The sequence below is a fragment of the Enterobacter sp. PL_is511 genome (genome assembly GCF_055816065.1).
In genome coordinates this window covers 114,558-172,228 of the sequence record NZ_JBVPGP010000018.1, presented here as the reverse complement: position 1 = coordinate 172,228, position 57,671 = coordinate 114,558, and the positions used below count along the sequence as shown (strand labels likewise).

Genomic DNA, 57,671 nt, shown 5'->3' with positions numbered 1-57,671 from the left:
GTGATGCACGCTCTTGAGGAACTCTCCTGCGGGCTTTGCGATGACATCCTGGTGATTGGCGCGCGTTTCCCGCTGGACGTCGACATGGACAACGTCATTCTGGTGGACTGCATGGAGTCTGATAATTCCAACAGCATCCAGTTCGATCACGCCTTTGCCGCCGAAACCGCCTGTAACTACCTGACCAGCCAGGGGCGACGCCAGATTGCCCTGATCCATCCGCACGGCAGCGGTTTTGCTGACCAGGTGCTGCTCGGCTACAAGCACGCGCTGGAGAAAAATTTCCTGCCCTTTAATCGCAACCTTGTGTTCATGGACGCGACCTCGTCGTCCGTTGCGCTACAGGAGCTGCTGAATAACGCCAGCACGCTGAACTTCAACGCGCTGCTGGTGGCGGACGAGCAGGAAGCCCAGCGGGTAATCCCGCAGCTGCAGGCGTTTAATAAATCCGTGCCGGACGACATTATGGTCTTTAGCCTGGCCGGATCGCTGCACCTGCCGGGTATTCCGGTGATCCCGGCGATTGAATATTCTATGGATGCCATGGCGGCGCGTATCGTGAGCTGGCTGACGGAGAAAACGCAGATGCTGGGTTCGTATGTGCTGCGCGGGGATTTGATCATTCCAGACGTGCGTAAGCGTTAAACATGTTGTGTAGGCCGGGAAAGGCGCAGCCGCCACCCGGCGAGAAGCACGTTTCCAGCCCTCAGTAATCTTCCATACAATCCACCTGACCAATCGCCGCCCAGTAGGCGTCCAGGTTGTCACGCTTCACGGCGGTAACGGCATTTTTGATCAGCAACTGATTGGCCTCGGAGGACAAAATCATCGCCTGCCAGGCCTTATCGCTCTGCTTTTTCTGTGGCGTACAGGTTTTCTTAATATCTTTCAGGACCTGCTGCTTTATTTGCGCCTCTTTCGCCGGATCCTCCTTTTCCTGAGCATGGACAAACGCGGCGAAGAGCAGACAAACCAGCAGGCAGACCAGGTGCGCAGCTTTCATCAACAACCCCCTTTAGAAGTCACAGGCTTCCCATGAAATATATCGTTACATTCAGTGTAGCGACTCCAGTCGAAAGTATGAATTTTCTCCACGATGCGTGTGTGAGATAGTGAAACGGCACAGATAACAAGGAGAAAAAATATGCACCTGAGCATTACTCATGCGGTTACGGCGCAGGAAAAAGAAGAGTTACTGGTTGGCCTGAGAGCGTATAACGGACAGTTTCTCGATCTGACAAATTTTAGCGGCGACGTTGGCGTTTACGTGCGGGACGAAAACGGCAACATGCTCGGCGGGCTCATTGGGGTGCGCAAAGGCGACTGGCTGAATATCGACTTTCTCTGGGTGAGCGATGCCGTGCGCGGATCCGGCGTGGGCAGCCAGCTCATCAGGACGGCCGAAGAAGAAGCCAGGCGCAAAGGCTGCAAGCACGCGCTGGTCGATACCGCCAGCTTCCAGGCGCGTCCGTTCTATGAAAAACAGGGGTACCAGCTGCAGATGTCTTTGCAGGATTATCCGTACCCGGGCATGCAGCGACATTACCTGGCGAAAGCCCTTTAAGCCCTTAATCTGTAGGCCGGGTAAGCGCAGCGCCGCCCGGCCATACCCGCATATAACTTATCCTTCTTATTGATTCTTTTTCGGTTTTTATTTCCCCGCCTCGTTGTCGATATAGTCACTACAACATTCAGCAAAAGGAACTGTCTTGTGAAACGTCGATTGGGTGCTCTGGTACTGGCTGGCCTGCTGCTGGCAGGGTGCGATCAAAGTGGCAGCGATGCCAAACACATTAAAGTCGGCGTCATCAACGGCGCCGAACAGGACGTGGCGGAAGTCGCCAAAAAGGTGGCAAAAGAGAAATATGGCCTGGACGTGGAGCTGGTGGGCTTCAGCGGCTCGCTGTTGCCTAACGATGCCACCAACCAGGGGGAACTGGATGCCAACGTCTTCCAGCATCGCCCGTTCCTTGAAGAAGATAACAAGGCGCATGGCTATAAGCTGGTGGCCGTGGCGAACACCTTTGTTTTCCCGATGGCCGGCTATTCCCGCAAAATTAAATCCGTGTCTGACCTGAAGGACGGGGCAACCATTGCCATTCCAAACGACCCGACCAACCTTGGCCGCGCGCTGTTGCTGTTGCAAAAAGAGAAACTCATTACCCTTAAGCCGGACACCGGGCTGCTGCCCACGGCGCTGGATATTACCGCCAACCCTAAGCAGCTGAAAATTATGGAGCTGGAAGGGGCGCAGCTGCCGCGCGTGCTGGACGACCCGAAAGTGGATGTCGCCATCATCAGCACCACCTATATCCAGCAAACCGGGCTGTCACCGGTGCATGACAGCGTCTTTATTGAAGACAAAAACTCGCCGTACGTGAACATCGTGGTGACGCGCGAAGACAACAAGGACGCGGAGAATGTGAAGGCGTTTATCCAGTCGTATCAGTCACCTGAAGTGGCAAAAGCGGCTGAGACGATCTTTAACGGCGGGGCAGTGCCGGGCTGGTAAACGATGTGACAGAAAACAGGTTGCTTCTCTTGGCCCGATTCCATCGGTAATCGCCCTTTAGCCCACAGCGTCAATTGCGACGGCTGGCTATCCTCCTTATCACACCAACAGGAGGATAGCCCATGAACATTACCCACATTCGCAACGCCACCCAGCTTATTTCCTACGCCGGAAAACATCTTTTAATCGACCCGATGCTGGCCCCAAAGGGTGCTTATCCGGGCTTCCCGGGTACGGCGTATGCCGAACGCCGTAACCCGACGGTTGAACTCCCCGTTGACGTCAACACGCTGCTGGACGCCGACGCGGTGATCGTCACCCATACCCATGACGATCACTGGGATCGCGCCGCGGCAGAGCTGATCGCCAAAGACAAACCGATCTACGTGCAAAACGACCGTGACGCCGCGCTGCTGCGCAGTCAGGGATTTAGCAACCTGACGGTCATGACCGACGCGAGCACCTTCGGCGATATTCAGATTACGAAAACCCGCGGCGGCCAGCACGGGACCGATCGCGCTTATGCCGTGCCGGAGCTGGCGGAACGGCTGGGCGAGGCCTGTGGCGTGGTGCTGCGTCATCCTGATGAGAAGACGCTCTATATTGCCGGGGATACCGTCTGGCGTGACGAGGTAGGGGCCGATCTGCAAAAACACCAGCCGGACGTGGTGGTACTGAACGCCGGCTATGCCCACGTCATTGGTTTTGGGCCCATTATTATGGGGCAGGAGGACGTGCTTAACGTTCATTTCCTGCTGCCGCAGGCTAAAATTGTGGCGAGCCATATGGAGGCCATTAACCACTGCCTGTTGACCCGCAGCGCGCTGCGTGAATACGTTGAAGCTAATCAGGTGAGTGACACAGTGAGCATTCCCCAGGATGGCGAAACCGTTATTTTCTGAGTGCGTTAAAGGGAAAGGAGAGACAGATGTCGCTAATCAACGTCGCGATTGTCGCGGTAGACGGGTTCAGCCCGTTTCACTACTCCGTTCCCTGCATTCTGTTTGGCGATTCGGTCTCCGGCGAAAAGCGCTTTAACGTAACGATTTGCGCCGAAACGCCGGGGTTCCTTACCTCAAAAGACGGATTTGCTCTCAACGCCACGCAGGATTTTACCGCCATTGGGCAGGCCGATATTGTTGTCGTTCCCTACTGGCAGCACGTTCTGGAACGCCCGCCGCAGGTGCTGCTCGACAGCCTGGTGCAGGCGAGAGACCACGGTGCAGAAATCGTCGGGCTGTGTCTGGGATCGTTTGTGCTGGCCTGGGCGGGGATCCTCGACGGCAAACGTGCGGCCACCCACTGGGAGTTCGAACGTCAGTTTCAGTCGCTCTTCCCGAACGTCCAGCTGGATATTAATGCCCTTTACGTGGATGACGGCAATATCATCACCTCCGCCGGTACTGCCGCTGCCCTCGACTGCTGCCTGTATATCATTCGCCAGCGCTTTGGCAGCGTGGTCGCCAACCAGATTGCCCGCCGGATGATTGTTCCGCCCCACCGCGAGGGCGGGCAGGCGCAGTTCATCGCCCAGCCGGTACCCAAAGATACCCGCGACGGACGCATTAACTGCCTGATTGACTACCTGCAGCAGCACATCACCGAACCGCATAGCCTGGACTCCCTGGCGGAGGTGGTTTCGATGAGCCGCCGCACCCTGACCCGTCATTTTATTAAAGCCACGGGATTGAGCGTCGCCGACTGGCTTACCGCCGAACGCCTGCGGCGCAGCCAGATTTTGCTTGAAGCCGGAAATATGCCGATTGAGCGCGTGGCCGAGCTGGTGGGATTTAATTCCGCCGTCACCTGGCGACAACAGTTTAAAGCACGTTTTGGGGTGAGCCCCGCAGAATGGCGAAAAACGTTTCGTCTTCATACCTAATGTATTACGGCTAACTCAAGATTTAAGAGTGAGTTAAACAATTTCTTATTTTCTCTTAATATCCTTTTCACTTTTCTGAAAGAACTATTAATTTTAGGTGCCCTAATGCAAATTAGATATACTCGCCTTAAGAATGCTCTTATATTACAAAAATAATCATTGCGGACGTTTTTGTGGCATGGATGAATAGCTCCAAAATAAAAAATAGAATAATTTCATTAGTAAATTATGCTGCTGCTATCTTATTGGCTGTCTTTTTTTTAGCGCGCGCCAATGCTGCGCCGCTGTCGCCAGCCGATCGCGATTCCATTCAACAGCAACAGCAGCAGCTTTTATTACAGAACCAGCAACAGCGTGAAGAGCTGGAGCGCAGTATTCCTCGCCCCACGCCTGCCAGGCCGCTGCCTGTTACCGGCTCCGGGCCCTGTTTCACCATTCATACCATTACCCTTTCCGGTGCGACCTTAATCCCCCCGAAAACCCGGCAGACCCTTGTCGCGCCGTGGCAGGGCCGCTGTCTGGATATGGCGAAAATAACGGAACTTCTCGCCCATATTTCTGACTGGTATATCAGCCGGGGATATATCACCAGCCGCGCTTTTCTTACCGAGCAGGATCTCTCCGGCGGCCAGCTGAATATTGTTGTGCTGGAAGGCAGACTGGAAGCGATCCGTCTGGAAGGCGAAACGCCGCGCATGCTGAAAATGGCGTTTCCGGGACGGGTGGGCGGCATTCTTAATTTACGCGACATCGAACAGGGCATGGAGCAAATTAACCGTTTGCGTACCGACCCGGTTCAGATTGAAATTCTTCCGGGGACGCAGGCCGGATATTCCATCGTTAATCTCACGGCGAAACCGGAATTTCCCTTAAGTGCAACCGTAAGCCTGGATAATAGCGGGCAGAAGAGTACCGGGGAAGATCAGCTGAGTGGCGTGCTCACCGCGAATAATATGCTGGGGCTGGCGGATAAATGGTTTGTCAGCGGCGGGCGCAGCAGTGATTTTGCCAGCGCGTACGATGCGCAGAATTTCCAGGCGGGCGTCAGCGTGCCGTTTGGCTACGGATTACTGGACTACAGCTACGCCTGGAGTAACTACCGGACCACCATCAGTAACCAGGGGTTCAACTGGCTCTCCACGGGCGATACCAGAACCCACCGCGTTAACGCGTCCTGGGTGGTCTTCCGCAACGGGGATGTCAAAACCGGCATTGCGGCAGGCGTGGTTCAGCGCTCCAGCCGCAACTGGCTTAACGACGCGCCGCTTCAGAGCAGCACGCGCAACCTCTCCAGCCTGGTCCTGGGCATTACGCATACGCAAAAAATGCTGGGCGGCGTGGCGACGTTCAACCCGACCTGGAGCCACGGCATGCCGTGGTTCAGTGCCGAAACCGACGAAGATAAGTCCGGGGATATGCCGCGGGCGGAATTCCGCAAATGGAGTCTGAACGCCAGCTTCCAGCGGCCGATTACCCGTAATGCCTGGTGGCTGACCAGCGCCTACGGCCAGTGGTCGCCCGACCGGCTGTACGGCTCCGAGCGCCTGACGCTCGGCGGCGAAAGCTCCGTGCGCGGTTTTAAAGAGCAGTACCTGTCCGGGGACAACGGCGGCTACTGGCGTAACGAGCTGGGGTATTCCCTCTTCACCCTTCCGGTGATTGGCGCGGTGAGCGCAACGGTCGCCATTGACGGCGGCTGGCTGGAAAAAGACCGTCAGGACCGCTTTGCCTCCGGCACGTTATGGGGAGGCTCGGTGGGGCTGAGCAGCGCAGGGCGCTGGTACAGCAGCCAGATTTCGGTCGGGACGCCCCTGCACTACCCCGACTGGCTCGGCCCGGATCATGTGAGCGTTAACTGGCGCATTGCCTTCATGCTTTAAGAGACTCTACGACTATGGATACCCGTCACCCACCCGTTCGTTTCTCGCAGCGTCTGATCAGCTGGATTGTCTGCGGCTTAATGGTCTGGCAGCCGATGGCACCTGCCGTCGCGGCGGCGCTGACGCCGACCGGGCAGACCACGGTCGATCGGGCGGGGAACGGGGTGCCGGTCGTCAACATCGCCACGCCCAACGGGGCGGGTATCTCGCATAACCAGTTCGGTGAGTATAACGTCGGCAAAGAGGGGCTTATCCTCAATAACGGCACGGACCGTTTAACCCGGACCCAGCTGGGCGGGCTTATCCAGAACAACCCCAACCTGCAGGCCGGGCGGGAAGCGAAAGGCATTATCAACGAAGTCACGGGCGCCAGCCGCTCGCAGCTGCAGGGCTACACGGAAGTCGCCGGTAAAGCAGCAAACGTTATGGTGGCCAACCCGTACGGCATTACCTGTAACGGGTGCGGATTTATCAACACCCCGAACGTCACCCTGACCACGGGGAAACCGCAGTTCGACGCCAGCGGTAACCTGCAGGCGCTGGAGGTGACGAAAGGCGCCATCACGGTTGAAGGCCAGGGGCTGGATGCCAGCAAGAGCGACGCGCTGTCGATCATTGCGCGCGCGACGGAAGTGAACGCCGCGATACATGCGAACGACCTGACGGTAACGGCAGGGGCGAACCGCGTGGGCGCGGACGGCAGCGTCAAACCGATTGCCGGTGAGGGCGCCGCGCCCGTGGTGGCCGTGGATACCGGCGCGCTCGGCGGGATGTATGCCAACCGTATCCGCCTGGTCTCCAGCGAGACGGGCGTGGGAGTGAACCTCGGCAACCTCACCGCGCGCCAGGGCGACATTCAGCTGGATGCGGGCGGCAAACTGACGGTCACGAACAGCCTGGCCAGCGGCTCGATTACCGCGAATGGCGCGGGAGTGGCCCTCAGCGGCAGCCATCAGGCCGGGGGTGCGCTAAATGTGACCAGCTCGCAGGATGTGGAACTCAATAACAGCACGCTCGCCAGCCAGGGCGATATGCGCCTTTCCGCAGCGGGAAAAGTGCAGGTGACGGGCGGCGGGACAAACAGCGCGGGGGCGCTTGTGGTCAGCAGCGGGCAGGGGATGACGCTCAGCAATACCTCCCTGGTCTCCCGCGGCGCGGCGACGCTGGACAGTAAAGACACCCTGACCGTCAGCGGCGGCGGCGTGTCGGCACAGGGCGGGGCGCTGACCGTCACGAGCAGTCAGGGAATGGCGCTTGCGGATGCGACGCTGACGGGTCAGGCCGACACCACGCTGTCCACCGGTGGCAGCCTGACGCAGCGCGGCGGCAGCGTCACCAGCAAGGGCGCGCTCAGCGTGGCGGCCGGAAAAGATATCACGCTGACGAATACCCGCAGCGGTAGCGATGCCCGCGCGACCCTCAGCAGCGGCGGTACGCTGACATCCACGGGCAGTGCGGTCTCGGCAGGGGAGAGTCTGGCCCTGAGCGGCGGACAGATGGTGCTGGACGGCCAGAGCCGGGCCGATGCCACGGGCGATATCCGCCTGACGGGCAGCACCGTCAGTAACCAGGGCCAGGTGAATGCGGGGCGCGACGTTGCGCTCTCCGGCGACAGGGTGTCCAGCAGCGGCCAGCTGGCGGCGAAAGGTCATCTGGACGTGAACGCCGGAGACCTGACAAACGGCGGCACGGCGCAGGGCAGCGACGTCACCCTCAGGGGGCAGACGGTCACCAATAACGGCACCCTGCAGAGCGCCGGTAACCTGGCGCTAAGCGCCGGAACCCTGGAGCAGCGGGGCACGCTGAGCGCGAAAGGCAATGCAAACGTCACGGCGCAGCAGACCCTGCGTAACGGCGGCAGCCTGCTGGCTGACGGCGCGATGGACGTGACCGCAGGCTCGCTTGAACAGAACGGCACCCTGTCCGGCGCGACGGCGCTGACGGCGCAGGCCGGCACCCTGACCAGCGGTCAGGCGTCCCGCACCACCAGCCAGGGCAATGTACAGCTTACCGCGACCCGCAGCGCCAGCCTGAACGGGCAGACGGACGCGGCGGGGGCATTAACCGTCAGCACCGGCGACCTGACCACCGGCCAGGATGCGCATCTGCAGAGCGGGCAGGGGCTCTCTCTGCAGGCGCAGAATGCCGCGCTGAACGGCACGCAGGCGGCGAAGGGGGCCCTGTCGGTGACGGCGGGCACGATTGCGCACGCCGGGAAATCCACCGGTGACACGCTGAGTTTTAACGCGACCGGCGACCTGACCAGCGGCGGAGAGCTTACCGCCAGCGCCATCGCGCTCGGCGGACAGAACATCCTCCAGTCCGGCGTCGCAAAAGCGGACCGCATGACCCTGACGGCCCCCGGGCGCATCACCAGCAGCGGTACGCTGGTTGCCGGTACGCTGGCGCTGGACGCTGCCTCGGTGGAGAACAGCGGACTGCTGCAGGGGACCACCCTGCTCGGCCTGAAGACCGGGTCACTCACGAACCTCGCGGGCGGGTCGGTCTACAGCACGCAGGATTTAACGCTGAACGTTCCGGTACTGTCTAACAGCGGGCTTATCACCACCGACGGCACGCTGCGCATGAAAGGCGACACGCTGACAAACCTGGGCGAAATCAACGGCGTCAGCCTGAGCAGCGACTATCTCAGCCTGACCAACACCGATACCGGACGCCTGCTGGCGGACGACCGGCTCACCCTGAACGGCACTGCGTTTTCTAACGCGGGCAATATAGCGGCCAGCGACCTGCACATCACGGCGGACAGCCTGCAGAACCAGGGCACCGTTGAGGGGGACTCGGCGCTGACGCTCGGCGTGGCAGACCTCACTAACCGTGGCGCGCTGCGCAGCAGCGGAACGCTGACGCTTAACGGCGACACGCTGGCCAACAGCGGCGAGCTCAGCGCCACCGCGCTGCTGCTGAACCTGACCCGCCAGGCCAGCAACGATGCCGGCGGGCGGGTGATTGCCCGGAACGGCCTGACGCTGACCGCCGCCAGCCTGACGAACAGCGGGCTGATGGCCGGTACCGACGCGCAGTTTAACAGCGCGTCGGTGACCAACGGCGGCACGCTGCAGGGGACACATTCCCTCACGGCGACCGGGGCACAGCTCAGCAACCAGCAGGCGGGCATGCTGCTCTCCGGCGGCGCGCTCGACCTGCACCACACCACCCTGAACAACGCCGGGCTGCTGCAGGGCAACACCCTGAACCTGGCCACCGGCGAGTGGATCAACACCGGCAATGCGCTGAGTGAAGCGGGTATCACTGCGGCGGTGACGGGCGCGTTGACCAACAGCGGCAAGGTGCTCAGCCAGCAGGCGGCGGACGTCCAGGCCGGCAGGACCGATAACCGGGGCCAGCTGCTGGCAAAAGTGCTGACCCTGCGGGGTGACCTGCAGAACAGCGGCCTGCTTCAGGGGAGCAGCACGCTGGCCTGGTCCGGGAACACCTTCACGAACCAGCCTCAGGGCCAGGTGACGGGCGGCGAGACCCTGACCCTGAGCGGACAAACCCTCAGCAACGCGGGCAGCCTTCAGGGGCGCAGCGCGACGCTTGAGGCCGGGAGCCTGAATAACCAGGGCAGCGTTCAGGCGCTGGACGGCCTGACCCTTTCCACGACCGGCAGGCTGGATAACACGGGCGCCCTGCTCAGCCAGAACCTGTTCACGCTGACGGCGGCGCAGCTGTTCAACGACGGCCAGCTGGCCGGGAAAGCGCTCACGGTGAAGGCCGCGCAGCTGAACAACACCGGGATTCTTCAGGGCAACGACACGCTGGCGCTGACCACCCGCGCGCTGAGCAACGGCGCCACCGGGCAGCTGGTGAGCGGCAGTCCTCTGGACTTATCCCTCGACACGCTCGATAACGCCGGTCTGCTGCTGGTGAACGGCGGTTTCACCCTGAGGGGCAGCGACCTGACGAACCGGGGCGATATTCAGGCGCAGAGCCTGGATTTGGGCCTGAGCAATGCCCTGACCAGTACCGGGAACATCGTGGCCACCGAAGATGCCAGGCTTAACGCGACGACGCTGACCAGCAGCGGCACGGTGGCGGGCAAAACGCTGACCGCAGGCGGTATTGAGCTGCGCAACAGCGGCCTGATGCAGGGCAGCAACGCGGTTAACGCCACCGCCGACCGCTTTATCAACGAGCTGAACGGTAAATGGCTCTCCGGCGGCGGCTTCACGCTGACGGGCGGACAGCTGACCAACGCCGGTACGCTGCAGGGTGCGACGCTGGACATGACCGGCACCACCCTCACCAACAGCGGCACGATGAACGGGCAGACGGGACTCAGCGGCACGCTCAGCGGGGCGTTAACCAATACCGGGCTGCTGCAGAGCGGCGGCACGACCGCCTTCACCGCGGACACCCTGGCGAACCCGGGGCGCATCACGGGCGGTACGCTGTCCCTCACTGCCCGCGATATGAACAACGGCGGGCTGATGCAGGGAACGAACGGCCTGGCGCTCACCGGCACCACGCTGACCACGGGCGCGACCTCGCGCACCCTCTCGGGCGGCATGCTGACGCTGGATGCAGGCCAGCTGACCACGCAGGGCACGCTGCAGGGGAACGGCGCGGACATCAGCGCCAGCGACTGGACGCACGGCGGGTCTCTGCTCAGCCAGGGAACGCTGACGGCCACGACCGGCGGCACGCTGACCTCAACCGGCTCGCTGATGAGTCAGGGCCGGGCGGATATCACCGCACAGACGCTGGATAACCGCGGGCAGCTCCTCAGCGAGGGCGATGTGACGCTCGGCGGCAGCACGCTTAAAAACAGCGGCACCGTGCAGGGGAACACCCTCGCGCTGCATCAGAGCAGCATTAACAACCAGGGCACCTTAACCGGTCTGCAGAGCCTGACCGTTCAGGGGCAGCAGCGGCTGATGGCGCGCATGGCGATGGCCGTGCCGCAGCAGGAGCTGATTAACGGCGCAGGCGGCAAGCTTCTCACCCAGGGCGCGCTGACGATTGCGTCCGGCGCGGTGGCCAACGCCGGCAGCTGGCAGGCACAGAACATCCTGCTTAACGCCCGGTCGCTCACCAACAGCGGCGCGGTGCAGAGCGCCGGTGCGCTGCAGATGACGCTGGCCGACACGCTCACCGGGACTACGGGCAGTAAGATTACCGCGCTGGGTGCGGCAACGCTGCAGGCCGCCACGCTGGCGAACCAGGGCCAGTGGGCGGCGAAAAACCTGACGCTGACCGGCGGCACGCTCAGCAACAGCGGCGCCATCAGCGGCGTGAATGGCCTGACCCTCAGCCAGACCGGCGCGGTCAGCCAGCAGTCTGGCGGCACCCTGCTGTCCGGCGGGGCGCTGAACGTCACGGCGGCCTCCGTCACCAGCGACGGCAAAATGCAGGGGGGCACGCTCGGCATCACCACCGGGGCGCTCACCAACAACGGACGTCTGCAGGGCGATAACGGCGCGACGCTGGCCCTCAGCGGGACGCTGACCAACAACAGCGGAGGCGAAATCGTCAGCCGCGATGCGCTGACGCTGACCACGCCCGCGCTGTTTAACTACGGCCTGATCCAGGGCGGCGGCGAGACGCGGGTGACAGCCTCCTCCCAGGCGCGTAACGACGGCAGGCTGCTTTCCGGCGCGCGCCTGACGCTCGGCACGCCGCAGTTCACCGGCACCGGCTGGCTGCAGGCCACCGACCTGATACTCAATGCGGCAAACGCCATCAACGGCGGCACGTGGGTGGCCGACCGGGCCACCCTGACCGGCACCACGCTTGCCAGCCAGGGCACCACCCAGGCGGGACAGCTGACGGTTAACTATGGCCAGCTGAACAACAGCGGCACGCTGCTCGGCAACGCGCAGCTGAACATTAATGCCGACCAGGTGACCCAGAGCGCGGGCGGTAAGCTGCTGAGCGGCGGCAACCTGTGGCTGCAGAGCCGGGGGCTGGACCTCACCGGCCAGCTGGTCTCCCTGGGGGACTTAACGCTGCAGCTGACGAACGCGTTTACCAGCCGGACCGCCGTGGCGGCAGGCAGAACCCTCACCATCAACAGCGGCGGCGACATCGATAACCGCAGCGTGCTGCAGGGGCAGGCGGTCAACCTGAATGCGGGCGGGCAGCTCAGCAACAACGGACAAATCACCACCGGCGGCGGCGCGAGTACGCTCTCCGGCAGCAGCGTGGCGCTGAACGCCGCGGGCTCGGTGCAGGGCGGGGGCGATATCACCGTGGCCAGCCGGAGCAATATTACCGTGGACGGCTTCACCGGCACGCGCGGCTCGCTGACCCTGAGCGCGCCGGGCGCCATCGTCAACACCGCGCTGCTGTACGCGGCGAATAACCTGGCGCTGTTTGCCGACAGCATCACCAACCAGCGCGGCGACATCATGGCGGGAAACAACCTGTGGATGCAGCGGGATGCGGCAGGGAATGCGAACAGCCAGGTGGTGAACACGTCTGGGAATATTGAGACGCAGAATGGGGATATTGCGATCAGGACGGGGCATTTGCTGAACCAAAGGGATGGTCTGGTGGTGCTTAACAGCAAAACCGAAAACCTGATGGAGCAGGTCAAGTGGTTGAAGGACGGCTATGCGGATATCCCTCTTTCTGAGCTGATCGCGGGAACCGATTATGGCTATATCGTCATGGAATCCTGCAGCGGCGGTGGCAGTCCTGGGCACGGAGCTGGTCCTACATGCAGGGATATAGCTACTCCGATGCCGATGAAAAACAGTCCGGCGAAAGAGATTGCGATTTTACGAACGACACAAACTGTGTCCGCAAATGGTGGAGCGGGACGGATTAGTTCAGCCCAGGGGATGGTCATTCAGGCGGGACAACTGGAAAATAATGCCAGTACACTGCTTGCCGCGAAAGATATGTTCCTTTCTGGTACGACTCTGCAAAATCAGTCATGGACTGATGGTACGGTGACGCGTTACAGGACATATGTTGCCGACCGTGAGCAATATAATCGTAAAGCAAATCCCTCCGCGTCGGTCGACGCAGATGTTTATAAGAAGACCCCCATTCACTATGTTGCACAGGGTGATGATCGGGACGAAGGATCCGGAGGAACAATATATCGTTCCGTCATCCAGGCGGGCGGTAACGTCACCGCAAACTTCACCAGCAACATCAGCAACACTAATACCACCGCCAATGCTGGTGGCGTCAGCAACGTCATCTCCACGCCGTCGCTGAACACCCTCAGCAACCAGAGTGTCGGTAGCGGCGTACAAAAACAGGGGCTGAACGCTACCGGCACCGTGGCGGTGAACTCGCCGCAGTGGAACGATCAGCTCCAGGGTGCGCTACAGCAGCTTAACGGCGGCGGCGCGCTGGAAAACGGCGGCGCGTCCGGCACGCCTCTCAGCAATATTGGCACCAGGCAGAAAGGCAACGCGAACCTCGGCCAGCTGGGCGCACTGGCGAACGCCGGGGTCACCACCGCCGATCTCCGAACCGCTCAGGGCGGCGCCGTCGGGCATTATCAGGGCCAGCGCGTCGATACCAGCGCTTACCCGCTGCCGTCGGGCAACAACGGCTATTTCGTCTTCTCCGATAACCCGAAAAGCCCGTACCTGATCAGCATCAACCCGAAACTGAACGGTCTCGGACAGCTTGATCCCGCCCTGTTTGCCGATCTGAACGCGATGCTCGGGGTCAAACCGTCGTCTACGGCGCCGCAGGAGACGCGGCTGGCGTTTACCGACGAGAAGCAGTTCCTCGGCTCGTCTTACATGCTCGGCCGTCTCAACCTGAACCCGGATTACGATTACCGCTTCCTCGGTGATGCGGCGTTCGATACCCGCTATGTCTCCAACGTGATGCTCAACCAGACCGGTAACCGCTACCTGAACGGCATCGGTTCCGATCTGGATCAGATGCGCTATCTGATGGATAACGCCGCGGCGGCGCAGCAGTCGCTGGGCCTGCAGTTTGGCGTCTCGCTGACCGCCGATCAGATTGCCGCGCTCGACCACAGCCTGCTGTGGTGGGAGAAAGCCACCGTCAACGGTGAAACCGTGATGGTGCCGAAACTCTACCTGTCGCCGAAGGACGTCACCGTCAATAACGGCAGCGTAATCGCGGGCAACAACGTCACCCTGAAGGGCGGCGACATCACCAACAGCGGCAGCTCGCTGCTGGCGAAAAACAGCCTGACGCTCGACAGCCAGAACAGCATCAGCAACCTCAACAACGGCCTGATGAAAGCAGGCGGCGATCTGAACCTGAGCGCCATCGGCGATATCAATAACATCAGCTCCACCATCAGCGGCAAAACGGTCGCGCTGGAGAGCCTGGACGGCAGCATCAACAACCTGACCCAGGTTGAGCAGATTGATATCAACGCCGGAGGGAAGTACGGCAAGATCGGCCTGAAAGACACCCTGCTGGGCAACACGGCGTCTATTACCGCGCAGGATGGCCTGTCGCTTGAGGCGGGGAAAAACATCACCGTTACCGGGGCGAACCTGGCCTCCGGCGGCGATATGCTGCTGAACGCGTGGGGCGATATTGCCGTCAACGCGAATCAGATCAACGACGCATTCAGCTCCAGCCGGGCGAAAACCAGCCGTTCGTCCGTCACGTATCAGGGCAGTAACGTCACCGCGGGCGGCAACCTGCTGGTGAACGCCGGGCACAACCTTGACGTGACCGCCAGCGACCTGAAGGCGGGCGGCAGCGCGGGGCTGAGCGCGGGCAACGATCTCAATCTGAACGCGGCACAGACCAGCGAAAGCAGCCGTAAAGGGAAAAGCGAGTCCCACAGCACCGGGCTCGACCGCACCACGATTTCCGCAGGCGATAACCTCGTGCTGAAGGCCGGGCAGGATATCAACGCTCAGGCCGCCGCGCTGGCAGCGGAGAAAAGCGTCGGGCTGCAGGCGGGTCGCGACGTGAATCTGGCGGCGGAAGAGACCACGCAGGGCGATAGCTATAAGTCAGGCAAGAAAACCGTCATCAACGAATCGGTACGCCAGCAGGGAACCGAGATCGCCAGCGGGGCGAATACCCAAATCCTCGCCGGGCGCGATGTCACCACCGAAGCTGCGCAGGTAACGGCGAAGGGTGATATCGGCGTGGCGGCGGGCCGCGACGTCAATCTCAATACCGCAACCGAAAGCGATTATCACTACAAAGAGCAGACCAAAACCAAAAAAGGGTTCCTGAGCAAGAAAACCACCCACACCATCGAGGAGAACAGCGCGACGCGTGAATCCGGCTCATTGCTGAGCGGCGATAACGTGCAGGTGGTGGCGGGCAATAACCTGCTGGTGAAGGGATCCGCCGTGGCGGGCGACGGCGACGTGAAGCTTAAGGCGGGCAACAACGTCGATATTGTGGCAGCGACGAACAGCGATACCTCCTGGCGCTTTAAGGAAGAGAAAAAATCCGGCCTGATGGGCTCGGGCGGGATTGGTTTCACCATCGGCAGCAGCAAAAGTACCCAGGATCTCCGTGAGAAGGGCACCACCCAGAGCCAGAGTTTCAGTACGGTGGGCTCGACGGGGGGGAGCGTTGATATTGCCGCCGGTAATCAGCTGCATGTCGGCGGCGCGGATCTGGTGGCTGGCAAAAATATGGCGCTCACCGGAGACAGCGTGACGATCGAGCCGGGCCACGACAGGCTCACCAGTGATCAAACCTTCAAGCAGAAAAGCAGTGGCCTGACGATTGCCCTCTCCGGCGCAGTGGGTGACGCGGTGAACACTGCGGCCAGCACGGCAATGGCGGTGAAAGACCAGAGCGATGGCCGTCTCGCCGCACTTCAGGCGACCAAAGCGGCACTGTCGGGTGTTCAGGCCGTGCAGGCCAACCGTCTCGCTGAAGCGGCTAACGGCAGCGATCCCACCAACAATGGCGCGTTCGGCGTGATGGCCTCCATTGGCGGACAGTCCTCTAAATCCACCTCACACTCGGAGCAGGACAAAACGACCGGCAGCACGCTGAATGCCGGGGGTAACCTCGCCATCACGGCGACAGGTCAGGGCAACGCTGCCAACAGCGGTGATATTACCGTGGCGGGCAGTCAGCTGAAGGCTGGCAAGGATCTGACGCTCAATGCGGCTCAGGATATCAACCTGACGAGTGCAGCCGACACCAACAAACTGACGGGCAGTAACTCCAGCAAGGGTGGCTCAATCGGGATCGGTATTACCGCCGGTCCGAATGGCGCGGGCATCACCGTCTCTGCCAGCGTAAACGCCGCCAGAGGCAGCGAAAAAGGCAATGGAACCTCCTGGAACGAAACGACGCTGGATGCCGGACAGAACGTCAACCTGACCAGCGGCCGCGATACGGTACTTAAAGGCGCGCAGGTCAACGGCGATAAGGTCACGGCGGATGTCGGGCGCGACCTGACCCTCAGCAGCCTGCAGGATAGCGACAAATACAACAGCAAACAGCAGAGTATGAATGCGGGTGCAAGCTACACCTGGGGAGCGGGCAGCGGTAGCGGCAGCTTTAGCATCAGCCGCGACAAGATGAAGAGCAACTACGACTCGGTCCAGGAGCAGACCGGGATCTTCGCTGGCAAAGGCGGCTTTGATATTAACGTTGGCAACCATACGCAGCTGGACGGTGCGGTGATTGCCAGCCGTGCTGATGCAGACAAAAACCGTCTTGAGACCGGTACGCTGGGCTTTACGGACATCAACAATAAGGCGGAGTATAAGGTTGAACATCAGGGTGTCGGCTTCAGCAGCGGCGCCGGGGTTGCGGGTAATCTGGTTAGCAACATGGCCAGCACAATGCTGGCAGGAATGGGCGGCAGCGGCCATGCTGAAGGGACCACGCAATCAGCGGTAGCCGACGGTGCTATCATTGTTCGCGACCAGGCTAACCAGAAGCAGGACGTCAGCACGCTCAGCCGTGACACTGACCATGCCAACGGCAGCATCGACCCGATCTTTAACAAAGAGAAAGAGCAGAAACGCCTGCAAACCGCGCAAATGATTGGCGAGATCGGCAATCAGGTTGCGGATATTGCGCGCACCAACGGCAAGATTGCGGCCACGGAAGCGGCCAACGAGAAGATGAAAACCGCGGGCAGCGATGCGCGTAACGCCGCCATCAGCCAGCTGAAAAAAGACGGTAAAGAGGTTACCGATCAGGCGATTCATGACCAGATGTACCAGACCTTCTATAACGAAGCGTTTAACCAGTCTGGCATGGGAACGGGGCAGAGCACCCAGCGCGCCATCACGGCAGCAACGGCGGCCATCCAGGCGCTGGCAGGTGGCGATATTAAAGCTGCGATTGCGGGCGGTGCCGCGCCGTATATCGCCAATGCCATCGCGAATGCCATCCCGGAGAAGGATCTTAAGGGACGCGTGCTGGCCCATGCGGTTGTCAACGCCGCACTTGCAGCCGCTTCCGGCAGAGATGCGGCGTCCGCTGCAGCCGGTGCAGCGGTGGGTGAGCTGGCTGGTAAGATTGCGGTTGACGGTTTTGGCAAACAGGTCAGCGAACTGAGCGAGGAAGAAAAACAGGCGGTATCTGCGCTGGCGACACTGGCTTCTGGCCTGGCTGGTGGGCTTGTCGGAGACAGCAGCGCGAACGCGGTAGCGGCGGCTCAGGCGGGCAAGACGACGGTTGAGAATAATTATCTTAGCAGCAAACAGATAGATGCCTGGTCTGCTGAAATGAAGTCCTGTCAGGCCAGCGGCGGTGACTGTGATGGCATTATCAGAAAGTATGAGGAATTAAGTACCTCCCAGCAACAGCAGCTTATCAGTTACTGTGCGGCCAATCCGGCGACCTGTCAGCAGAAATATGGTGATGTGCTGGCTGATAGCATGGCGGTGAAGCATGCGCTGGATAAAGCACTGGGTCAGGACATTCCGGCAAAGATGGCTTATGATCTTACTGCAACATGGATGCATCAGATCCAGGCCGATGGAGTTATTTCAACCAACAAAGTCTCGGAAGCCCTTCAGAAAGATTATGGTCTGGATGCGATTCAGGCTGATATTGTAGCTGGTGCGGCGGCGGCAGCTTTCGGAGGAGTTAGTAAATATCAGCCGAATAAAGGCGCGATTGGAAATATGGGTGAATTTTTCAAGCAACCCGGTTTTGGTAGCCAAATGAAAGATAATGCTCAGAAAACTAGTCAGATATTTCAGGGGCAGAGTATTTATCAAGCGAAGAAGCCTGTTGGAGATTATATTGCTAAAGGCGATAAGTACTATCTTGATGGGCTACATAAAGATCATATCGAAGTTTTTGATAGTAAAGGAAAAGTTAAAGCTGTCCTGAATATTGATGGTTCGTTTAATGATGCAAAGACCAAGGCAGCTAAAGCCGAAGGTCGGAGATTGCCTAAATGATTGATATCAGTAATTTAGATAAATTTAAAGATGTCTATTTGGAGCTGTTAAAGCATGAGGCAGGGGAAGAACTCGTTGAGGATGATCTTTATTTGGCTGAAGATTATTCAATAGTTGAAAGTTTTCAAAAGAATATGAAAAATCTTAACTTAACAATCGAGCTGTTTTTTGCTGCAAAAGAAAATAAAGATGAATTAGCAATGCAGGCAGCATTGTTACGGATATCAACTTTTTTATCAGGAATATCTGGGATTTTTGAACAAACGAGAGAAGATATTGATCGTTATGTCAAAATTCCCCATGTAGCCGATTTCCCAGAGAATTATAAAATACCAGAGCACTATAATTATCCTATTAAGTAAGACAGATCCCGGCCATAGAGCCGGGATCGTTTTATCGACCGCTTCTTACCCACAATGCCCGTAGCGTGTACGGTCGAAAAGAAGCCTGATTGCTGGGAAGATATTGTTAACTTATTAGCCAAAGTTCATTTATTTAGTGGTTGTGTAACCGTCGACAGATTAGACTGCGAAGGTTATTTAATCTCAGAAGTACAAGTAAGAATGGAAAAAGGTTTCTATCTGGTTACGTTTTTGAACGAAGATGATGAGGTTATGTCAATTACTGATTTAACACAACCAGATGAAAAAGTGTTAATTTTCGGAGATTACTGGCCAGCAAGTCAGCTTACAAAAAATTATGATCTTGTTGTCAGGATCTTTAGGGAGTTCTTCGATACTGGCAATGTATCAAAGGAACTTCTTAATTGAAATATAAATCCAAGATTTCGGCGTCCGCAGTGATGCTGTAGTTTGCTTATATGATGGTGGCGCGATAGACCTTGTGTCACGGCAGGGCGGTAGCGTCTGTGGCCCCAAAAACGCTTAACAGCGCAAAAATCCTGGACATAAAATACAACAGGGAAAAGCAGTTGTAACCAACTGAAAGAAAATGGAAAAGTGGTTGCGGTGGCTGAGTTCGCACCGGAAAGAGTTGTTGTTGAGAATAACTCGCTGAGTGATGTTGCTGAATATCTGGCAACGGGTAAAAAGCCGGAGGACAGATACAAGGATGCGCAGCAGCAACTGAAAAACGCGGTTGACGAGTTTAAGGCGAAGAACTGCGCCGGACTCAGTGCAGCGGTCTGTGGTGCGAAAATGGACGCCCACCGGGATGAACTGCTGGCAGGTTTTGCGGAAGCAGGCTGCGACTTTATCCCTCTTTACGGGGATATCAAGAGCTTTAAGGAAGCGGACAGTGCGCTGGGCTATCTGGCGGCCGTTATCGATATCATGCCAGGACTGGGTGATGAAGCTGGGGCTTTACTAAAAGGTGTAGATAAGGCACTCAAAGCGGGCGATCTTGAAACTGCGTCTAAACTAATCAATAAAGTCAGTGATGAAATTTCTCGATATCTTCCTGGTCCAGGGAAAATATCCGTACCAACTTCTGGTGTTGGCGCTAGTGCCAAGTTCTCAGTAACTAATGCACAGATTGGGAAAAACTTGGTAAACATGTTGAAGATTTTGGTGGGAATGCATCAAATGCGGCCGAGCGAGAACGTGTTTTAAGTATTATAAATGATATAGGCTCTAATCCAGATAAAGTTGTTGCAGGGAAATTTGCAGGGCAAGGAGCAGGAGCAGGAGCCAGTCGTGGTGATGTATTCTTCAGAATAAAAGGAAATGATGTTGTTGTTACTCAACCAGATGGTAGTTTTGTTACCATCCTTAAAGATGGTGTGTTAAATAATACCTCAGTGAAAAATGCGCTAAAGGGGGCGCCACAATGATGCTTTTTGATAATGGGTATCAAGAGCTGGCACGTAATGTAGTCGGACGAAAACTCCAAAATGTCAATGGTCTGATATATATTTATAACGTTCCCGAGTTAGGGGCTCCGCAACAACTTCAGTTCGTTTTTTTTAATGAAAATCAAAGTGTTGTGTTCAGGTGTGGACTGGATGGGGCTTCACTTGAACTAACTGATTTACCAATGCAAGAAAATGATCTCGGAGAGTATGGCAAAGAGGAAATTATGGATTTGTCGAATTCATGTTTTTTTCATAAAGTTATTGGAAAGATACTCTTACGATTTTACGCGATTTATTCGGAAATAGAACAAAAAGTGATTGGGGCAAAATTAGTTTTTGATGAAGGTTTTACTTTAGCAATTATTAATCTCGGGGATGAAATTAAAGTTTTTGATTCTCTGTCAATGGAATATGAGCGAGACGAGAAAATTAATTACATTGATGTTTTATCTATATTTTAAAGACAACCTTCCCGGCAGTTAATCTCTTAATCGTCCGGGTCTCCTGGTTGTTAGCCTGCACCTCCGCAGGCTTTTGAAAGGCTCAAGACATAATCTCCCTGCGTTATGTTGAATGGCCGGTGGCTGTTCACGATGGGCTTTTCGTCGGACGGTAGCCTGTCCAGGAGAAAAAGGCGCGTCAGGAAGGTGCGGATAAAATCGTCGGGCAGCGAAGGCAGTATGCTACCGCAGATTCGAAAGCCAGGCGCGGGGCAGATATTCAGCGTATAGCTCAGAACTGGCGAGTGAGTCCGGAAACGGCTTCAATGCTGTATGATTCGATGACGTTTGTACACGGCGCAGCGGCTGTCGGCGGTGCTCATTATGGAATGAAAGGTTCTGGAGTAAGTGAAGAGACAGCAGGATCAATTAAGAATGTGAATCCAGGGTACCCTGAATCTGGGCGAACACACAATTGTGTAAACTGCTCGATTGCTACAGATGCTACATCAAGTGGGAACCCTGCGTCAGCCTTACCGATTGATCATAATAATGGAGTGCCTTTATCTGTTTTGGAAAACCAATATGGTACTAAATTTAAATAAGCCCCTTCATCTGAAAGCATTACACAACAAATGACAGATGCAGGTTCTGTTTCAAGAGGTATCGTTTTTGGTTCATATGGCCCAGGGCAGCCAGGGCATGTATTTAATATTGTGAATCAAAATGGTACAGTCCGATTCCTTGATGGACAAACGGGTAAATCAGCTGATCTCAGCCAGTTCAAATCATTCCAACTTTAGCGGACAAACTAATGATTACTTTTGATGAAGCTGTTAATAAGGCGACCGAATATTTAGAAAAAACAGAGGTGCCCGTTGTTATTACACTACAAGGTCGTTTTTCAGAAGGATGGTTTTTTTATTTTCAATCCAGAGCATATCTTGAAACAGGAGATTTCTCTGCTCAGCTTATAGGCAATTCTCCATTTATAATCGATAAGGATACTGGTGAGGTACATGAACTTGGAACCGCATACCCTATTGAAAAATACTTGCAGGATTATGAAGAAAAGAAAAATGGCATAAGGGATTAGTGGATTAACGCAAGGGCGTGGATTCTGGTTTACCGAAGGTACAAGCATGGTTGGTGCGTATGCGGCGGCAATGTTGCAAGGGAAAGATCCGCTTGCTCCCACCATTGGTGCAGGAATAGGAACAGCGGGAGGGGTATTAACAGGCAAGGGTTATGAGAAAGTACAAGAAATGCTCCCGCAATATGTGATTCCGAAATTTACAGGAACGGTTCTGGAGTCATTGAGTTCTGAATATTTCGGAAGCAAAGGACAGGCTGCCACTGAGGCTATACAAAACAAATTAAGCGAGAAAAAATAATGTTTACTACGAGGATAAAATTATTCCTATTGCTGGTAGCTGTTTGGATCGCTGGCATTTTTGCCACGCTTTTGTGCGGCCGTTTGCTGATAGCCTTTGTTACCTATTTTTTCATCGGGCAATTTGATTTTCCAATGAGTGATCTTGTTGAAGCCGTTAACCTTTCCATTAGTGGTGGGGTAATCATTGGAGGAATACAATGCTTTATGTCGAAAGAAAAGAATCCACCCCGGTGAGTAAGAGATGAGGATATAGAGCTACCCCAGCCTCTCCACCCTCGTCTCCCCCTCAACCATTGACAGCTGATACAGCGAAAACGACCTCTGCTTCTCAATCAACGTCGCCAACTCCGGCGAGTGGCTGGTGAGCCAGATCTGCGAGTAGCGGCTGGCCTCGGCGATTAAGCTCGCCAGGGCGGGCAGCATCTGCGGGTGCAGGCTGTTTTCCGGTTCGTTCAACGCGATAAATGCCGGTGGGCGTGGGCTTAACAGCGCTACCGCCAGGCACAGAAAGCGCAGTGTGCCGTCGGAGAACTCCGCCGGTTCCAGCGGTCTGCTCAGCCCCTCGCGCTGCATCATCATGCGAAAACGTCCGCCGGTGTTGTCGCTGTAAAACACGCAGCCGGGGAAGGCCTGGTCAAGGATTCGCATCAGCAGCAGCTCGTCGCCAATCTCGATGATAGTCTGAAACGCGGCCGCCAGGTTGGCACCGTCGCTGGCAAGCACCGGGGAGCGGAAGCCGACCTGCGGGGCGCGCATCGCCGAGCCGGATGAAACAGAAAACTCATGATAAAAGCGCCAGTTACGCAGGGACTCACGCATCTGGGACACTTCCGGGTAAAGGTGCGGTTCGCCGAGCTGTCCGAATACCGATTCGTTCTCGTACAGCGTGCCGCTGTGGGTCACCTTCTCGTGATGCACGTTGTTCAGAAACACCGCCTGATTTTTACGCTTCATCAGCTGTGACGAAGGCCGACGGTGCTGGCCGCTCAGCCAGATGGACTCCTCTTTGATCACCGGGTCGAGCTGAAACTGCGAGGGATAGGGCAGCTTCTCCACAAACCCGACCTGCAGCTCGTATTCATAGGTCTCTGTTTCTACCGCCAGATTCATCCGCCGCAGCTGGTCGCTACGGGTTTTGCCTGCCCAGAACACCTTCAGAATGCCGCCCTCGTTCGCCAGCGCCTGGGAAAACTGCCCCTGGGCGGCGCTGTGCATCAGGTGTATCGCCTTGTAGATATTCGATTTCCCGGTACCGTTCGGCCCGAAGACGATGTTGAGCTGCTCCAGCTCCAGCGATATCTCGCGGATGGAGCGATAGTTTTGGATGTGCAGGGTGTTGATCACAGGCAGGCCCCTTTTGCAGAATAGGCCTGTATATAATCACAGCCTTTGAGATAAAATGCAAAAAAGAGACGACAGTGAGGATGTCGTCTAAACGGGGTACTGCTTTGGGCCTCTACGGGTCAATGGGGCCTTCGCATTTTTATGATCACTTGACTGCCAGACGCAGACCCAAATCATCAGGATAGGGATCAAAGTAGTTTTGCGTCATCAGATATCGGTCGGGGTATTCGGCCAGGTAGTGCTTCAGCAGCGTGATCGGGGCGAGAATAGGCAACTGCCCGTTGCGATAGTGCAGGATCACGTCGCGCAGCTCGCCGCGCTGGCGGGTGTTCAGCTGGCTACGGAAATACCCCTGAATATGCATCAGCACGTTGGTGTGATTTTTCCGCGAGGCGGGTTTTTTCAGGATGGTCATCAGCTTTTCCCGATACGCCACGAAGAAGGCGTCCAGGTCTTCCCACTCGTGCAGCGAGGCAACGAACGGGCCGATTTCACGGTAGCCTGCCTGATGATGCGCCAGCAACTGAAGCTTATAGCGGCTGTGGAAGTCCAGCAGCGCGCGCCGTGTGAGGCCATTTTTACGCAGCGTGTTCAGTTCGTGCAGGGCAAAAACACGTTCGACAAAGTTTTCCCGCAGCACCGGATCGTGCAGACGTCCGTCCTCTTCCACGGGCAGCCACGGCCAGGTTTCAAGGAGGGCGGCGGTGAACAGCCCGACCCCCTCCTTGCGGCCCCGGTTGCCGTTTTCATCATACAGACGCACGCGTTCCATGCCGCAGCTTGGGGATTTAGCACAGACGATAAAACCAGCGAGATCGCCGATTTTCGGCAAAAAATCTGCCGTAAAGTCCGCCATTTTCTGCGTAACGTCTTCGTGAGGCGCATGGCTAAAACGCATCTGCGTTTCACCGTGTTCCGTCACGATCAGACGCAGCGCCGGGCGAGGGGTCGGCAGGCCGATGGCCATTTCCGGGCAGACGGGCCTGAAATTCACCCACTGGGCCAGCTCATCCATGACGAAGCCCATACGCTTGTGTCCGCCGTCAAAGCGAACGGCGGATCCGGTCAAACATCCGCTAATACCCAGCACAGGTTTCGTTGTCATGGTGTTGTCCTCCCGTTCATATAACTAAAACTTACACAACATGACTAATTTGTCCAAGTATTCGCGGAACTATTTTTTATAATCCTTTAAAATCAATGCGTCTTAACTGCCCTTGTAGGTCGAATAACCGTACTGGCTCAGCAGAAGCGGGATGTGCAGTTTCTCGTTTGTGCGGGTCACGGTAAACAGCACCGGGATCTCCGGGAAGAAGGAGTCGAGCTTTTTGCCGTGGAAGTAATCTGAGGTTTTGAAGGTCACTTTATACACGCCAGGCTGCATGTCCTGATCCTGCGGATAGAGCGATTTGATGCGTCCGTCGTGGTCGGTTTTGCCGCTGGCAATCGGGATCCATTTGTCCTGCTGCTGCTTCTCCAGCGTAACGGTCACGTCTGACGGCGGCATCCCGGTTTGCTGGTCGAGAATGTGGACACTCAGCGTGCCGGCAGGGGCGCTAAAGGCAGCAGGGGCAAAGGCCATCGAGGCCAGGATCAGCAGAGGGGCAGTTTTTTTCATGGTGTTTTCCTGTGGGGTTATTCGTCACTGGAAAACGTTAGCATCTGCGGCGCGGGAAAATATTCAACTTTTCGTGAAGATTCCCGCAGGAGAAAATGATTAGAGGATAATCACTTCAAGCGATACCTGCTGCTGCCATTGCTCCAGCTGCTTTTTCCGCCCGGCGGTGAGTTTGCCGCTGGTGACCAGCAGCCATTTGCGCTCCGGGAAAATTTCCGGTGCCAGCGCGTCAGGCGGAACCGGCAGGATGTCGATCCGGTGGCCCTGTCCGGTGCGCGTTAGGGCTTCGAGCCAGATCTCGCACGGGTCGTTGAGGTGCCAGCCGCTGAGCAGAATATTATCGCCCGGCGCTTTTTTATCGCCTTCGAGGCAAAACGAGGTGTAGGCGATGATGATGCCGTCGAGGATCGCGCGCAGGGTCATGGCGGCGGCGACGTTGGCCGAAACCTGGCTGCGCAGCGGGCGCAGCACGTTCGCAACCAGCTCCGGCCTTGGGTATTCGCGTCCGGCGTCGTAAATCATCTGGCGCAGGGATTCGACTTTGCCGTCCTGCAGGCGTTGCAGCATGTTCTGCTGCAGGGTTTGCCAGTTATTGGTCCGTCCCGGCGTCGGACGTTCCAGCAGCGGTTTGACCTGGCCAATCGGAACGCCTTTTTTTACCCAGTCGAGGATTTTGAGCGCCTGCTGGACGTCCTCATCGCTGTACTGGCGGTGTCCGCCTTCCGTGCGCTGTGGCTTGAGTAAACCATAGCGACGCTGCCACGCCCGCAGGGTGGTGGCGGTGATGCCGCTGAGTCGGGCGAATTCGCCGATGGAGTAAGCCATGTCCGTGTCCAGAGTGGAGGAATACTCTCAATATACTACGAATTTTCCCGAACGGGATGAAGCGCCGAAACGGTGCACTACACTTAACGTCCAACCGTGCAAATGAAAGGAATTCTCATGAAGCTATGGCCTGTTGTGACCGGTGTTGCCATTGCGCTGACGCTGGTCGCCTGTAAATCCCCCACGCCGCCGAAGGGCGTGCAGCCGATTTCTGGTTTTGACGCCAGCCGCTATCTCGGCAAATGGTACGAGGTCGCCCGTCTGGAAAACCGCTTTGAACGCGGGCTGGAGCAGATAACCGCCACCTACGGCAAGCGCAGCGACGGCGGCATCAGCGTGCTCAACCGGGGTTACGATCCGGTGAAGAACAAATGGAATGAGAGCGAGGGGAAAGCGTACTTTACCGGTGAACCGACCACGGCCGCGCTGAAGGTCTCCTTCTTCGGCCCTTTCTACGGCGGCTATAACGTGATCAGGCTGGACGATAAGTACCAGTACGCGCTGGTCAGCGGCCCGAACCGCGACTACCTGTGGATTTTGTCGCGCACGCCGACCATCCCGGATGCGGTGAAGAAGGATTACCTGAACACCGCGCGCAGTCTGGGCTTCCGGGTTGACCAACTGGTGTGGAGTAGCCCCTACTGGTAGGAAAACGTAATGCTGGCCAGCGCGTTGGCCGAGCCGGGGACCAGTTCGCCGGTTCGGATGTACTGCGCCTGGAACGGTAACGACAGGGTTTGTGCCGCCGCGGTGCTCTGGATAAAGAACTGGCCGGTTGTACCCGCGGCCGAGCTGTCCGGCCCCATCGTCAACGGTCCGGTGCCGTTGTAGAAAAACTGCACCCCAACGCCGGACGCCGTGGAGTCTCCGGTCAGCGTCACCACCGACGAGGTGTTCGACGGCGTGGTCTGATCGGTCATTACCGCGTGAACCGCTACGTTCGCGTCGCAGGTAAGGCTGACGGTAAACGTCCCCGATGGCGACGTGCTTCCCACCGTGGGCAGAGTGCGAATATCAATAGTGCCCAGCGCCACGCTGGCGTTTTTGCTGCCGACCGTACACCCGCTGGCGGTTACCGTGACGGTGGTCGGGCTGATGATGACCTGCGCCGTTTTCGTCTCGTTGTTATAGGCGGTTAACACTGCGGCGTTGATGGTCGGGATTTGATAGACGCCGGACTTCAGCGCCGTACCGGTTTTAATAAAGGTGACCTTTGCCGACCAGCCCAAATCCTGGGCATACCCACTGGTGCCCTCTGCCGGGTAGCTTTGCGTGATACCGGTTTGCAGGGGGATATATTGTGTACTCTTAAAATCCTTCAGCCCGATGATATACCCCACGCCCGGCACGCCGGTCTCAAAAATGGTGTAGTTCGCGCCGTCGACGGTGACCGTCGCACCGCTTGAAATCGCGCTGCTGCTGGGCTGCAGCGTGCTTTTGTTGCAGGTAAAAATAATCCCACACCAGAACACCTGCTGCACGCTGGCGGTGGCGCTCCAGGTCGAGCCAATAATGCTGCCCGGCACCACGGAATCCGCTGGCCCGGTGTAGGTCATTGGCTGAGGGGAGAGGGTAATATCTGATTTCCAGTCCAGCGCCTGCACGCTGGCGCAGAAAAGTAATCCGCAGAGAAGAAACGCTAAACGCATCATAGATACTCCGTTGTCCAGGTGGCGAGGGCAGACACATCACCGGCGCTCACCGGCGTAGCGGTGGCAACCAGCTGCGCGTAAAAGGTCATCTGTACGCTGTCGTCTCCCGCCGTTCCGTACGCGGTGGTCTTAGTGTTCAGGGGAATGAGTACGCTCTCTTTATCGAGGATCTGTACCGCCACGCCGGTAGCGCCACCGTCGGCAATCTTCAACAACTGCGGGTTGGCATCATTCGGCGTACCGCTGAAGCGGATTTTTACGCCAGCAAAGGTCGGCCCGCACGCTTCAAGCCTGAGCGTAAAGGGCGTTTTGATATTGCTGACGGCCCCGGCGCGCGTAAATTGTTTGATGCCAATGGTGCCCAGCGGCACGTTCTGCTCCTCGGAGTCCTGCGCCACCACGCAGGTATTGCCGATCAAATTACCGGTGACGGAAACCAGCACGTCATACCCGCGAACGGGGAGAGCGAAAACCATCAGTGCGATGCAGCCGATCCGAAACGTTACTGACATACCACCTCCTGAGAGTAGAGACCGGTGCGGGCGTTATAGTTCTGCTTGTTTAAGGCATAGGTAATGGTGCAGCGCTGGTCGCTGTTGCGGCCCCACACGGCGTTCAGCTTACCCTTATCTGACAAACCGGACAGATACAGGCCGCCGCCATCGCCGACGATGCCGCTGGTTTTATCATCATCGAGCGAGACCAGCGTGCCGAAGGGGAGCACATCGTTGCCGTGACGCACGATAAACATCGCTTTTGCTCCCTGATGCGTGGTGAAGGTGGCGCGAACCAGGGCACCGTCGGTAGGCGTTTTGTTGGCGATGGCGTTTTCCAGCTCCACGTCGTTGCCAGCGGTCGTCACGTCCAGCGCGACCTGGTTAATGCGGTACGGCGTGGCGTACGGGATCACCGCGTAGCCACGGCTGTCCGTTTTGATGCCCTTATGGTTAAGCACGGCGACGTTGCTGGCACCCGGGGCTTTCACCAGAATGTTGGTGTTCCCAAGCGGCTGGCTCAGCGTCAGGCCATCTTCATGCACTACCGCACCGCCGCTGATGCCGTAGCTGAGGTTGCGGGAGTTGCTGGCGTAGCTGTAGCCGAGGTTATAATTCCCGCGCGCGCCTTCGTACTGCAGGGTGGCATCGCCGCCGTAGTGCTGCTGGGCGCTGTAGCGCTGGTTGACGCTATAGAACAGATTTTCCTGGCCCGGCAGGTAGCCGCTCACGCCCGTGCTGGCGGTTGTACCGGTGGAGTCCGCATGGGTCGTGGTAAAGCGCGCGCGGGTCGACAGCGCCGGGTTGCCAAGCGGGACCGAAATTGACATCGACAGGATGTTGTCTTTCTTGTCGTCATACAGGCTTGAGCTTCGCTGGGCGCTGACCCCAAGCGACACGTTGCGAAACGTGGCGTTCCACGCGAACTGCAGGCTTTGCGTGGTTTTCGGCGTGTTCCAGTAGGTCTGCTGATCCCACGACAGTGACAGCGAGCCGTATTGTCCCATCGGCTGCGACAGCAGCAGCTGGTTTTTTGCCTTGCGCGACATGCGCAGGTTGTACACGTTGTCGTAATGGGTGGTGACGGTGCCATCGTCTTCCACAGTCTGCTTTGGCGATCCGCCCGATATCCCTTTGTACGTCGTGTCGCTGAGGGTATAAAACCCTTTCGTGGAGTAGCGCAGCGAGAAGAAGTTCACCCGCGTGCCAATGTCGTTCAGCAGCTTGCTGTAGCGCAGGCGCACCGAATCACCGGTATAGTGCCGATCGTCCGCCAGCTGGCTGCGGGCGTGGGTCAGGTCGATGGAGTAGGCACCAAAGCGGCCGAGGTTCTGCCCAAACCCGAAGGCCAGGCCGTTATAGCGATCGGCAAACTGCGCCCCACCGTAAAACGTCAGGCCATATTGCCAGCCGTAAAACAGTTCGCCCTGCGCGAACGAGGGCGCATCCTGATTGCCCGTCGGACGGTATTTCCCGGCACCGAGGGCATATTTCACCTGTCCGTTACGCACCAGGTTCGGCACGCTGGCAAAGGGAAGCGTGTATTGCGTTTTGCTGCCGTCGTTCTCCTGAATGGTGACCGCCAGATCGCCTCCCGAGGAGGTCGGGTAGAGATCTTTCAGCACAAACGCGCCTGGTGGAACGGAGGTTTGATAGATGATGTTGCCGTTCTGGCGAACCGTTACGGTAGCGTTGCTGCGCGCGATGCCCCGGACTTCCGGCGCATAGCCGCTGAGGCTGGCGGGCAGCATGTTGTCATCGGTTTTCAGGGCGATGCCGCGCAGGCCCACGGAATCGAAGACCTGCGCCGAGGTGTACGTTTCCCCGGCATACACCTGCGCGCGCAGGGCGTGAATATCGCGCTGCAGCCAGGTCTGCACGTGGGTGAGCTCATTGCTGTCTTTGGTCCACGTGGTGAAATCACGCAGCCGCCACGCGCCCAGATTGACACCGCTGTTGAGGCTCGCAAACAGCTGCTGTTCCCGCGTGCGCGTCTCGCCGCGATACTCATTGTTCGAGCCGTTGACCACGTAATTCAGCCACGCGGCAGGAATGCCCGCTTCCCAGCTTTCCGGGCTGACATACCCGCGCGGCAAATTGCGCATCGCACTTTGCGGTACGGTGAAGCTCAGGGTGAGCGTCTTCTGGTCCAGATCAAACTGCGTATCCGCAAACGCCTTCGTTAAGAAGATGCAGCGTTGCGCCAGCGGCAGCGCTCCGCCCTTCGCCTGATGACTATCGATGCCCAGCGCGTCGAATTGCTCAGGCGTGAGGCAGGGCAGCGCTTCACCCGTACTGTCTTCAGAAAGGCGGAACGTGACGTTACCTGTGAACGCGTAGTTGGTATTGATATACACGTTGAGGTTGTAATCACCCGGCGGCAACGCGCTCCCGGCGTTGACCCAGGCGAGATCGGCGCTATTTGCGCTCTCGCCGTTGAGGAACGCGGGGTTAAATTGCAGTTCGCTTTCAGCAGCCACGGCTTGCCGAATCACCAGGGAGATCACCGTGGCGCACAGGATTTTTATTTTCACGTGGTCACGCCTTACTGTTTTTATTATTGGGATAACGACGCGCGCGTGGCGGGGGTCCATGCCCCGTAATCGTTAATGGTCTGATAACTCATGCTGCCCGCATGGCTGAAGGTTTCGGCCAGCGTCACGCTGCTTTTCGGGGGCACCATCACCGGCTGCACCGGCATACCGTCAATTTTCACGTTGATGGTGGTGAGGTAGTACGGCGTGGGATTGCTAAGCGTCACTTTGCCGGCGCGATAGGCGCCGGTCAGGCGTTTCCACGAATCTCCCACGCTTTGCGCGAGTCCTTCCGGGCGATAAAAGACCTTGATGCGGTTAGCCGACGCAAACTGCAGCGTATTCCCGGATCCGCTTTTAGCCTGTTGGGGGATGGCTTTGACCGTCATCCAGTAGAGCGTCTCCCGATCCTCTGGCAGGGCTTTACCGTTAAACATAATTTTCACTGCGCTTTCGCTGGCCGGTTTCATGACGTACAGCGGCGGCGTGATCACGAAGTCGTTGGTGCGTTCGCCTTTCTCATTCTCTATCCATGACTGGATCAGGAACGTGGCGTCGGGATGGGTGTTTCTCACCTGCATCATGGCCTGAGTGGTGGCGCTGGAGTAGACCATTCGCGTTGCGCCCAACCCCACGCCGCCGGCATAGACGGCGGATGAACATAACGCGCCCGCCAGGCAAATCCATGTGTTTACGCGCATAGTGTTTCTCCTGAAAGCTAAGACAGGCCCCGGCCCGCAGACCGGGGCTAAAGATTACGAATAGGACACGGTGTAGGTTGCGACGGCGCTGGCATCACCCGCAGTGGCGCCACCCTTCGGCGAGTAATATTTCGCGCTGAAGTTCAGGGTGTTGGCACCCTTGCGCAGAGGGATGGCCGAAGCAGGTTCACCCAGCTTCACCACGTTGCCTTGCTCGTCATAAAGGCGAATAGCCACGTTTTGCGCAGAGTTGGCGCTGCCGTTTGCCCCGACGGACAAGCTATTAACATCGGAACCGTCTGGCGTACCGGTGAAGGTGACGGCCACGGTTGTTGCGGCAATAGGGTTCTCATCCGTAGAGGCTGAGGTGTCGGCGATTTCACAATCTTCCAGGGTGATGGCAAACGCTTTTGCCGTGCTGGCTTCACTACCTGCAGCCGCCAGCGTTGCGGTACGCACTTCACCCATGTCCACGTCAATGTTGGCGCTTCCCGCGCTGATGGCGCAGGCGGAAGTCACCACTTTGCCGTTAAAGTTCACCGTGCCACCGCTGGTACCGGCAGCCAGCGCCGTTCCGGCTGGCAGTAGTGCCGCAATAGCGATCGCAAGCAGCGTTTTATGATTGAATTGAGCTTTCATTGTCCTGATTCCATTATGGTGTTATGTCGAGATTTGCTCTGAAAGCAGCAGGTCTAACTGGTTAAAAAGACCAGCAAATCTGTCTTGTTCCTGAGCCCGAGTTTTCTTATCGCTGAGCTTTTTAACGCGCTGACACGACGGTAAGAAAGCTGCTCTGTTTCGGCGATGTAACGCATATCCAGACCTTTTCGCAGTTCCTTCAATACTCGCCATTCTCCCGGCGTCAGCGATAACGCCGTGGGTTTCTTTTTTGGTCGATAACGGTTATCGACCAGCTTTAATACGCTGGTTCGCCAGTGATAAAGTGGCTCCTGCAGCGAGATATAGGCGTCTATTTCACCGCGTATCCACAGCCAGGAATTCGCCGGTGTGGAATACATACAAATAAGCACGCCGGGAGAGAGGACTTTCATTTTCCTTATATATTTCAGGCAATCATATCCCGCATGATATTTCTCCGTGCCGGATAAAAAAATCACGTCTACCGGCGCGGCCGCGAGTATCGTTTCGATCTCCGCGTAATTATCTATCGATGCTGTAATCTGCATAGACGGAGTAATATTTTTTAATAACGCAGCGATCCCCTGGCGCGCAAAGTGATCCCCACCCAATAGCGCGATATTTAAATGACGTGTGTTGTTGAGCTTATTCGCCATGTCATTCCCTCGATTTATAATTGTAATGAGACTCGTCTGTCTGGCAGAACGATTCCTGTATTTTCGAAGCAATTAAGCATTGCACGGTGTGAGCCCACTATACCCAGGGCGTAAAAGAGGTAACCTGAATTAATCTTAATTTGTTTTAAGTTCAGTTTAGGTGTAGCGTCAATTCTCCTCGCTGAACCGGCTTTTGCTTATCTGCCTGTAAATAATGATACCGGTAGTTTTTATTGAAAAGTTAGCTTTAATAAATGTTTTGTAAGGAAATAGTCTGGGGACGTCATGCGAGGCGGGTTGTTACTGACGGTGACTAACAGTTTTGTGCTGAAATTGTTAATTAAGACGGCAGCTTTCGAATTGAACGAAATTTCGAAACCCGGCGTCAGAGCGCGTCCTCTCTGCTTTTTGTTAAAAAAACAAATTAAGCACGCTGAATAATTCAGACAGCAATGGCTAAATCGTTCAACTGGCGCCTTTGTCGAGTTTTGTCAGTGTCAAGACGGCTTAAATGGCGGTTAAGAAAACTTCAGACCGGTCAGATAAACAGAAAGGAAAAATAAGATTTTTCGCCAGGCGCCAGGATATACAGTTGCGCATTTATCCGTCACATTAATCCTTACACAGGCGAGGGATACGCAGGTTAACCGTGAAGGGAATCTACTGGAGCAACAGGCGTTGACCGGAGGTATTTAGCCCATTCTATGCATAAGCATTACATTATTAATGGCCTGGTAGAGTTTCACCCAGCAGCCAGCACATTACGCGATCTCAACAATCCTGACCGGGTGGTGGTATTAAATTCCCCGGCGGGCCGTTGTTTGTTGTTATTAATTGAGAGAGTCGGAAGTATTGTGACTCAACAGGAGTGCATGGATATTGTCTGGCAGCGCCGGGGGATGCTGGTTTCGCCTAATACCTACTACCAGAATATTTCTATTCTGCGTAAAGGGCTGAAGAAGGTGGGTTTCGAAACCGATCCGATTGTCACTATCCCGCGTATTGGACTCACGCTCGCAAGCGATACGCAAATCACCATTAAAGAGACGCAGCCGCAGGCTGAAGAGGAAGAACACGCTGCTCCGGATGTCTGCGAAGAGACTGTCGGCCCGGCCCTCTCTACACGCCGCTTCTGGTTGCCGGGTGCGCTGGTGGTATTGCTGGTACTGGCTGGCATGAGCGTTATCAGCCATAGCCTGCTGCATGACAGCTATTTTGTGGATGGGTATCGCTTCGCAATGAAGATGGGCGAGTGCCAGCTCTATTTTGCTCACGATATTGAAACGCAACGCGATCGGGATAAAGCCCTTGCCTATGCCACCCCATTTAAGGACCAGTGCGCGAACTATCCCTGGGTATATGTGAGCGGATACATCCTGCTGCCTCGCGCGTCGGTCATTCGCTGTGACAGACCGATGACGGAACCCAACCGCTGTATGTCTGATTATTTTATAGAGGATCGCTAGTATGATTCGCTACCGTCAAACGCTAGTTGCGCTCTGTCTGTGCCTGTTGATGGGGGCTGTCGTGGCAGCGTATTACCTCTGGCATCGCCATTACATCCAGCCCTTTTCCTGTCAGGTGAACTTTATTCAGCATCACCGTGATGAAACGCTTTCTCTGTGGCTAAATTACACCGTGGAAGGCAACAGCGGAATACTCAGTATGAACGGGCGTGTGAAAAGCGACCCAACGAAGACCCTGAATCGCAAAGTATTCTTTCAGATTGAGCGAAAAGACAGCGTCTATAATCTGACATCCATACGCAATATGAAATTTCCGGACGACAACATCAGCGACAGCTGGCTTGAGAAGTACGAACCCTTATTTTTTATCTATCCGAATAAGAATATTTATATGCGCATTAAGAAACAGCAGAATGAGAATTATTTATTTATTCTGGGAACGCTGCCGACCTATGTGTGCCACACGTCAAAAAATGGATAGCGACAGGGAGAAATGTTTTTAAATTTTCCTGGGCATCATTTATGCTTGATTTAACAGCCAGGACCTATCTTAGGAAAATATAACAGCAGCAATAATGTTGCGATAATGTAATTATTATTCTTCGGCAAGTTAATGAAAACTTTAATTGATGATAGCGTCAGAATGACGCCTGCACGGAATAAATCCCTGCATATGGGTTTACTCCTGTGGCCCCATTTCTCGCTTTTCGCATATTCAGGATTAATAGAGGCGTTACGCATTGCATCCAGCGTCCAAAAGCGTAGCCAGAAAATATGCTTTAAACTCACCCTGATAAGCATTTACCCCGACTTACCGGTTGTAAGCAGCTCTGGTATCAGCGTACGGCCCGATGCCGCCCATGCACCGCCCGGTGACTTCGACTACATTGCGGTGATTGGTGGAGGCCTGGAGCACCTTCACCAGGGGCACCGTGGCGACAGAGCGTTCCTCACGGATGCTCATCACAACAGCACTCCTCTGATAGGTATTGGTACCGGCAGCTTTATTCTGGCGGAGGAAGGCTTACTCAACGAGCGCCGCGCCTCGATTCATCCTCATCATCATGGCGTTTTCACGCGGCGGTTCCCGCAGGTTTATGCTGAGCAAGGCCTCGATTTTATCGACGAAGGTGATGTGCTGACCTGCCCGGGTGGGATCTCAACGCTCACCCTGGTAACGTCGCTGATCCGCGCCCACGGGGGAGACGACATTGCGGCCATAACCTCCCGGCGTCTGTCTCTTCCTCCGCATGACGCCGCCACGCCACGGCCTGCGAATATCGCCATGATCCCTGATTCACGGCTGCGCAGGGCGGTGACGATCGTCGAACAATATCTGACGCACCCGCTGAGCGCCGCCAGGCTCGCGCAGGACGTTAAGCTGAGCGAACGTCAGCTCAACCGCCTGTTTCACGCCGAGTTTGGCAAAACGGCGCGGGAATTTATTCGCAGCGCCAGGCTGCGCTATGCCTGCTGGCTGCTGAAAAACTCTCAGCAAAGCGTTACGGATATTGCTCGACGGATGCGGTTTAGCGACTGCGCCCACTTTATTCGTCATTTTCAGACCGAGTACGGCTGTACGCCGGGGGCATGGCGCACGTCGCAGAACTGATGGACCTATTTCGTGCTTTCTTCGTAGGGTATTACTGGCCCGCCTGGATAGACTTCCGTTAAAAGCCTAACGGAGGGAAGTCGACATGAACTGGCAGCCTTTTCGCGGCGATGCGCCGGAAAATATGACGATTTTCAGCGCGTCATTTCCCGACGTCAGCGACCAGTGGCCGATGAAAGACGATGCTGCCCGTGAGATCGCCTCCCTTGACCGCGCCCTGAAAGCCGAGCCAGCGCTCCGGCCGCCGAGGGTGGAATACGACGAGGGCGGGCAGGCCGTGCTTGTCCCGCAGAACCGCTATTCCGAACAGGCCTTCCGCAACCGCCCGGCGCTCACCGCGTGGCGCACCCGGCTGGTGCCCTCCGCGCTGGCGCTGTTTGTGGTGCAAAACCCGCTGGAAGATCGCCTGCCCGACGGCACTAAAATGGACAGCGACAGCCGCCAGTGGTTTATCCACGCTAACGATGCGGTTGGCGTGCGTTCCCGCGCCAGGGTGCTGGCCGCGCTGGTGGATAAGTACATTCACAATGAGAGCGAGAACAACTGGGTCAGCCTCGCGAGCGGTGCCGCCATTCCGGTGCTGGAGGCGCTGCGTGAAGCAAAGCTCGACGGCCAGCAGGTCTATCTCACGCTGGTGGACAAAGACCCGGTGGCGCTCAGCTGGGCCGAAACCATGGCGGCGCAGGAAGGCATTGTGGTGGGTGAACAGCTGACGCTGCTCAGGCGCAACCTGCTCCATACGCTGGTGCGTAACGAGGACCTGCTGCTGGAGCTGGGCGAGCATCAGGCCGAACTGGTCGACGCGCTGGGGATCTTCGAATACTTCAACGATACCGATGCGGTGACTTTCCTCCAGCGCGCGCTGCGGCTGGTCAAGCCCGGCGGGGCGGTGATTGTGTCGAACATGCTCACCAGTAGCCCGCACATTGACTTTGTGCTGCGGGGTATCGGCTGGGAGGATATTTATCCGAGATCGTTACAGCAGCTGCAGGATATCCACCTCGCGGCGGGTGTGCCGGTGGAAAACGTCACCGTCGTCGTGCCGAAGGATGGGGTGTACGCGGTGATGGAGATTAGGGTAGGGGATGAAAAATCGCACGGTCAGTTCCCTCTCCCTGAGGGAGAGGGTTAGGGTGAGGGGGGAACAGACCGCAAAGCGTGGCTTGAAATAATTCGGTTTTCCAAACATGATCCCCCCATGAAAATAGAAACCGCACTCCCCTCACACTTCGAACGTCTGGTCGCGATCTGGGAATCCTCCGTCCGCGCCACCCATCATTTTTTGCAGGAAAGCGATATTGCGGCGCTGCGCCCGTTATTGCTTAACGCCTATCTGCCTAACCTCAAGGTCGTGATGGCCCGCGATGATGCAGGCGTTATTCACGGCTTTTTAGGCGTGGATGAAAACCGTATTGAAATGCTGTTTGTTGATGACGCGAGCCGGGGGAAGGGCGTCGGGAAATTTCTGCTGCAACACGCCATCGCAGCGTTCGGCGCGAACGAAGTGGACGTGAATGAGCAGAACCCGCAGGGCGTGGGATTTTATCGCCATATGGGGTTTGAGCAGGTCGGACGCTCGGAACTGGACGGGCAGGGGAATCCGTTTCCGCTGTTGCATATGCGGTTGGGTGGACAGGCTTAACGCCCTTGACCTGCTCCCCATTGATTAATACACAGTAATGCTGGCAATTTCTTCATCGACTTTGAGAGTAACTGCGAACTTCAGTTCCTCGCTCGTAGCGGACGTTTTCTGGTCCATCTCCGGTCAGACATAACCCAGGCAGGGTACGTGGTAAATCAACCGCGGGGCATTAGGGGTCTTTGCCTGTTGCCTGGAATGCGCAATAATTGGGCGTATAACGGCAGCGTAAAAGGGACACTATGCTTCATCACAGTCAGGCAATGTCACTGGACGACATCTACCTTGAGGACATTCCTCACATTATCCATCCGGACACTGCGGCAGGAGATCTCGCAGAAACTGCACTGCCCAACCGCATAATTCAGGAGTGGAATTTACCACAGGGCTACACCCGGTTTGTCAGCCGTTATCAACCGTTTCACTGGCAGCATCCGTGGATGGCATACCGTGACACTCTTGCCGACATCAAATCTGGGAAGCTCGTTCTGCTGAGAAAAGACATAACCGGGCATGCTATTTCGGGAGTGTTGACGACATCCGGTGACCTTCGCAATGATCTGCCGCTGTTCCTTCATACCCGGCTCAGCCATCTCCTGTCCCGGCAACTGAAACGCCCGGGATATCACGTTCGCCCGGCGGCACCTGCGCAACATGCTCAGGCTGCAAAAATCATCAACAGCAAAGCTGCTGGTCGCTTGTTGGCCGCGGGCGGGATCTATAATGGCAATATCGAGGGATTCCATCAGACCGCGCAGCAGCTCGGTGGCGATGCGCCAGCGGGTTACAATCAGGTTATGGACAATAAAGGGCTGGTTATTGCTGGCGCTTCTGTTGCTGCGGGTCTTGGCCTTGGCAGACTGGGGGCGGCGAGTGAGCTTAACAATCTCCATGTTCTGGGAAAAGTCGAGGGTGAATACTCGATGATAAAGCCCGGACCATTAAATGAGCGCTTTGCCGAAACATTCTCAGGCGGAGCTTACAAGGAAATAACATTGTCCCAGGACACCACATTTTTTAGAGGTGGTCAAAGCGGCACAGAGTTGGGTCGATTTTTCAGTTATGAACGACCTTTAGGAGTACTACAGACGCGTGTCGATAAAGCTGTGTTACCAAAATGGCCTGACGGTTCTGAATCTGTGATCGATAGTTTTTATGAGATAAAAATTCCTGCAGGATCGAAGGTATATGTCGGAGAGGTGGGCTACCAGTCTGATATTTTCCCTGGAGGTACTGAGCAAGTCGTAATCCCTGCGCCTTGGAATATTCCAGGCGTAGAGACGGTTAATTTTGGGGGATTGAAATGAAATCAGAAATACATACGTTACTTAATCAAATCATTGAATTACTTGTCTCTTGTGATGAAAGTGTTTGGTCAAAAAGACTAATTTATTATCGTGAGCACCTGGATTCTGATTATGACCAGGTCGTGTTAGGTATTAGGTCTATTTTCAGAGGGGCTGGTTCCTTTAACGACTTAATATTGCAAAATAACGGCAAAATGCTGCAAGCTGAAAACAATACCCTTAATGAGTTATCAGATAAGCTATACAGCTTAATAAAAGCAGAGATCTCAGAGCGTAATATCTGAAAGATTTCGCTGAAAATAACTGTCACAGGGCTGAATATCAGCCCTGTCCTGCTGCCCACCGGCAGTTACACGGAGTTAATCGTCGCGCTCAGCCTTGGATGACGCAGGCGTTATTCACGGCTTTTTAGGCATGGATGAAACCGCATTGAAATGCTGTTTGTGAATGATGCGAGCCGGGGGACCGGGATTAGCGCTTAGCCTGCTTATCCCATTTTAATAAGCCGACGATATCTTTCTCACCCTCGGCTTCTTTCAGCAGGCGCTGCTTTTTTTCAAACTCAATGTATTCTGAGCACGCCTTTTCATCAGCCACTTTCTTGCTGATCTTGCCTGCCCCTTCTAAAACGTCCGGTCGTTAAATTGCAAGAACTGCTCGAGTTTGGTTTGCCTGTCTCGTAATAAATCGTAAAGCTGAACTCACTAAACTGTGCTCTCCATACAATAAAATATCATATAAGAAATTGTGCAGTTATTTTTCAGAATTACATTACATTGAAACTACTCTTCTGGACCAAATTGTGGAGCAGCGCTATATGAATAAACCTAACAGGGCAAAAATTTTCATCTCTCATTCATCATTAGATAAACCGTTTGCAAAAATGTTATGTATGGACCTTGAAGCAAATGGGTATGCTCCTTGGTTGGATGAATGGGACATAAAAGTGGGGGAAAGTATTCCCGAGCTAATTTCAGACGGACTAGAAGAAGCTGATTTTGTAATTGTTATTCTTTCTGAAAATGTGGTTTCATCAAAATGGGTAGAAAGAGAATGGCAAACAAAATATTGGAATGAAATTCAACACAATTGTATTCATGTGCTTCCTTTACTTTTGAAAGATTGCAAAATACCTGAGTTGTTAAAAACAAAAAAATACGCAGATTTTAGAAATGATTTTAACAGTGGATTAAGGGACTTATTGGCAGCACTAGAAAGTTTGTATAAAAAGGAATGATTTTGGCGGAAGATCACAGGAGTCGAACCTGCCCGGGAACGCTGGCGTCCCCAACTGGATTTGAAGTCCAGCCACCTCACCGGAGATGACGATCTTCCGCGCCTCGATTGCTACATGGAGGCGGGGCGCATTATAGCTACTTTCAGGCATTTACCACATACCCCACACCACTTTTTTCACCTCTCTTTTGACCTGTACACCCCTGTTTCAGGTAATTCCTAAGAAAATCCTCATGTTAGCCCTTCTGCTTCCCAACATTTACCGCGATCACAAAAAACAAGAAACGTAATCTGCTAACCAGAAATCGCAATACCCGCCTTTGAAACAATGGTTTAAAACCAATGTAACCGGTCTCAGCGCCCCCTACAGCGTGAAGGATAAAAAAAGATGAGCGAAGTATTGTCAGTAAAAGAGAAGATTGGCTACGGCATGGGTGACGCCGCCAGCCACATCATTTTTGATAACGTTATGTTGTACATGATGTTTTTCTACACCGATATTTTCGGCATTCCCGCCGGGTTTGTCGGCACCATGTTCCTGCTGGCGCGCGCGCTGGATGCGATCTCCGACCCGTGCATGGGGCTGATCGCCGACCGCACCCGCAGCCGCTGGGGCAAGTTCCGTCCGTGGATTTTGTTTGGCGCCATCCCGTTCGGTATCGTCTGCGTGCTGGCCTATACCACGCCGGACCTCAGCCTCAACGGCAAAATGGTGTATGCCGCCATTACCTACACCCTGCTGACCCTGCTCTATACCGTGGTCAACATCCCCTACTGCGCGCTGGGCGGCGTGATCACCAATGACCCGACGCAGCGTATCTCCCTGCAGTCCTGGCGCTTTGTGCTGGCGACGGCGGGCGGCATGCTCTCTACGGTGCTGATGATGCCACTGGTGAACCTGATTGGCGGCGACGATAAGGCGTTCGGCTTCCAGGGCGGCATCGCCGTGCTGTCGGTGGTCGCGTTCCTGATGTTGGCGTTCTGCTTCTTTACCACCAAAGAGCGCATCCAGGTGCCGCCGAGCACCACCTCCATGCGGGAAGACCTGCGCGATATCTGGCAAAACGACCAGTGGCGCATCGTCGGCGTGCTGACCATCCTCAACATCCTCGCCGTCTGCGTGCGCGGCGGCGCGATGATGTACTACTGCACCTGGATCATGGGCTCGCCGGAAGTGTTCGTCGCGTTCCTCACCACCTACTGCGTTGGCAACCTGATCGGCTCCGCGCTGGCGAAACCGCTCACCGACTGGAAGTGCAAGGTCAGCATCTTCTGGTGGACCAACGCCGCGCTGGCGGTGGTCAGCGTGGCGATGTTCTTCGTGCCGATGCATGCCACCGTGCTGATGTTCGCCTTTATCTTCGTCATTGGCGTGCTGCACCAGCTGGTGACGCCGATTCAGTGGGTGATGATGTCAGATACCGTCGACTACGGCGAATGGACCAACGGCAAACGCCTGACCGGCATCAGCTTTGCGGGCACGCTGTTCGTGCTGAAGCTCGGTCTGGCGCTGGGCGGGGCGATGATCGGCTGGATGCTGGCAGGCGGAGGCTACGACGCGGCAGCTAAAACCCAGAACAGCGCGACCATCAGCATCATTATCGGCCTGTTTACCCTGGCCCCGGCGGTCTGCTACGTGCTGAGCGCCATTATCGCCAAACGCTACTACACGCTGAAAACGCCATTCCTGACCAAAATCCTGGGCGAGCTGGCGCAGGGCGCGCGCCGCAATCAGCAGGAGTTTGAAACCCTGCCGGTCAGCAAAGAATTACAGAGCTAAGAGGACGAGAGTATGAAAATCAGTGATGGAAACTGGCTTATTCAACCGGGCCTGAACGTGACGTATCCGGTTCAGGTGTTCGACGTGGAGCAGCAGGGCAATGACCTGGTGGTGTACGTGGCGCCGCGCGACGTGCGCGAACGCACCTGGCAGCTCGACACGTTGATGTTCACGGTGCGCCTGTTTGCCCCGCAGGAAGGGATTGTCGGGGTGCGCATTGAGCATTTCCAGGGCGCGCTGAACAACGGCCCGCACTATCCGCTGAACGTTCTGAAGGACGTGAAGGTAGAGATTGAAAACAACGCCGAGTTTGCCGAGCTGAAAAGCGGCAGCGTCAGCGTGCGCGTCACCAAAGGCGAGTTCTGGGCGCTGGATTTCCTGCGTAACGGCCAGCGCATTACCGGCAGCCAGCTGAAAAACAACGGCTACGTGCAGGATACCAACGCCGACCGCAATTACGTGTTCGAACGTCTGGATCTGGGCGTGGGGGAAACGGTCTACGGCCTCGGCGAGCGCTTTACCGCGCTGGTGCGCAACGGCCAGACGGTCGAAACCTGGAACCGCGACGGCGGCACCAGCACCGAGCAGTCCTACAAAAATATCCCGTTCTACCTGACCAATCGCGGCTACGGCGTGCTGGTGAATCATCCCGAGAACGTCTCGTTTGAAGTCGGCTCCGAGAAGGTCTCCAAAGTGCAGTTCAGCGTGGAAGGGGAATATCTCGAATACTTCGTGATCGACGGCCCGACGCCAAAAGAGGTATTAAACCGCTATACCCGTTTCACCGGGCGTCCGGCGCTGCCGCCTGCCTGGTCGTTCGGCCTGTGGCTCACCACCTCGTTCACCACCAACTACGACGAAGCGACGGTGAACAGCTTTATCGACGGCATGGCCGAGCGCGACCTGCCGCTGCACGTGTTCCACTTCGACTGCTTCTGGATGAAGGCCTTCCAGTGGTGCGATTTCGAGTGGGACCCGGTGACCTTCCCGGATCCGGAAGGCATGATCCGCCGCCTGAAAGAGAAGGGGCTGAAGGTCTGCGTGTGGATTAACCCGTACATCGGCCAGAAATCCCCGATCTTCCAGGAGCTGAAAGCGAAGGGCTACCTGCTCAAGCGCCCGGACGGCACCCTGTGGCAGTGGGACAAATGGCAGCCGGGGCTGGCGATTTATGACTTTACCAACCCGGACGCGTGCCGGTGGTATGCCGACAAGCTGAAAGGCCTGGTGGAGATCGGCGTCGACTGCTTCAAGACCGACTTCGGCGAGCGTATCCCGACGGACGTGCAGTGGTTTGACGGGGCCGATCCGCAGAAGATGCACAACCACTACGCCTACATCTATAACGAGCTGGTGTGGAACGTGCTGAAAGAGACGGTGGGGGAGGAAGAGGCGGTGCTGTTTGCCCGCTCCGCGTCCGTCGGTGCGCAGCAGTTTCCGGTGCACTGGGGCGGCGACTGCTACGCCAACTATGAATCGATGGCCGAGAGCCTGCGCGGCGGGCTGTCGATTGGCCTTTCCGGCTTCGGGTTCTGGAGCCACGATATCGGCGGCTTCGAAAACACCGCCCCGGCGCACGTCTACAAACGCTGGTGCGCGTTCGGGCTGTTCTCCAGCCACAGCCGCCTGCACGGCAGTAAATCCTACCGCGTGCCGTGGGCCTACGATGACGAGTCCTGCGACGTGGTGCGCCACTTCACGCAGCTGAAGTGTCAGCTGATGCCGTACCTGTACCGTCAGGCGGCGCTGGCCCGCGAGTTCGGTACGCCGATGCTGCGGGCGATGATGCTGGAGTTCCCGGACGATCCGGCGTGCGATTACCTCGATCGTCAGTACATGCTGGGGGATGCAATGATGGTGGCACCGGTGTTCTCCGAGGCGGGCGACGTGCAGTTCTACCTGCCGGAAGGCCGCTGGACGCACCTGTGGCTTAACGACCAAATTCAGGGCAGCCGCTGGCATAAGCAGCAGCACGATTTCATGAGCCTGCCGGTCTACGTGCGCGACAACACGCTGCTGGCGCTGGGCAGCAACAACCAGAAGCCGGACTACGCGTGGAATGAGGGGACGGCCTTCCAGCTGTTTAACCTGGACGATGGCGCAACGGCGGTGAGCGAAGTGCCTGCGGCGGACGGCGCGGTGGCGTTTACGCTGAAGGCATCGCGTCAGGGCGATATCGTGACCTTTACCGGCGCGGGAGACGCGAAAAACTGGTCGGTGTGCTTGCGCAACGTGCAGAAGGTGAATGGCGTGAAAGGCGGCTCACACGCAGGCAGCGAGTGGGGCGTGTTGGTGCAAGCGGAGGGGAATGAGGTGGTGGTTCACCTTTAATTCCCCTCTCCCCAGAGGGGCGAGGGAATGGTTTGCTCCCTCTCCCTTTCAGGGAGAGGGCTGGGGTGAGGGCGGTGTTGAAACTACACCGCCCGCCATCGTCTGCTGCACCTGCTGTTTATCCATATTCACCGCGTTCAGCTTGCCGTTCACCGTTGGCTTCAGTGGCGCATTGGCCTGCACGCTGCCGCTGGCGGTGAGCTGAATATTGCCGTCGCCCGCAATCGGCAGCGCAGGCCAGCCCCACTGCTGCAGTACGTTGAGCGGCACGCCGCGCCCGTTCAGGCTCACCGTAGTCTGCCGCTGCGGAAGCTGAGAAACCGTCGCCGTTGCTTCCAGAATACCTTTCTCGGTAAACGCGCTCAGGTCGGTAATGTTCACCGTGGCGGCGTTGGCATTCAGCGCCAGCGACGGACGGCGCACGTCCACGCGGTTGAAGGTCGCCGCCGCGCCGTTCAGGGTTGCGCTGCCGCCCCAGACGCCCCACTGGCGATCTTTCACCAGCTGCAGGTTTGCGCCATAACCGTCCAGAGAGGTGATCTGCCACGGGAAGGCGGGATCGATGTCGATCACCAGGTTGCGGCTCAGGCCGAATTTTTGCAGCGTGACGCTGTTCAGCCATTCCGGCAGAGGCTCCATCCACAGCGTCTTCCAGTTCTGCGGCAGGGTGTATTCCAGCCCGGCGATGGCGACATCGTCCAGCACCAGCGCTTTACCGTCGCGCAGCCAGTTACCGGAGGTGCGTATCATGCCGCCTTCCCAGCGGGAGGTGAACTGACGCAGCGCCATGCCCTGCGGGGAAAACTCCGCATTCAGGATCGGGTCAAACAGATGCAGCGAGCCGTAGATAAACTCGCTGGCGTTCATCGACAGGCGGCCTTCCTGGCTCTGCCAGTCGCCTTTGCTGAGAGTCAGGTTGCGCAGGCTTAAATCGAGATCGGTCACCGCCCAGTCCGGGCCCTGAAGCCGGGCGTCGGTCACGTCCAGACGACCAATCTGCAGAGAGGGGATAGTGGCCAACGGCGCGAAGAACGCGGTCAGCATTTTATCGCTCTGCAGGCGGATTTCGTTCAGGCGCATGGTGTCGATAATCCAGCTCCCGTCGGCGTTGCGCAGGGCGGAGCCGGTGAGTGAGCCGCGGGCCATATCGGCACCAATCGTGTTCAGCACCACCTCCTTGCCGTTAAGCTGGCCCTCGATCAGCACGTTGGTGGCCGGTACGCCGTTCAGAGTCAGCGAGCCTGCGCTCATCTGGATCTGCGCGTGATTACCCAGCACGTTGCCCGCTTCCGGCTGCCATGGGCTGACGCCGCCCGTCACCTTCTGCGCGCTCAGATCCCATTCGGTATTCGGGCTGTTAAAGGCCATGTTGTTCAGCTGCAGACGATCGGCCTGGAAAGGCAGCGGCGCGGTCTGTGGGGAGAGATTAAGCGTGCCGTCGAACAGGGTGATGGTGTCCACGTGCAGCGGATCGGTTATCTGGCGGCTACTCAGGCCGATATCCACTTTTTTGGCAACCAGGGTGGCGGGTTTTCCGTCCCGACCGAAGGTGACGTTTTCCAGAATGAGGTGGGAAGGCGACGAAAAGCGGTGATTCATCTTGTCGAAACTGAGTTCGTAGTCGGTATTCACCGTTACCCAGCTGCTGACCTGAGCCGCACCCCAGCGGGTCTGGAGCAGAATATAGAGCGCCAGCATCACAATGAGCAGGGCTACCAGAAGATAGACGAGTAGCTTTCCAATAAATTTCATGGTCTTCCATCCCGCAAAACGCACATAAGGGAGTTATGCACGATTTATGCGCAATCCTCAAGGCGGGAATGGTGTAATTAGATGTCACGGCAGGCATTGACTGCCTGCCGTGAGAGAAATCAATTTTTCTCAGGCGGGAAAACGAGGTTCAGCACGATAGCGGTGATACCGCCTGCGGCAATGCCGGAAGAGAGCAGGTTTTTCACCCAGTCAGGTGCAAACTGCAGGATCAGCGGCTGCTGGGAAACGCCCAGACCGACGGCCAACGACAGAGCGATAATCATGATCGCGCGGCGGTTCAGCGGCTCGCGGGAGACAATACGCACGCCGGAGGCCGCGATCGTCCCGAACATCACCAGCGTTGCGCCGCCCAGCACCGGCTCAGGGATGTGCTGCACAAAGCCGCTTACCGCCGGGAACAGGCCGAGGACGATCAGCATCAGCGCCACCACGAAGCCAACGTAGCGGCTGGCCACGCCGGTCAGCTGGATCACGCCGTTGTTCTGACCGAAGCAGGAGTTCGGGAAGGTGTTGAATACCGCAGAGACAAACGAGTTCAGGCCGTTCGCCAGCACGCCGCCTTTCAGGCGCTTCATGTACAGCGGGCCGGACACCGGCTGCTCGGAGACGTCGGAGGTGGCGGTGATATCACCGATGGTCTCCAGCGAGGTGATCATAAAGACCAGCATCAGCGGCAGGAGCAGACCCCAGTCAATGCCCAGACCGTAGTACAGCGGTGTAGGAACGGTGATCAGCGCGCTGTTGGTCGGCGCGGTGTTCTCCGGCAGCATGCCCAGCGCCCACGCCAGCAGGTAACCCGCCGCCATGGCGATCACCAGCGAGGCCACGCGCAGGTAAGGGTTACGCTGACGGTTAAGCAGAATAATGATCGCCAGCACGACGCCCGCCAGCAGCAGGTTTTTCGGCGCGCCGAAGGTGTGGTCGCTCATTGCGGCATAGCCGCCGCCGATGGAGGTAAGGCCCACCTGAATCAGCGACAGGCCGATAATCATCACGACGACGCCGGAAACCAGCGGGGTGATAACGCGGCGAGCCAGATGCAGAACGCGGGAGATCACCATCTCCGTACAGCTGGCCAGCATCAGCGTGCCGAACAGCGCCGCCATCATGGTCGGGACATCCGCACCGCCGGTTTTCAGCGCCGTACCGCCCATGATAAGCGGTGCCACGAAGTTAAAGCTGGTGCCCTGAATCGACAATAATCCCGACCCCACCGGCCCCCATGCTTTAATTTGAATAATCGAGGCCACGCCGGAGGCAAAAAGAGACATGCTGATAATGTGCTGCGTGTCCTGCGCCGGTAAACCGAGCGCCTGGCAAATCAGCAGCGCCGGGGTGATCACCGCAACAAACATCGCCAGAAGATGCTGGCAGGCGGCGAACAGCGTTTGCGGCAGCGGCGGGCGGTCTTCAAGGCGGTAAATCAGTTCGCTATTTTGCTTCTGCGCAATCGGTTGCGCATCAGGCGACTCTATGGTGTTAACGGACATCGGCGGCAATCCCACGGTGGAAAAGCGGGCATTTTATCTGACCACCTGGTAAAAGCAAACGATTGCCAGCAAAAAAAGGGAAGAAAATCTGCCGCTGTGAGCAGGTTTTCTACAACGTATCGGGAAAAAAAATTACACTTTTTCGCGCCGGGAGCTCATGAAGAGCGCAAACCGGCCCAGGATAACGCCGCGTGTGTATGGAACACGCGCAAAACAGGAGCCTTCTATGATTCATCTCGATACGTTGTCGACCCTTGTTGCCGCAACGCTGGTCTTACTGCTTGGTCGTAAGCTGGTACATAGCGTTCCCCTTCTGAAGAAATACACCATTCCTGAACCTGTCGCCGGTGGTCTGCTGGTGGCGCTGGCCCTGCTGGTGCTGAAAAAAAGCATGGGCTGGGAAATCGATTTTGATATGTCCCTGAAAGACCCGCTGATGCTGGCCTTCTTTGCCACCATCGGCCTGAATGCCAACCTGGCGAGCCTGCGGGCGGGCGGTAAGGTGCTCGGTGTATTTTTGATTGTGGTGGTGGGGCTGCTGCTGATGCAAAACGCCATTGGTATCGGGATGGCGTCGCTGCTGGGACTGGATCCGCTGATGGGGCTGCTGGCGGGGTCGATTACCCTGTCAGGCGGCCACGGTACCGGGGCCGCGTGGAGCAAGTTGTTTATCGAGCGCTACGGGTTTGAAAACGCGACGGAAGTGGCGATGGCCTGCGCGACCTTTGGTCTGGTGCTGGGTGGCCTGATTGGCGGCCCGGTGGCGCGCTATCTGGTGAAGCACTCCACCACGCCGGACGGCAGGCCGGACGATGAGCTGGTGCCGACCGCGTTTGAAAAGCCTGACGTCGGGCGCAGCATTACCTCGCTGGTGCTGATTGAAACCATCGCGACGATCGCCATCTGCCTGACCGTGGGCAAAGTGGTTGCGCAATGGCTGGCGGGCTCAGCGTTTGAACTGCCGACGTTTGTCTGCGTGCTGTTTATCGGGGTGATCCTGAGCAACGGCCTGGCGCTGATGGGCTTCTACCGCGTGTTTGAACGGGCGGTATCGGTGCTCGGCAACGTCTGCCTGTCACTGTTCCTGGCGATGGCGCTGATGAGCCTCAAGCTGTGGGAGCTGGCCTCGCTGGCGCTGCCGATGGTGGCGATTCTGGCGGTACAGGCGCTGTTTATGGCGCTGTATGCCATGTTCGTGACCTGGCGCATGATGGGTAAAAACTACGATGCGGCGGTGCTGGCGGCGGGTCACTGCGGGTTTGGTCTGGGGGCTACCCCAACGGCTATCGCCAACATGCAGGCGATCACCGAACGCTTCGGGCCTTCGCACATGGCGTTTCTTGTGGTCCCAATGGTCGGGGCGTTCTTTATTGATATCGTCAACGCGCTGGTGATTAAGCTGTACCTGATGCTGCCGATGTTTGCCTGAATCAGGCGTTGGAATAGCGTTCGGTTTCCGGCATCCAGCGCTCAATTAACGCTGCCGCCTGTTCGGGGTAGCGTTCATGAATATGGCGTGCCAGGCGCTGAACCTCGGGGATCATGGCCTGATCGCGCAGCAAATCCGCCACTTTGAATTCCGCGTTCCCCGTCTGACGCGTGCCCAGCAGCTCGCCAGGGCCGCGGATCTCCAGGTCTTTTTGCGCAATCACAAAACCGTCGTTGCTGTCGCGCAGCACCTGCAACCGCATCTGGGCTGTTTTTGAGAGCGGGGCTTTGTAGAGCAGGACGCAGTGGGACGCTACCGCGCCACGGCCAACGCGCCCGCGCAGCTGGTGGAGTTGGGCAAGGCCCAGGCGCTCCGGGTTTTCGATGATCATCAGGCTGGAGTTCGGGACGTCCACGCCCACTTCAATGACCGTCGTGGCGACCAGCAAATGCAGCTCGCCCTGCTTAAACGACTGCATCACCGCCTGTTTTTCGGCAGGCTTCATGCGTCCATGAACCAGGCCCACGTTCAGCTCCGGCAGCGCCAGCTTAAGCTCTTCCCACGTGGCTTCGGCAGCCTGCGCTTCCAGCAGTTCCGACTCTTCTATCAGCGTACAAACCCAGTAGGCCTGACGCCCTTCGTGGGTGCAGGCGTTGCGTACGCGGTCGATGATATCACTGCGGCGCGTGTCAGGAATGGCGACCGTTGTGACCGGCGTACGGCCCGGCGGCAGTTCGTCGATGGTGGAGGTATCCAGATCGGCGTAGGCCGTCATCGCCAGGGTGCGCGGGATCGGCGTAGCGGTCATGATCAGCTGATGCGGGTGGAAGCCCTGCTGCAGGCCTTTCTCCCATAATGCCAGACGCTGGTGCACGCCGAAGCGGTGCTGCTCGTCGATAATCACCAGCGCAAGGCCGTTAAACTGCACCTGCTCCTGGAAGATGGCGTGCGTGCCGACAATCATCTGCACCTGCCCGCTGGCAATAGCCTCCTGTTGCGCAAGGCGCGCTTTGCCTTTTTGCTTCCCGGCAAGCCAGCCCACTTCAATGCCCAGCGGCGCGAACCAGGCGCGGAAATTGTTGGCGTGCTGTTCCGCCAGCAGTTCGGTCGGTGCCATCAGCGCGACCTGCTTGCCGTGGGCAATCGCACGCAGGGCGGCCAGCGCGGCAACCAGCGTTTTGCCGGAACCCACGTCGCCCTGCACCAGGCGCATCATCGGCACGTCGAGCGCCATATCGCGTTCGATTTCGGCGGTGACGCGCGCCTGCGCGCCGGTGGGCTTAAACGGCAGCGAGGCCAGCAGCTTATCTTTGAGTTCATCATTCTGGCTTAAGGGCTGGGCGTGGAAACGCTGCGCGCCGGCGCGGAGCGCCAGCATGCTCAGGTTATGGGCCAGTAATTCCTCAAGGATAAGACGCTGTTGAGCGGGGTGTTTGCCGCTTTCTAAGTCGCTGAGCTGCAGCGTTGGCGGCGGGCGGTGCAGGGTGCGCAGCGCCTCGGGCAGGCTCATCATGCCCTGCGCCAGCTCGGGTGGCAGCAGCTCGGTAATGGCGCAGGTATCCAGCAGCTCCAGCGCCTGATCGGTGAGCTTACGCAGCGTCGCCTGCTTGATTCCTTCGGTCGTCGGGTAAACCGGGGTGAGCGTCTCCTGCAGCTCCGGCGTGCTGAGATCGCCCTGCACGCGGTACTCCGGGTGGATCATCTCTGCGCCGTATTTCCCGCGTTTGGCTTCGCCATAGGCCAGCACCCTGCGGCCCGTCGCCAGGCTGTTTTTCATCGCCGCGCTGAAGTTGAAAAAACGCATGGTGAGAATGCCGGTGCCGTCGCTGATCTGGCAGGTCATCATCCGGCGCCCGCCGAAGGTGATGTTGCAGTTCAGGACTTCGCCTTCAACGGTGGCGTAAATGGCAGGAAGGAGATCGCCAATCTTGTATAGCTGGGTGCGGTCTTCGTAACGCAGGGGGAGGTGAAGCAGGAGATCCTGCACCGTGTGCAGGCCAATTTTTGCCAGCTTATTGCTTTGCGCCGCGCCCACGCCCACGCCCGTCAGGCTGTTAAGCGGGATGGCATCCAGCAGGCGGCCTTTCATCGCTTACCCGGCGTACTGCATGGTGGCCCACCACTCGGCATCGGCTTCAATTTCGCCCTGCGCGTTGACGTGGGGATAAGGCAATTTTTTCTGCTTCGCAACGCGAGCCAGCACCGGATAGCCACCTTCAAACAGCAGGCGCTGCTGTTCCTCTTCCGGCAGCATGCTGTTGCTGCGCTCGTACATCCCGGCGTTCTGACGCTGGCGCTGCGCTTCATACAGAATGAGCGCGGACGCCACGGAGACGTTAAGAGACTGGACCATGCCGATCATCGGAATGATGATGTCCCGATCCGCCAGATCCAGCGCTTCCTGGGTGATCCCGGTTTTCTCCTGACCCATCAAAATGCAGGTCGGGCGGGTGTAGTCGATCTCGCGGAAATCTACGGCTTTAGCGGACAGGTTAGTGGCCAGGATCTGCATCCCGCGCCCTTTCAGGTGCGATACGGCTTCGCCAATGGTGTGATGATTTTTAACAGACACCCAGCTGTTGCTGCCTGCTGCCGCCGAGACCGTATTGCGCATACGGCCATCCGGCCAGACGGCGTGCACTTCATGCACACCGACGGCATCGGCGGTACGAACGATAGCAGAGACGTTATGAGGTTTATGCACCTGCTCCATGCAGACCGTCAGGTCAGGCTGACGCCTGGCGAGCATTTCGCAGATACGTGCATAACGTTGTGAATTCATAAACCTAGTTTCGGTTTCGGGTGACTTTAATCACGTCCGGCATGACGCGGATCTTGCGCATAATATTCGCCAGATGTACGCGGTCGCGAGCGGTCAGACGAATAAAGGCGCTATACACGCGGCCATCTTTTTCTTCCGTGTTCAGGCTCTGAATATTGGAAGAGGCCGTGTTGATCGCTGCCGTCAGGTTCGCCAGGGCACCCTGGTGGTTGAACATATCCACCTTAATTTCGGTGATAAATTCCTGCGCGGTCTCTTTATCCCACTCGACCGCCATAAACTTCTCGGCTTCTTTCTGATAGCCGCGAATGTTACGACAGGATTCGTGGTGGATAACCAGCCCTTTGCCTGGGCTGACGTGCGCAATAATCGGATCGCCAGGAATTGGACGACAGCATTTTGCGAAGGTGATCAGCACCCCGTCCGCGCCTTTAATCGGCAGGTGGCCGTGGCTTTGCGTCGTTGCAGGCACCGCTGTTGTATCGCCTTGCTGCAGGTTCTTCGCCACCACCACGCTCATGGCGTTGCCGAGGCCAATCTCTGCCAGCAGGTCGTCAAGCGACGTAAGCTTCATGCGCTCCAGCTCACGCTGGACGTTCTCCTGCGGAATTTCAGCCAGCTTACGGCTGCCGCCCAACGCGTGGTTGAGCAGACGACGCCCCAGGCTGACGGAATCATCACGCTTGAGGTTTTTCAGCAACTGGCGAATTTTGGCACGTGCTTTGGAGCTCACGACAAAGTTCAGCCAGGCCGCGTTCGGACGTGCACCCGGCGCGGTAATAATTTCTACCGTCTGGCCGCTGGAGAGCGGCTGAGACAGCGGATAAGGCTGTCTGTCGACGCGCGCGCCGACGCAGGCATGCCCGATATCGGTATGCACGGCGTAAGCGAAGTCGACCGGCGTTGCGCCCGCAGGCAGTTCGACAATGCGACCTTCTGGGGTGAAAACGTAAATCTCATCCGGGAAGAGATCGGATTTAACGCTCTCGATAAATTCAAACGAGCTGCCCGCACTCTGCTGAAGCTCCAGCAGGCTCTGCATCCAGCGCTGGGCGCGGATTTGTGCGGTCGTGCTGCTTTCGCCACCGTGCTCTTTATACGCCCAGTGTGCGGCAACCCCCATCTCTGCCATCTGGTCCATGTCTTCGGTGCGGATCTGCACCTCAACAGGCACGCCGTGCGGACCAATCATCGAGGTGTGCAAAGATTGATAGCCGTTCGCTTTTGGAATGGCGATGTAATCTTTCATGCGCCCCGGACGCGGTTTGTAGAGGCTGTGCATCTGCCCCAGCACGCGATAGCAGGTGTCCGAGTCATGGACAATGACGCGGAAGGCGTAGATATCCATGATCGAGTGAAAACGCTGCTCTTTGAGCACCATTTTGCAGTAGATGGAGTACAGGTGTTTCTCGCGACCGCTGACGCGGCACGGGATCCCCGCTTCCTGTAAACGCCCTTCGATTTCAGAGAGGATCTTTTGAATCATCTCTTTACGGTTGCCGCGTGCGGCTTTCACCACCTCTTTAATCACGCGATAGCGGTTCGGGTACAACGCTTCAAAACCCAGTTCTTCCAGCTCGGTTTTAATGTGATGAATACCTAAACGGTGCGCCAGCGGACTGTAGATTTCGAGGGTTTCACGGGCAATGCGGCGACGTTTATCCGGGCGAAGTGAGCCCAGCGTGCGCATGTTGTGGGTACGGTCAGCGAGTTTGATGAGAATGACGCGGATATCCTGCACCATCGCCATAATCATCTTGCGGAAGTTTTCGGCTTGCGCCTCTTTCTTGTCGCGGAAATTCAGCTTATCAAGCTTAGAGACCCCTTCCACCAGTTCGGCAACGCTTTTGCCAAACAGCTGTTCCATGTCCTGGTAAGTGGCAGGGGTATCTTCGATCACGTCGTGCAGTAGAGCGGCCATCAGCGTTTCGTAGTCGAGTTTCATCTCGGCCAGAATACAGGCCACCGCTACCGGGTGCGTGATATAGGGTTCACCGCTTGAACGTGTCTGGCCCTCGTGAGCGTCACGTGCAACGAGATACGCCTGCTGAAGACGCTTAATCTGGTCTTCAGGCAGGTAGGTTTGAATCAGTTGATTCAGGCTTTCAAACAGATACAAGGGCGACCCGCAGGTTTAATTAACGACGACCTTCAGCAATAGCGGTTACGGCCTGCAGTTCTGCGGCTTCCTGCTCTTGCTGCTCCTGGCGCTCACGCACGTCGAGGATCTGGTTGTTGATCAGACCTTCTTCGATTTCGCGAAGTGCAATAACGGTGGTTTTATCGTTTTCTTCCGGTACCAGCGGATCTTTACCGCCTACCTGCATCTGACGAGCGCGACGCGCGGCGACCAGCACCAGGTCAAAACGGTTACCAATTTTCTCTACAGCGTCCTGAACAGTTACGCGTGCCATACTTAAAATGCTCCACAGGTGAAGAAATGACTGGGCATGATACTGAAAGTGGGTTCAGTCTGCCAACAGTTTGGTGATTAATGCGTCATGTCGCTGCTTCTGGCGGCTCATACGCAGACGTTCTGCACGAAGAATGGTTTTGAGATCGCTCAATGCGGCATCAAAATCATCATTCACAATAAGGTAATCATATTCCGCGTAATGGCTCATTTCTGCAACAGCCTGTTCCATACGCTTTGCGATCACTTCTTCGCTGTCCTGACCGCGGCCACGCAGACGGCGATCCAGCTCATCTTTCGATGGCGGTAAAATAAAGATACTGCGCGAGTCAGGCATTTTCTTGCGAATTTGCTGTGCGCCCTGCCAGTCGATATCCAGGAACACATTCACGCCCGTGGCCAGAACCTGCTCAATGGTTTCACGCGAAGTACCGTAGTAATTACCAAATACTTCAGCGTGTTCAAGAAACGCGTCTCTGCCGATCATCGCTCTGAATTCGTCGTGATCCACAAAGAAATAGTGTTCACCGTGCACTTCACCCGGACGCGGCTGGCGCGTGGTGTGAGAAACAGAAACCTGTGTGTCGTACAACGGTTGGGTTTTTAACAGTGCCTGAATAAGGCTGGATTTACCCGCGCCACTAGGGGCAGAAACAATATAAAGCGTGCCTTGAGCCATGAGAGTCTTTTGTATGTGTTAACGAAGAAGTCCTACATACGGGCTTATTATACACGTCACCGCCGTGTGACGTAGCCTTTGTCACACTTTTTCCCCTCGATTATTGAATTTTGCGTGCCGTTTTCAGGTTTTATCTGTGGTTTTCAGCAACCAAAAGAAATACTGGATAGCGTCTCGCAATGCGAAACGTTGCCGTTAGCGTTGTTTCAGGCATCCGGGTATACCTCCTGCAACGCAAAGGAGGGGTAGCGATGTGGCGATGGATAAGCGGGTTAATGCTGTTGTGGTGCGGTTATGGCGCGGCGATGTGTCCGGTGTGGTCGCAGGCAAAAGCAGAGAAAGAGATGGCGTCGTTAAGCGCGCAAATCAAACGCTGGGATGAGGCTTACTGGAAGCAGGGCGTGAGCGAGATCAACGACGAGGTTTACGACCAGCTTCACGGGCGTTTAACGCAGTGGCAGCGCTGTTTTGGCAGTGAGCCTTCAGAAGAGAAACTCCCCGCGCTGACGGGGAGCGTAAAACATCCTGTTGCCCACACGGGCGTGCATAAGGTGGCCAGCAAAGAGGAACTGAGACAGTGGATGCGTGCGCGGCAACATCTGTGGCTGCAGCCGAAAGTTGACGGTGTGGCGGTGACGCTGGTCTATCGTGACGGGAAGTTAACCCAGGCCATCAGTCGTGGTGATGGCCTGAAAGGGGAAGACTGGACCGGGAAGGTGCGTTTAGTCCCGTCTGTTCCGCAAAAGCTCACCGGCAAGCTGGCGAACAGCGTCTTACAGGGCGAACTCTTCTGGTTGCGCGACAACCACATTCAGCAGCAGATGGGCGGAATGAACGCTCGTGCAAAGGTGGCGGGGGCGATGATGCGGCAAAAGGATAACTCGCTATTGAGCAAGATCGGCGTATTCATCTGGGCCTGGCCGGACGGACCGAAAGATATGCAGACCTCTTTAGCTGAACTGTCTCAGGCTGGTTTTACGCTGTCGGCACGGTATACGCTTCCCGCCGAATCTGTTGATGGCGTCGAGAAACAGCGCGCGGCCTGGCACGTAACCGCATTACCCTTTGCCACGGATGGCATTGTGGTGCGTTCGGAGGATGAACCTGCTGGCGAAGATTGGTTACCGGGAGAAGGCAACTGGGTCGTTGCGTGGAAATATGCGCCTACAGCCCAGGTTGCTGAGGTGAGTCATATTCATTTTTCCGTGGGGCGAACGGGCAAAATTTCCGTTGTAGCCGCGCTGGAACCCGTGCAACTGGATGATAAACAGGTGCAGCGGGTGAGCCTGGGCTCGGTTGGGCGCTGGCAGATACTGGATATTGCCCCGGGGGATCAGATACAGATCAGCCTGGCCGGGCAGGGTATCCCCCGGTTTGATAAAGTGCTCTGGCGCGGGACGGACAGACATAAACCAGAGCCTCCGGCCTCGCGTTATCATTCGCTTAGCTGTTTCTACGCTTCCCCGGAGTGTATGGAGCAGTTCTTTGCCCGGCTGACCTGGCTCAGTTCAAAGCAGGTGCTTGATATTGAAGGATTAGGCGAGTCAGGCTGGCGTACCCTCTGGCAGGCGCATCATTTTGAACATCTCTTTTCATGGCTGTTATTAACTCAGGCGCAGCTGCAGTCTACACCGGGGTTTTCCTCAGCACGCGGGCTGGCGCTCTGGCACCGATTTAATCTGGTGCGCGAGAAGCCGTTTATCCGCTGGCTCATGGCGTTGGGTGTGCCAATGACGCAGGCTTCGCTGAAGGCGATGGGAGACATATCGTGGCAGAAGATGAGCGGGCGCAACGCAAAGGACTGGCAGGCCCTGCCGGGAACGGGAGAAGAAAAAGCGCGACAAATCGTTAACTGGATGCACGTGCCTCAGATTGATGTGCTGGCGAAATGGCTCGCTGAACAGCACATCAACGGGTTCTGAAACTAGTGTGCGCTGTGTTTGTAATGAAAAACGGGCAGCCCGAGCTTCAGACGCAGCGCCAGCATGCGGGCCGTAAAGCCAAACAGTAGCGTCGAGATGACCACCACATCATGGTTAGAAACGTAATGCTGCAGGGCGATATAAAGCACCGCTGCCGCAAAGGAGATGCCGGCATACAGTTCTTTTTGAAAGACCAGAGGAATGCGCTTGCAGAACATATCGCGCAGCACACCGCCGAATACGCCCGTGACCACGGCGGCAATGGTGGCGATAACCGGTCCTTCCCCCATATCGAGCGCGATTTGCGCACCGATGATCGAAAAGACGATCAGCCCCAGCGCATCAAGCACCAGGAACAGGCGGCGAAGATGGGGCATAACGGGCGCCACGATGGTGGTTAACACGGCAGCAGTCGCCACAATAATCACGTATTCAGGGTGTTTAACCCAGCCGAGCGGGTAATGGCCAAGCAGGATATCGCGCACGGAACCACCGCCAAGCGCGGTCGCGGTAGCAATAATGATTACGCCGAAGGTGTCCATACGGCGACGTCCGGCGGCAAGCGCGCCGGTCATGGCTTCTGCGGTGATGCCAATGAGATAAAGGATGTGAAGCAGCATAGACCCTCCGGTGTGAACGCGGGGAGGTTAGCGATTTGTGCGCAAGATCACGATTGAGATTTTCTAAGGCGAGTCAGGTTGCCCTATAAAATTTTATTAATTTATCTTGAGCAGGCTTGGTGATAGGCGGTAAAACGTAAAAACGGATGTTGATATGGATTAGAAAAAATAATGGGTGGTGCAGTCGACACCACCCGAAAGGCATTACTCGATGTTCTGAATCTGCTCGCGCATCTGCTCAATCAGCACTTTCAACTCAATCGCTGAATTCGTCACTTCAGCATTGATCGACTTAGACGCCAGGGTGTTCGACTCACGGTTGAACTCCTGCATCATAAAGTCCAGACGGCGACCCACCGCTTCCTTCTTCTTCAGAATGTTGTAGGTCTCTTTAACGTGCGCTTCCAGACGGTCCAGCTCTTCAGCGACATCGATACGCTGCGCCATCAGCACCAGCTCTTGTTCCAGACGGGTGTTTTC

Annotated in this window: 48 protein-coding genes, 1 tRNA gene and 1 pseudogene (2 of these 50 cut by a window edge); 28 read left to right on the top strand and 22 right to left on the bottom strand. The window is 56.7% G+C overall.

Annotated elements, in window-relative coordinates:
- On the top strand, nt 1-645 hold the 3' portion of the coding sequence (locus tag AC0TN7_RS05860; RefSeq protein WP_023293714.1) for a LacI family DNA-binding transcriptional regulator. 306 nt of this gene lie to the left of the window's left edge; 645 of the gene's 951 nt are visible here — the last part of the coding sequence; its start codon lies off the left edge, out of view; its stop codon occupies nt 643-645.
- Between the two features lie 61 nt (nt 646-706).
- On the opposite strand, the gene AC0TN7_RS05855 is transcribed toward AC0TN7_RS05860, so the two are convergent.
- Entirely contained in the window at nt 707-1,003 is a 297-nt protein-coding gene (locus AC0TN7_RS05855; protein WP_023326396.1) for a YicS family protein, read from the bottom strand.
- A gap of 141 nt (nt 1,004-1,144) precedes the next feature.
- Here AC0TN7_RS05855 and AC0TN7_RS05850 point away from each other — a divergent pair, with 141 nt between their 5' ends.
- From AC0TN7_RS05850 to AC0TN7_RS05785, 14 genes are all read left to right on the top strand, one after another.
- Entirely contained in the window at nt 1,145-1,564 is a 420-nt protein-coding gene (locus AC0TN7_RS05850; protein WP_473701921.1) for a GNAT family N-acetyltransferase, read from the top strand.
- A gap of 147 nt (nt 1,565-1,711) precedes the next feature.
- A complete protein-coding gene (nlpA, locus tag AC0TN7_RS05845) occupies nt 1,712-2,512 on the top strand; it encodes a lipoprotein NlpA (RefSeq protein WP_061716243.1) in 801 nt (266 codons plus the stop codon).
- A gap of 122 nt (nt 2,513-2,634) precedes the next feature.
- Entirely contained in the window at nt 2,635-3,414 is a 780-nt protein-coding gene (locus AC0TN7_RS05840; protein ID WP_473701920.1) for an MBL fold metallo-hydrolase, read from the top strand.
- A gap of 26 nt (nt 3,415-3,440) precedes the next feature.
- Nucleotides 3,441-4,394 carry a GlxA family transcriptional regulator gene (locus tag AC0TN7_RS05835; RefSeq protein WP_473701919.1) on the top strand — a complete coding sequence of 318 codons (954 nt, stop codon included), beginning with the start codon at nt 3,441-3,443 and terminating at the stop codon, nt 4,392-4,394.
- A gap of 182 nt (nt 4,395-4,576) precedes the next feature.
- Nucleotides 4,577-6,274, top strand: a complete 1,698-nt coding sequence (locus tag AC0TN7_RS05830; RefSeq protein ID WP_473701930.1) for a ShlB/FhaC/HecB family hemolysin secretion/activation protein — start codon at nt 4,577-4,579, stop codon at nt 6,272-6,274.
- A 14-nt stretch (nt 6,275-6,288) separates the two neighbouring features.
- Complete coding sequence (gene cdiA / locus AC0TN7_RS05825; protein ID WP_473701918.1) at nt 6,289-18,600, top strand: contact-dependent inhibition toxin CdiA; 12,312 nt, start codon at nt 6,289-6,291, stop codon at nt 18,598-18,600.
- The gene (locus tag AC0TN7_RS05820) at nt 18,597-18,962 is read left to right on the top strand and encodes a hypothetical protein (protein WP_219984292.1); all 366 of its coding nucleotides are present in this window, start codon (nt 18,597-18,599) and stop codon (nt 18,960-18,962) included. The genes cdiA and AC0TN7_RS05820 overlap by 4 nt, the downstream gene beginning before the upstream one ends.
- Nucleotides 18,963-19,016: 54 nt before the next feature.
- Nucleotides 19,017-19,370 carry a DUF6911 family protein gene (locus AC0TN7_RS05815; RefSeq protein WP_159125937.1) on the top strand — a complete coding sequence of 118 codons (354 nt, stop codon included), beginning with the start codon at nt 19,017-19,019 and terminating at the stop codon, nt 19,368-19,370.
- Nucleotides 19,371-19,568: 198 nt separating this feature from the next.
- Nucleotides 19,569-20,171 (top strand): hypothetical protein, encoded by a 603-nt coding sequence (locus AC0TN7_RS05810; RefSeq protein WP_139125337.1) that lies wholly within the window; start codon nt 19,569-19,571, stop codon nt 20,169-20,171.
- Between the two features lie 217 nt (nt 20,172-20,388).
- Complete coding sequence (locus AC0TN7_RS05805; protein WP_069720536.1) at nt 20,389-20,874, top strand: hypothetical protein; 486 nt, start codon at nt 20,389-20,391, stop codon at nt 20,872-20,874.
- A gap of 284 nt (nt 20,875-21,158) precedes the next feature.
- A complete protein-coding gene (locus AC0TN7_RS05800; RefSeq protein ID WP_235837655.1) occupies nt 21,159-21,458 on the top strand; it encodes a hypothetical protein in 300 nt (99 codons plus the stop codon).
- A gap of 18 nt (nt 21,459-21,476) precedes the next feature.
- Entirely contained in the window at nt 21,477-21,656 is a 180-nt protein-coding gene (locus AC0TN7_RS05795) for a toxin glutamine deamidase domain-containing protein (protein WP_223540612.1), read from the top strand.
- An 11-nt stretch (nt 21,657-21,667) separates the two neighbouring features.
- Nucleotides 21,668-21,949: a YrhB domain-containing protein gene (locus tag AC0TN7_RS05790; RefSeq protein WP_267217692.1), complete on the top strand. Its 282-nt coding sequence runs from the start codon at nt 21,668-21,670 to the stop codon at nt 21,947-21,949.
- Between the two features lie 46 nt (nt 21,950-21,995).
- Complete coding sequence (locus AC0TN7_RS05785; RefSeq protein ID WP_048992773.1) at nt 21,996-22,247, top strand: hypothetical protein; 252 nt, start codon at nt 21,996-21,998, stop codon at nt 22,245-22,247.
- 257 nt (nt 22,248-22,504) lie between these two features.
- Here AC0TN7_RS05785 and AC0TN7_RS05780 read toward each other — a convergent pair whose 3' ends face one another.
- The 4 genes from AC0TN7_RS05780 to AC0TN7_RS05765 form a co-directional block, all read right to left on the bottom strand.
- On the bottom strand, nt 22,505-23,593 hold the full coding sequence (locus AC0TN7_RS05780) for an AAA family ATPase (RefSeq protein WP_473701917.1): 1,089 nt from the start codon (nt 23,591-23,593) through the stop codon (nt 22,505-22,507).
- A gap of 145 nt (nt 23,594-23,738) precedes the next feature.
- Nucleotides 23,739-24,698: a YbgA family protein gene (locus tag AC0TN7_RS05775; RefSeq protein ID WP_267215361.1), complete on the bottom strand. Its 960-nt coding sequence runs from the start codon at nt 24,696-24,698 to the stop codon at nt 23,739-23,741.
- Nucleotides 24,699-24,800: 102 nt separating this feature from the next.
- Nucleotides 24,801-25,211, bottom strand: a complete 411-nt coding sequence (gene uraH / locus AC0TN7_RS05770; protein WP_473701916.1) for a hydroxyisourate hydrolase — start codon at nt 25,209-25,211, stop codon at nt 24,801-24,803.
- 99 nt (nt 25,212-25,310) lie between these two features.
- A complete protein-coding gene (locus AC0TN7_RS05765; RefSeq protein WP_061716237.1) occupies nt 25,311-26,036 on the bottom strand; it encodes a MerR family transcriptional regulator in 726 nt (241 codons plus the stop codon).
- 117 nt (nt 26,037-26,153) lie between these two features.
- Here AC0TN7_RS05765 and AC0TN7_RS05760 point away from each other — a divergent pair, with 117 nt between their 5' ends.
- Nucleotides 26,154-26,684: a lipocalin family protein gene (locus tag AC0TN7_RS05760; protein WP_473701915.1), complete on the top strand. Its 531-nt coding sequence runs from the start codon at nt 26,154-26,156 to the stop codon at nt 26,682-26,684.
- Here the strand turns inward: AC0TN7_RS05760 and AC0TN7_RS05755 are convergent.
- From AC0TN7_RS05755 to AC0TN7_RS05730, 6 genes are read right to left on the bottom strand one after another with little or no spacing between them, the layout of a single operon-like run.
- Nucleotides 26,675-27,685, bottom strand: a complete 1,011-nt coding sequence (locus AC0TN7_RS05755; RefSeq protein ID WP_061716276.1) for a fimbrial protein — start codon at nt 27,683-27,685, stop codon at nt 26,675-26,677. The genes AC0TN7_RS05760 and AC0TN7_RS05755 overlap by 10 nt on opposite strands.
- Nucleotides 27,685-28,200, bottom strand: coding sequence for a fimbrial protein (locus AC0TN7_RS05750; RefSeq protein WP_061716236.1), 516 nt, complete (start codon nt 28,198-28,200; stop codon nt 27,685-27,687). Before AC0TN7_RS05750 ends, AC0TN7_RS05755 begins: the two co-directional genes overlap by 1 nt.
- A complete protein-coding gene (locus AC0TN7_RS05745) occupies nt 28,191-30,716 on the bottom strand; it encodes a fimbria/pilus outer membrane usher protein (protein ID WP_267217696.1) in 2,526 nt (841 codons plus the stop codon). The genes AC0TN7_RS05750 and AC0TN7_RS05745 overlap by 10 nt, the downstream gene beginning before the upstream one ends.
- 23 nt (nt 30,717-30,739) lie before the next feature.
- Nucleotides 30,740-31,417, bottom strand: coding sequence for a fimbrial biogenesis chaperone (locus AC0TN7_RS05740; RefSeq protein WP_267217697.1), 678 nt, complete (start codon nt 31,415-31,417; stop codon nt 30,740-30,742).
- Nucleotides 31,418-31,471: 54 nt separating this feature from the next.
- Nucleotides 31,472-32,056, bottom strand: coding sequence for a fimbrial protein (locus AC0TN7_RS05735; protein ID WP_267217698.1), 585 nt, complete (start codon nt 32,054-32,056; stop codon nt 31,472-31,474).
- A gap of 53 nt (nt 32,057-32,109) precedes the next feature.
- On the bottom strand, nt 32,110-32,712 hold the full coding sequence (locus tag AC0TN7_RS05730) for a response regulator transcription factor (RefSeq protein WP_061716232.1): 603 nt from the start codon (nt 32,710-32,712) through the stop codon (nt 32,110-32,112).
- Nucleotides 32,713-33,416: 704 nt separating this feature from the next.
- Here AC0TN7_RS05730 and AC0TN7_RS05725 point away from each other — a divergent pair.
- The 7 genes from AC0TN7_RS05725 to AC0TN7_RS05695 all read left to right on the top strand — a co-directional run bounded on the left by AC0TN7_RS05725 (nt 33,417) and on the right by AC0TN7_RS05695 (nt 39,020).
- The gene (locus tag AC0TN7_RS05725) at nt 33,417-34,178 is read left to right on the top strand and encodes a winged helix-turn-helix domain-containing protein (protein ID WP_267217699.1); all 762 of its coding nucleotides are present in this window, start codon (nt 33,417-33,419) and stop codon (nt 34,176-34,178) included.
- Nucleotide 34,179: 1 nt separating this feature from the next.
- Nucleotides 34,180-34,659: a hypothetical protein gene (locus AC0TN7_RS05720; RefSeq protein WP_061716230.1), complete on the top strand. Its 480-nt coding sequence runs from the start codon at nt 34,180-34,182 to the stop codon at nt 34,657-34,659.
- 132 nt (nt 34,660-34,791) lie between these two features.
- Nucleotides 34,792-35,790 (top strand): GlxA family transcriptional regulator, encoded by a 999-nt coding sequence (locus tag AC0TN7_RS05715; protein ID WP_231103409.1) that lies wholly within the window; start codon nt 34,792-34,794, stop codon nt 35,788-35,790.
- An 85-nt stretch (nt 35,791-35,875) separates the two neighbouring features.
- Nucleotides 35,876-36,922 (top strand): class I SAM-dependent methyltransferase, encoded by a 1,047-nt coding sequence (locus AC0TN7_RS05710; protein WP_061716228.1) that lies wholly within the window; start codon nt 35,876-35,878, stop codon nt 36,920-36,922.
- A 66-nt stretch (nt 36,923-36,988) separates the two neighbouring features.
- Nucleotides 36,989-37,432, top strand: coding sequence for an acetyltransferase (locus tag AC0TN7_RS05705; RefSeq protein ID WP_024906652.1), 444 nt, complete (start codon nt 36,989-36,991; stop codon nt 37,430-37,432).
- A 239-nt stretch (nt 37,433-37,671) separates the two neighbouring features.
- Nucleotides 37,672-38,736, top strand: a complete 1,065-nt coding sequence (locus tag AC0TN7_RS05700) for a hypothetical protein (RefSeq protein WP_048992786.1) — start codon at nt 37,672-37,674, stop codon at nt 38,734-38,736.
- Complete coding sequence (locus tag AC0TN7_RS05695) at nt 38,733-39,020, top strand: DUF6966 domain-containing protein (RefSeq protein WP_061716225.1); 288 nt, start codon at nt 38,733-38,735, stop codon at nt 39,018-39,020. Before AC0TN7_RS05700 ends, AC0TN7_RS05695 begins: the two co-directional genes overlap by 4 nt.
- Before the next feature lie 187 nt (nt 39,021-39,207).
- On the opposite strand, the pseudogene rhuM reads toward AC0TN7_RS05695, so the two are convergent.
- Nucleotides 39,208-39,419, bottom strand: a pseudogene (rhuM, locus tag AC0TN7_RS05690) (RhuM family protein); the annotation flags it as partial.
- A 134-nt stretch (nt 39,420-39,553) separates the two neighbouring features.
- Between rhuM and AC0TN7_RS05685 the strand changes: the two are divergent.
- Nucleotides 39,554-39,973, top strand: a complete 420-nt coding sequence (locus AC0TN7_RS05685; protein ID WP_267215363.1) for a toll/interleukin-1 receptor domain-containing protein — start codon at nt 39,554-39,556, stop codon at nt 39,971-39,973.
- A 3-nt stretch (nt 39,974-39,976) separates the two neighbouring features.
- Here AC0TN7_RS05685 and AC0TN7_RS05680 read toward each other — a convergent pair.
- Nucleotides 39,977-40,071 (bottom strand) — tRNA-Sec (locus AC0TN7_RS05680).
- 289 nt (nt 40,072-40,360) lie between these two features.
- Between AC0TN7_RS05680 and AC0TN7_RS05675 the strand changes: the two genes are divergently transcribed.
- Together AC0TN7_RS05675 and yicI are read left to right on the top strand one after the other, a co-directional pair.
- Nucleotides 40,361-41,752 (top strand): glycoside-pentoside-hexuronide family transporter, encoded by a 1,392-nt coding sequence (locus AC0TN7_RS05675; protein WP_090420348.1) that lies wholly within the window; start codon nt 40,361-40,363, stop codon nt 41,750-41,752.
- Between the two features lie 12 nt (nt 41,753-41,764).
- Entirely contained in the window at nt 41,765-44,083 is a 2,319-nt protein-coding gene (gene yicI / locus AC0TN7_RS05670; RefSeq protein ID WP_473701914.1) for an alpha-xylosidase, read from the top strand.
- A 48-nt stretch (nt 44,084-44,131) separates the two neighbouring features.
- Here yicI and AC0TN7_RS05665 read toward each other — a convergent pair whose 3' ends face one another.
- Complete coding sequence (locus AC0TN7_RS05665) at nt 44,132-45,835, bottom strand: AsmA family protein (RefSeq protein WP_473701913.1); 1,704 nt, start codon at nt 45,833-45,835, stop codon at nt 44,132-44,134.
- A 119-nt stretch (nt 45,836-45,954) separates the two neighbouring features.
- Nucleotides 45,955-47,346 carry a xanthine/proton symporter XanP gene (gene xanP / locus AC0TN7_RS05660; protein ID WP_014881972.1) on the bottom strand — a complete coding sequence of 464 codons (1,392 nt, stop codon included), beginning with the start codon at nt 47,344-47,346 and terminating at the stop codon, nt 45,955-45,957.
- Nucleotides 47,347-47,572: 226 nt separating this feature from the next.
- Between xanP and gltS the strand changes: the two genes are divergently transcribed.
- Entirely contained in the window at nt 47,573-48,775 is a 1,203-nt protein-coding gene (gene gltS, locus AC0TN7_RS05655) for a sodium/glutamate symporter (RefSeq protein ID WP_024906646.1), read from the top strand.
- 1 nt (nt 48,776) lies between these two features.
- Here the strand turns inward: gltS and recG are convergent, their stop codons facing one another.
- From recG to gmk, 5 genes are read right to left on the bottom strand one after another with little or no spacing between them, the layout of a single operon-like run.
- A complete protein-coding gene (gene recG / locus AC0TN7_RS05650) occupies nt 48,777-50,864 on the bottom strand; it encodes an ATP-dependent DNA helicase RecG (RefSeq protein ID WP_473701912.1) in 2,088 nt (695 codons plus the stop codon).
- A gap of 3 nt (nt 50,865-50,867) precedes the next feature.
- Complete coding sequence (gene trmH, locus AC0TN7_RS05645; RefSeq protein WP_024906644.1) at nt 50,868-51,557, bottom strand: tRNA (guanosine(18)-2'-O)-methyltransferase TrmH; 690 nt, start codon at nt 51,555-51,557, stop codon at nt 50,868-50,870.
- Nucleotides 51,558-51,561: 4 nt separating this feature from the next.
- Entirely contained in the window at nt 51,562-53,676 is a 2,115-nt protein-coding gene (spoT, locus tag AC0TN7_RS05640; RefSeq protein WP_024906643.1) for a bifunctional GTP diphosphokinase/guanosine-3',5'-bis pyrophosphate 3'-pyrophosphohydrolase, read from the bottom strand.
- 19 nt (nt 53,677-53,695) lie between these two features.
- Entirely contained in the window at nt 53,696-53,971 is a 276-nt protein-coding gene (gene rpoZ, locus AC0TN7_RS05635; protein ID WP_000135058.1) for a DNA-directed RNA polymerase subunit omega, read from the bottom strand.
- Between the two features lie 54 nt (nt 53,972-54,025).
- A complete protein-coding gene (gmk, locus tag AC0TN7_RS05630; RefSeq protein WP_008502674.1) occupies nt 54,026-54,649 on the bottom strand; it encodes a guanylate kinase in 624 nt (207 codons plus the stop codon).
- A 251-nt stretch (nt 54,650-54,900) separates the two neighbouring features.
- Between gmk and ligB the strand changes: the two genes are divergently transcribed.
- Nucleotides 54,901-56,571 carry an NAD-dependent DNA ligase LigB gene (gene ligB, locus AC0TN7_RS05625; RefSeq protein ID WP_473701911.1) on the top strand — a complete coding sequence of 557 codons (1,671 nt, stop codon included), beginning with the start codon at nt 54,901-54,903 and terminating at the stop codon, nt 56,569-56,571.
- Between the two features lie 2 nt (nt 56,572-56,573).
- On the opposite strand, the gene AC0TN7_RS05620 is transcribed toward ligB, so the two are convergent.
- Entirely contained in the window at nt 56,574-57,191 is a 618-nt protein-coding gene (locus tag AC0TN7_RS05620; RefSeq protein WP_023334014.1) for a trimeric intracellular cation channel family protein, read from the bottom strand.
- Nucleotides 57,192-57,395: 204 nt separating this feature from the next.
- Nucleotides 57,396-57,671, bottom strand: the 3' portion of a protein-coding gene (locus tag AC0TN7_RS05615) for a YicC/YloC family endoribonuclease (protein ID WP_090420358.1). It continues 588 nt past the right edge of the window; 276 of the gene's 864 nt are visible here — the last part of the coding sequence; its start codon lies beyond the right edge, outside the window — the gene reads right to left on this strand; its stop codon occupies nt 57,396-57,398.

Coding starts and splice junctions, on each gene's coding strand:
- AC0TN7_RS05735 (WP_267217698.1), bottom strand. CDS start 32,056: ATGAAAGCTCAATTCAATCATAAAACGCTGCTTGCGATCGCTATTGCG.
- ligB (WP_473701911.1), top strand. CDS start 54,901: ATGTGGCGATGGATAAGCGGGTTAATGCTGTTGTGGTGCGGTTATGGC.
- recG (WP_473701912.1), bottom strand. CDS start 50,864: ATGAAAGGCCGCCTGCTGGATGCCATCCCGCTTAACAGCCTGACGGGC.
- AC0TN7_RS05850 (WP_473701921.1), top strand. CDS start 1,145: ATGCACCTGAGCATTACTCATGCGGTTACGGCGCAGGAAAAAGAAGAG.
- AC0TN7_RS05805 (WP_069720536.1), top strand. CDS start 20,389: ATGATGCTTTTTGATAATGGGTATCAAGAGCTGGCACGTAATGTAGTC.
- uraH (WP_473701916.1), bottom strand. CDS start 25,211: ATGAAAAAAACTGCCCCTCTGCTGATCCTGGCCTCGATGGCCTTTGCC.
- AC0TN7_RS05715 (WP_231103409.1), top strand. CDS start 34,792: ATGAAAACTTTAATTGATGATAGCGTCAGAATGACGCCTGCACGGAAT.
- AC0TN7_RS05705 (WP_024906652.1), top strand. CDS start 36,989: ATGAAAATAGAAACCGCACTCCCCTCACACTTCGAACGTCTGGTCGCG.
- AC0TN7_RS05730 (WP_061716232.1), bottom strand. CDS start 32,712: ATGGCGAATAAGCTCAACAACACACGTCATTTAAATATCGCGCTATTG.
- trmH (WP_024906644.1), bottom strand. CDS start 51,557: ATGAATTCACAACGTTATGCACGTATCTGCGAAATGCTCGCCAGGCGT.
- AC0TN7_RS05710 (WP_061716228.1), top strand. CDS start 35,876: ATGAACTGGCAGCCTTTTCGCGGCGATGCGCCGGAAAATATGACGATT.
- AC0TN7_RS05740 (WP_267217697.1), bottom strand. CDS start 31,417: ATGCGCGTAAACACATGGATTTGCCTGGCGGGCGCGTTATGTTCATCC.
- yicI (WP_473701914.1), top strand. CDS start 41,765: ATGAAAATCAGTGATGGAAACTGGCTTATTCAACCGGGCCTGAACGTG.
- AC0TN7_RS05760 (WP_473701915.1), top strand. CDS start 26,154: ATGAAGCTATGGCCTGTTGTGACCGGTGTTGCCATTGCGCTGACGCTG.
- AC0TN7_RS05815 (WP_159125937.1), top strand. CDS start 19,017: ATGCCCGTAGCGTGTACGGTCGAAAAGAAGCCTGATTGCTGGGAAGAT.
- gmk (WP_008502674.1), bottom strand. CDS start 54,649: ATGGCTCAAGGCACGCTTTATATTGTTTCTGCCCCTAGTGGCGCGGGT.
- AC0TN7_RS05785 (WP_048992773.1), top strand. CDS start 21,996: ATGGTTGGTGCGTATGCGGCGGCAATGTTGCAAGGGAAAGATCCGCTT.
- AC0TN7_RS05765 (WP_061716237.1), bottom strand. CDS start 26,036: ATGGCTTACTCCATCGGCGAATTCGCCCGACTCAGCGGCATCACCGCC.
- AC0TN7_RS05695 (WP_061716225.1), top strand. CDS start 38,733: ATGAAATCAGAAATACATACGTTACTTAATCAAATCATTGAATTACTT.
- AC0TN7_RS05720 (WP_061716230.1), top strand. CDS start 34,180: ATGATTCGCTACCGTCAAACGCTAGTTGCGCTCTGTCTGTGCCTGTTG.
- cdiA (WP_473701918.1), top strand. CDS start 6,289: ATGGATACCCGTCACCCACCCGTTCGTTTCTCGCAGCGTCTGATCAGC.
- AC0TN7_RS05620 (WP_023334014.1), bottom strand. CDS start 57,191: ATGCTGCTTCACATCCTTTATCTCATTGGCATCACCGCAGAAGCCATG.
- AC0TN7_RS05790 (WP_267217692.1), top strand. CDS start 21,668: ATGATTACTTTTGATGAAGCTGTTAATAAGGCGACCGAATATTTAGAA.
- AC0TN7_RS05675 (WP_090420348.1), top strand. CDS start 40,361: ATGAGCGAAGTATTGTCAGTAAAAGAGAAGATTGGCTACGGCATGGGT.
- AC0TN7_RS05840 (WP_473701920.1), top strand. CDS start 2,635: ATGAACATTACCCACATTCGCAACGCCACCCAGCTTATTTCCTACGCC.
- xanP (WP_014881972.1), bottom strand. CDS start 47,346: ATGTCCGTTAACACCATAGAGTCGCCTGATGCGCAACCGATTGCGCAG.
- AC0TN7_RS05755 (WP_061716276.1), bottom strand. CDS start 27,685: ATGCGTTTAGCGTTTCTTCTCTGCGGATTACTTTTCTGCGCCAGCGTG.
- AC0TN7_RS05665 (WP_473701913.1), bottom strand. CDS start 45,835: ATGAAATTTATTGGAAAGCTACTCGTCTATCTTCTGGTAGCCCTGCTC.
- AC0TN7_RS05700 (WP_048992786.1), top strand. CDS start 37,672: ATGCTTCATCACAGTCAGGCAATGTCACTGGACGACATCTACCTTGAG.
- AC0TN7_RS05820 (WP_219984292.1), top strand. CDS start 18,597: ATGATTGATATCAGTAATTTAGATAAATTTAAAGATGTCTATTTGGAG.
- AC0TN7_RS05725 (WP_267217699.1), top strand. CDS start 33,417: ATGCATAAGCATTACATTATTAATGGCCTGGTAGAGTTTCACCCAGCA.
- AC0TN7_RS05835 (WP_473701919.1), top strand. CDS start 3,441: ATGTCGCTAATCAACGTCGCGATTGTCGCGGTAGACGGGTTCAGCCCG.
- AC0TN7_RS05685 (WP_267215363.1), top strand. CDS start 39,554: ATGAATAAACCTAACAGGGCAAAAATTTTCATCTCTCATTCATCATTA.
- AC0TN7_RS05830 (WP_473701930.1), top strand. CDS start 4,577: ATGAATAGCTCCAAAATAAAAAATAGAATAATTTCATTAGTAAATTAT.
- rpoZ (WP_000135058.1), bottom strand. CDS start 53,971: ATGGCACGCGTAACTGTTCAGGACGCTGTAGAGAAAATTGGTAACCGT.
- AC0TN7_RS05775 (WP_267215361.1), bottom strand. CDS start 24,698: ATGACAACGAAACCTGTGCTGGGTATTAGCGGATGTTTGACCGGATCC.
- AC0TN7_RS05750 (WP_061716236.1), bottom strand. CDS start 28,200: ATGTCAGTAACGTTTCGGATCGGCTGCATCGCACTGATGGTTTTCGCT.
- AC0TN7_RS05855 (WP_023326396.1), bottom strand. CDS start 1,003: ATGAAAGCTGCGCACCTGGTCTGCCTGCTGGTTTGTCTGCTCTTCGCC.
- gltS (WP_024906646.1), top strand. CDS start 47,573: ATGATTCATCTCGATACGTTGTCGACCCTTGTTGCCGCAACGCTGGTC.